We start from the raw sequence: 56,365 nt of genomic DNA, 5'->3' as shown, positions 1-56,365 counted from the left end.
CGCCGGACCCGCAACCGGCCTTGGCTTCGCACCGGTTTTGGGATACAAATCCGGAAGTCTTTCGAGGGTCCTCAAAACGCCCCTGACCCGTTCGAAAAACTCCTTTTATTTTCTTTTGTCAGCGCCGGTTCGGGAAACGGTCGCCAAACGTGAAACAAGTCCTTCGCCAACACCTCATCCAGACCTGTTCCGAACAGGAACTTCGGCGCTGGTTCGACCCCCTTTCCCTGGCCATGGCCGAGGACGGCCGATGCCTGGAGGTGGGCTTTCCCCACGCCTACTTCGCGCGCTGGTTCGAGGAGGGCATCCGCGACCGCTTCGAGGCGCTCCTGTCCACCTTCCTGGGCGACGGCTGCTCGGTGCGCTACCGGGAAAGCCGCTCCAACGGACCAGCTCCGGCCGCCAAATCCGAATCCCGGGCCGTGGATTTCCCCTTCGACTCCCAGTTCACCTTCGAGACCTTCATGGTCAACAAGAAGAACTACTTCCCCCTGGCCTCGGCCCGGGAAGTGGCCAAGCAGGCCGGAACCCTGTTCAACCCCTTCGTGGTCTGCGGCGCCGGGGGTTCGGGCAAAAGCCACCTGCTTCGGGCCATCGCCAACGAAATCAGCAAGCGCCACGACCCGGCGCGCATCCTGCTGACCTCCATGCAGGACATTCAGACCAGCTATGAGGGGGACCGAATCGCGGCCCGTGCTCGCTTGACGGACCATGACTTCCTCTTCGTCGACGACCTGCACCTGATCCGCAACTCCCTGGATCTCCAACAGGAAATGATTTCCGTCTTCAACCACTTCTACGACAACCGCAAACAGATGGTCTTCACCTCGCCCGTGACCATCGCCTCCTGCGACTATCTCGACCCCATGCTCCGCTCGCGCCTGGAATGGGGCCTCATCGTGACCCTCAAGCAGCCGGACCTCGAGGTCCGCGTGAACTACGTGCAGGAGCGCTGCCGAACCAAGAAGCTCATGCTCTCCAGGGAGCAGATGCTGACCCTGGCCCAGCGCTTCCACGACTTCCGCTATCTCCAGGGCATCCTGCTCAAGCTCACGGCCTATCGCGAGCTGGTGCGCAAGGAGCTGGACGAACGGGACTTCGAACAGATCCTGAACAACACCGAGGAGAAGACGGCCGAGGCTCTTTCACCCCGGACCGTCATCGCCATCGTGGCCGAGCACCAGGGAGTGAACCCAAAGGACATCCTGGGGTCGCGGCGCAACCAGAACATCGCCCTGGCCCGGCAGATGGCCATGTTCCTCTGCCGCGACCTGCTCGGATTATCCTTCCCGGCCCTGGGTCGGGCCTTCGGTGGAAAGGACCACAGCACGGTCCTGTATTCGGTCAAAAAAATAAATCAAATTCAACAAGATGATCAGTCTCTGAAAAAGGTGTTAAAAGACCTGAAGAGAAAATGTCTGTTGGCCGGCGAACAGGGTTCGACGGCCTGACGAGGAACGTCAGGGAACGTTTCCCGAACAGCGGGATGTTCCTTTTTTTTGAAAGAAAAACAAGGTGTTCGTACAAAGACGAACAAAGAGACGCCCCCTTCCACGGCAACCAAGGAGAAAGAACATGTTTTTGAAGGTGAAGAGGGACGAAATCATCGAAGGCCTGCAGAAGTCCGCCAACATCATCCCGGCCAAGACCGGCGCGGCCTTCCTGCGCACCATCTGGCTCAAGGCCGACTCCGGCGCCTTGTCCGTCATGTCCACCGATTCCAACCTGGAGTTCTGCGGCTTCTATCCGAGCGTGATCCAGGAGGAGGGCCTGGCGGGCGTCCAGGGCCGCGCCTTCTACGACCTCGTGCGCAAGCTGCCCGCCGGGTCGGAGATCACCCTGCGCACCGACGCTGAGAAGCAGAACCTGCTGGTCGAGCAGGGAGCCCGCAAATACAAGCTGCCGGTCAACGACCCGGAGTGGTTCCAGAAGTTCTCCGCCTTCCCCGAGAACGGGACCATCTTCTGGTCCGGCGACCTGCTCAACGAGATCATCGACAAGGTGGCCTTCTGCGTCAGTGACGAGGACTCCATGGAGGCGATCGCCTGCCTGTACATGCTCCCTTCCCAGGCCGGGCCCATGGACGAGGGCAAGCGAGTGGAGGTCTGCGGCCTCAACGGGCACCAGTTCGCCATGTTCAGCTTCATCAACGACGACGTGCACGCCCTGCTCCCCGAGGAGGGCATCCTGATCCAGAAGAAATACATCCTGGAGCTGAAGAAGTGGCTCTCGGGCGACGAGATCGAGTTGTCCATCAGCAACAAGCGGCTTTTCTTCCGCACCGGCGACAAGAAGGAAACCTTCAGTCTGCCCCTTTCCTACTACCAATATCCCAATTTCAGGGGCTTCCTGACCAAGCTCCAGGAACAGGGCTCCAGCAACCTGCGCTCCAAGCGCGGGGAGATGATCGACGCGCTTGAGCGCATCACCATCTTCAACACCGACACGAACCGCTGCACCTACTTCACCTTCCGGCCCGAGGAGACGATTCTCTCCAGCCAGGGACAGGAGATGGGCACGGCCACCGAGACCCTGGAGTCGAGTTTCTCCGGCTCCATCCCGCATATCGCCTTCCCGACCAAGAACCTGATCGAGATCCTGAACCACTTCGGCAGCGAGAACGTGAGCTTCGTGCTCACCGGCCCGGAAGCGCCCTGCGGCATCACCGGGGAAAACGATCCCGACTACCTGGTGATCCTCATGCCGATGATGATCCAGGAAGAGACTTACTACAGCGAGGACAACGCCTAGCATGAGCGACCAGACCCAGCATCACAACGGCTACAACGCGGACAGCATCACGGTCCTCGAGGGCCTTTCGGCCGTGCGCAAGCGCCCGGCCATGTACATCGGCTCCACGGACATCCGGGGTCTGCATCACCTGGTCTACGAGGTGGTGGACAACTCCATCGACGAGGCCATGGCGGGATTCTGCTCACGCATCCGCGTGACCCTGCACATGGACAACTCCGTGACCGTCTCGGACAATGGCCGCGGCATTCCTGTGGACATGCACCCCAAGGAGAAGCGGCCGGCCGTGGAAGTGGTCATGACCGTGCTCCACGCGGGCGGCAAGTTCGACAACGATTCCTACAAGGTCTCCGGCGGTCTGCACGGCGTGGGCGTCTCGGTGGTCAACGCCCTTTCGGAGTTTCTCGAGGTCACGGTCAAGCGCGACGGCAAGCTCTGGCGCCAGAAGTACGAACGCGGCAAGCCGGTCACCGGCGTGGAGCAGGTGGGCGAGACCCAGTCCACGGGCACCATGGTGCGCTTCCGTCCGGACGAGGAGATATTCGAGGTCAACCAGTTCGATTACGCGGTGCTCAAGAAGCGCATGCAGGAGCTGGCCTACCTCAATTCCGGTCTGGAGATCGAGTTCACCGACGAGCGCAGCGGCGAGCGCGAGAGCTTCAAGTATGAAGGTGGCATCCGTTCCTTCGTGGCCGACATCAATCAGGGCCAGGGAGCTATCCACGACATCATCCACGGCTCGGCCGACGCCGACGGCGTCATCACCGAGTTCGCGGTGCAGTACAACCAGTCCTACAAGGAAAACGTCTACACCTTCGCCAACAACATCCGCACGATCGAGGGTGGCACCCACCTCATGGGCTTCAAGGCGGCCCTGACCCGGGCGCTGAACACCTACATCCAGAAGTCGGACATCTCCAAGAAACTCAAGGAGAAGCTCACCGGCGACGACGTGCGCGAGGGCCTCACGGCTGTGGTCAGCGTCAAGCTGCCCTCGCCGCAGTTCGAGGGCCAGACCAAGACCAAGCTCGGCAACTCCGAGATCGCGGGCATCGTGGCCGCCATGGTCTACGAGAAGCTCAGCCAGTTCTTCGAGGAAAATCCCCGCGAGGCCAAGGCCATCATCGAGAAGGTGGTGGACGCCGCGAGGGCTCGCGAGGCCGCTCGCAAGGCCCGCGACCTGGTGCGCCGCAAGGGGGCGCTCTCGGACAACTTCCTGCCCGGCAAGCTGGCCGACTGCCAGAGCAAGAACCCCGAGGAGTCGGAGATATTCATCGTCGAGGGCGACTCGGCGGGCGGTTCGGCCAAACAGGGCCGCGATCCGCGCATCCAGGCCATCCTGCCCCTGCGCGGCAAGATTCTGAACGTGGAGAAGACCCGCTTCGACAAAATGCTCGGCAACAAGGAGATCCGCGCGCTCATCACGGCCCTCGGCGTGGGCGTGGAGGAGGAGAAGGACTTCAACCGGCTGCGCTACCACCGCGTCGTCATCATGACCGACGCCGACGTGGACGGATCGCACATCCGCACCCTGCTGCTGACCTTTTTCTTCCGCCAGTACCAGGAGCTCATCGAGAAGGGCCACCTGTTCATCGCCCAGCCTCCCCTGTACCGGGCGCACAAGGGCAAGGTCGAGCGCTTCATCAAGGACGACGTCGAACTGCAGCAGTTCCTTCTTTCCCAGCTGGGCGAGGGCTTGAGCGTCGAAAGCGCCGGCGGCAAGGTCTTCAAGGGCAAGGACATGATCCGCCTGCTCACGGACATCCGCTTCGTGCGCGAGAAGATCGGCGACGCCCAGAACATGGGCATCGAGGAGAGCCTGTTCCTGGCCCTGCTGGAGAGCCCGCACAAGCTCTCCTTCCGCTACCTGGAGAAGTCCGATCCCGCGCCGTTCATCGCCGACATGGCCGAGCGGGGCTACAAGACCCGCATCGAGACCGAGCGCGACGAGGAAGCCCAGAAGGACCGGCCCTACATGGTCTTCGAGAACCAGGGCGGCCACCGCACCCGGCTGGCCATGGAGTTCTTCAACTCCAAGCTCTACAAGAAAACCTTCGAGACCTATTCGGCCCTGGTCCAGGACTGCGGCGAGTTCCGTTTCCAGCTCAGCCGTCCCGAGGGAGCCATTCCCGCCGGCGGCCTCTTCGCCCTCTACGACCTGGCCATGGCCGAAGCCCACAAGGGCTGGGGCATCCAGCGCTACAAGGGCCTGGGCGAGATGAACCCCGAACAGCTCTGGGACACGACCATGGACCCGGGGCGGCGCAGCATGCTCCAGGTGAGCATCAAGGACGCCGCCGAGGCCGACGACATCTTCAAGAACCTCATGGGCGACATGGTGGAGCCCCGGCGACAGTTCATCGAACGCAACGCCCTGGCGGTGCGGGAGCTGGACATCTAGGACCATCCTCGGGGCGGTCGCGGTTGAACGGACCGGCGGCCCTCCCCGCATGGGCGGGTTCCGGTCTTCATATTGGAGGAATGTGTGGAAAATTTCGTCACCATTGAAGAAGAACTGAAAAAATCCTACCTGGAGTATTCGCTCTCGGTCATCATCGGCCGGGCCATCCCGGACGTGCGGGACGGATTGAAGCCGGTGCATCGGCGCATCCTCTACGCCATGTACGATCTGGGCAACGGCTGGAACCGGCCCTACAAGAAGTCCGCCCGCGTGGTCGGCGACGTCATCGGCAAGTACCACCCCCACGGCGATTCGGCGGTCTACGACGCCCTGGTGCGCATGGCCCAGGACTTTTCCATGCGCGACATGCTCGTGGACGGCCAGGGCAACTTCGGCTCCATCGACGGGGACTCGGCGGCGGCCATGCGGTACACGGAAGTGCGCATGTCCCGGCTCACCTCCGAGTTTCTGGCCGACATCGAAAAGGAGACCGTCAACTTCCGGCCCAACTACGACAACACCCTGCAGGAGCCCGAGGTTCTGCCGACCAAGGTGCCCAACCTGCTGCTCAACGGCACGGCGGGCATCGCCGTGGGCATGGCCACCAACATCCCGCCGCACAACCTGGGCGAGCTGGTGGACGGCTCGGTTCATCTCCTGGAGCACCCGGATTGCACCATTCATGAGCTCATGGCCCGTATTCCCGGGCCGGACTTCCCCACCCGGGGCCTGATCTACGCGGGCAAGGGGCTGGAAGACGCCTATACGACCGGCCGGGGCAGCATCAAGATCCGCGGCCGCGTGGTGGTGGAGGAGCAGAAGAAGGGCGGCAAGGAGGCCGTGGTCATCACGGAAATCCCGTACGCCCTGAACAAGTCCAGCCTGGTGGAGAAGATCGCCCAGCTGGTCAACGAGAAGAAGATCGACGGCGTGTCCGACCTGCGCGACGAGTCCGACCGCCGGGGCATCCGCATCGTGCTCGACCTCAAGCGCGGGGCCATCGCCGACATCATCATCAACCAGCTCTACAAGTTCACGCCGCTGGAGACGAGCTTCGGCATCAACATGATGGCCGTGGCCGAAAATCGGCCCGTGCTCATGAATCTGAAGCAGGTTCTGGAGTACTTCCTGGAGCATCGGCGCGAGGTCATCATCCGCCGTTCGCGCTTCGACCTGGACAAGAGCGAGAAGCGGGCCCACATCCTGGAAGGTCTGCGCATCGCCCTGGACAACATCGACGAGGTGGTCAAGATCATCCGCGCGGCCAAGGACGCCGTCGAGGCCAAGGCCGCCCTCGGCGAACGCTTCGGCCTCTCCGACCTCCAGTCCCAGGCCATCCTGGACATGCGCCTGCAGCGGCTCACCGGCCTGGAGCGCGAGAAGCTCCTTGAGGAATACAAGGAACTGCTCAAGTTCATCGAGTACCTGAAGAGCATCCTGGAGAACGAGGAGGTGCTCAAGGGCGTCATCCGCGACGAGCTGATCGAGGTCAAGAAGAACCACGCCACCCCGCGCAAGAGCGAACTCATCCGTGACGACGCGGCCTGCATCGACGTGGAGGATCTCATCCCGGACGAGGAAGTGGTCATCACCCTCTCGCAGCGCGGCTACATCAAGCGCACCCAGCTCTCCAACTACCACCAGCAGCGCCGGGGCGGGAAGGGCGTCTCCGGAGTCCAGACCGGCGACGGCGACTTCGTGCACACCTTCCTGATGACCACGAACCATCAGCATCTGCTCGTGTTCACCAACCAGGGCAAGATGTACCAGCTCAAGGCCCACCAGGTTCCCGAAGGCAGCCGCTACGCCAAGGGCGCCCACGTGGCCAACCTGCTGCCCCTGGACAAGGACGAGGTCATCGCCACGGCCATCTCGGTGCGCGAGTTCGACGAGAGCCGTTTCCTGCTCTTCGTCACCCGCCGGGGCATGGTCAAGCGCACGAGCCTTGAACTCTATCGCAACTGCCGGACCACGGGCATCAAGGCCGTGATGCTGCGCGACGGCGACGAGCTGCTGGCCGTGCGCGAGGTGCCCCAGGACTGCGACGTGGTCCTGGCCACCAGCAAGGGCACGGCCATCCGCTTCAACATCAAGGACGCCCGGTCCATGGGCCGCGCGGCCTCGGGAGTGAAGGGCATCGCCCTGCGCGGCGACGACCGGGTGGTGGCCGCCGTGGTCACCGGCGACCCCCTGCGCACCCAGCTCCTGACCGTGGCGGCCGGAGGCTACGGCAAGCGCACCCCGCTGGACCAGTACCGGCTCCAGACCCGGGGCGGCAAGGGCGTGATCAACATGCGCGTCACGGCCAAGACCGGCGAGGTCATGGGCGCGGTCATGGTCCAGGAAAGCGACGAGATCGTCATGCTGACCTCGACCAACAAGGTCATCCGCATCGGCGTCACCGAGGTCAGTCTGACCCAGGGACGGGCCACCCAGGGCGTGCGTCTCGTGCGCATGGACGGCGAGGGCTCGGTCGCCGGGTTCGACCTCGTGGACCGGGGCCTGGAGCAGGACGTCTAGCCTCCGTGGGCGGGAACATGGTCCGGGCCTCGGCCTGTCTCCTTCTTCTGGTTCTCCTCCTGCCGGGCTGCATCCGGCGGGAGGAGTCCGCCCCGCCCGACGTGGAGGCGGCCCGCGAGGCCCTGTCCAAGGGCTTCTACCTTGAGGCCGAAACGAGCTACGAGCGCTATCTTCAGAAAGAGCCCCAGGGGAGCTTCCGCCGGGAGGCCTGGGACCGGCTCCTGGACATCTCCCTGAACGTCAAGGGCGACGTGGACCGTTCGGTCATGCTTTTGGAGTCCATGGTCCTGGAGTTCGGCGGGGCCACCGCCACGGGTGAGGATCCGCTTTTTCTTCTGGGAGATCTCTACGAGCAGCAGGGCAACCGGGCCAAGGCCATGGAGACCTGGGAGAAGTGCCTGAAACTCACCGATGATCCGGAAAAAAGCGTGCCGGTGCGTATCCGTCTGGCCCGGGCCCAGCGCAACCAGCGCAACTTCGAGGCCGCTCAGGAAACCCTGGAGCGCTGCTCCCAGGAGGCCTCGACTCCGGCGCTCAAGGCCCGTTGCCTCTACGAGTCGGCCCAGAACGACACCTTCACCCAGAGCTTCGGCCGGGCCAAGACCTCCCTGGAGGAACTCCTGGCCCTGCCCGGGGTCGTCGACGAGACCCGGGCCCTGGCCGTGTTTCTTTTGGTGGACATATATGAGCAGGAGGGGCGTTTGCCCGAGGCGCGCAACCTTCTGGAATCCATCCGCGCAACCTATCCCAACCCGCTGGTGGTCGAGGCCCGGCTCAAGAGTCTGGGCAAGCGCTAGCCGCGCGCGGCCTCGGTTTCCGAGAAATAGCGTCCCGGCGTGGTCCCCAGGGCCCGCCGGAACATGGCGATGAACGCGCTCTGGCTCTCGTAGCCCAGATCCGGAGCCACGGAGGACACCGGTTCTCCGGCCGCCAGCTTGCGTAGCGCGGCCAGCAGCCGGGCCTGCCGCCTCCAGACCCGGAAGGTCAATCCCGTCTCCTTGTGGAACAGCCGCAGCAGCGTGCGGTCGGCGGCTCCGGCCCGCTCGGCCAGCTCGGGCAGTGTGCTGCGGTCCGCGGGATTCTCCAGCAGGCGGCGGCACACGACCGCCAGCCGCGGATCGTGGGGCATGGGCAGATGCAGGGGCTCCACCGTGGCGGTCCGCATCAGGTCCAGAATCACGGCCACCACCCGGGCTTCCGGGCCGTCCACGGGGTAGTCCGGAGGAAAGCCGCAGGCGTGGATCACGAGTTCGCGCAGCAGCGGCGACATGGGCGCCACCCGGCACTCCGGGGGCATCCACGGCGCCGCGTCCGGGTGGAAGAAGAGCGTTTTCAGGGTATAGGGCCCGTACACCCGCACATGGTGCTCCACCCCGGACGGAACCCAAAGACCCTGATGCGGCGGCGTGACCCAGATGCCCATGGAGGTGGTGATGGTCATGACCCCGGAGGCGGCATGCACGAGCTGGGCGCGGAAGTGGCTGTGGGGGACGTTGGCCATGCCCAGGCCCTGGCGGGAAAAGCCGATGATCGGCCGGAGCTGGTCCGTGTTGTTTCCCGGGTGGGAGGAAGGTGTTGTCTGTTTCGCGCTATTCTTCGTCATATTGTCGCGAGAAACTACAGCGGGGTTGGGCTAATGACAAGGTCGTCGGCCCCATTCCGGCCGATCGAACGCCTTGGGGAAGGATATTCATGAACCGTCGTCGCGTCCTGCTGCTGACCCTGGCCCACCTGTTCACGGACATCAACCAGGGCGCCCTGCCCGCCCTGCTGCCCCTGCTCATCGTCCGTCACGACCTGTCCTACGCCGCGGCCGCGGCCGTGGTTTTCTCCTCCAACGTCGCCTCCACCGTGGTCCAGCCCGCCTTCGGACATCTGGCCGACCGTATTTCCGGGCTCTGGCTTCTGCCCCTGGCCGTGATCCTGGCCTGCGTGGGCCTGGGAGCCACGGGCCTGGTCCCGAGCTATGCCCTGGTCCTTTCGGCGGCCCTGGTCTGCGGCACGGGAGTTGCCGCCTTCCACCCCGTCGCCGCCCGGCAGGTCAATCTCCTGGCCGGGGAGCAGAAGGCCGGGGCCATGAGCGTCTTCGGCGTGGGCGGCACCCTCGGCTTCACTCTGGGCCCCATCCTGGCCGCCGCGGCCTTGGGCTGGTGGGGCCTGGAGGGCTCGGCCGCCATGGCCGTTCCCGGCTGCATCGTGGCCCTGGTCGTGGCCGGGGTCTTCTCCCGCACCGGAGCGGCGGCGGCCGTCGGCGGCGGGAACAAGGCCGAAAAACCTTCGGGCCGCCCGGCCTGGGGCCCCTTCCTGCGGCTCGGCGGGGCCATCGTGGGCCGGTCCATGCTTTTCTTCGGCTACAACACCTTCATCCCGCTCTACTGGATGCACGTGCTCGGGCGATCCCAGCAGGACGGGGCCACGGCCCTGGCGGTCTTCGCGGGATCCACGGTGGTGGGCTCCCTGGCCGGGGGCCGTCTGGCCGACCGCCACAGCCAGCCCCGGATCATCCTGTATTGCTTCCTGTCCATGATCCCTCTGCTGCCCGCCTTCCTGCTCCTGGACACCCCGGCGGCGGCCCTGGGCGTCCTCGTGCTCCTGGGATTGGCCCTCTCCGTGCCCTACAGCGCCATGATCGTCCTCGGGCAGAGCTATCTGCCCGGCAAGGTGGGGCTGTCCTCCGGCGTGACCCTGGGGCTGGCGATCTCCATCGGCGGCATCGCCGCGCCGCTCATGGGCATGGTGGCCGACGCCCACGGCCTGCGTCCGGCCCTGGCTCTCACGATGGTCCTGCCGCTGTTCAGCGCGGCCATGTCCTGGGGCCTGCCCCGCGCCGAGGAGGCCACGGCGGAAGCCGCCCGCTGACCGTGCTTTCCGAGCCGACGGCAAATAAGAAGGCCCGCCGAAGCGGGCCTTTTTCTATTGAGGCGGAGGCTGCGAAGGTGCGTTCTACATCAGGGGCAGGTAGCGCTCCAGCTCGTAGTTGGTGACCTGGATGCGGTAACGGTCCCACTCGGCGATCTTGTTCTCGTAGAGCTTGGTGAAGATGTGCTCGCCCAGCGTCTCCTTGACCAGGGCGGACTTCTTCATGACCTGGGCGGCCTCCAGGAGGCTGCCGGGCAGGGACGTGATCTTGTTCTTCTTGAGGGTCTTCTCGTCCATGTGGAAGATGTCGGCCTCGATGGGCTCGCAGAGCTTGTAGCCTTCTTCCATGCCCTTGAGGCCGGCGGCCAGCATGACCGCGAAGGCCAGGTAGGGGTTGGCGGCCGGATCGGGGCAGCGCAGCTCCATGCGGGTGGCGGCTTCCTTGCCGGGCTTGTACATGGGCACGCGCACCAGGGACGAGCGGTTGCGGCGGGCCCAGGCCACGTACACCGGGGCCTCGTAGCCGGGCACCAGGCGCTTGTAGGAGTTGACCCACTGGTTGGTCACGCAGGCGAACTCGGGGGCGTGCTTGAGGATGCCCGCGATGTAGCTCTTGCCGTCGGCGGACAGGTGGTATTTGTCGTTGGCGTCGTAGAAGACGTTCTTGCCCTTCTTGAACAGGGACTGGTGGACGTGCATGCCGGAGCCGTTCTGGCCGAAGATGGGCTTGGGCATGAAGGTGGCGTAGCAGCCGTGCTTGCGGGCGATCTCCTTGACCACCACGCGGTAGGTCATGACCGTGTCGGCCATCTTGAGGCCCTCGGCGTAGCGCATGTCGATCTCATGCTGACTGGGGGCCACTTCGTGGTGGCTGTACTCGATGGCGATGCCCATGGCCTCGAGAGCGAAGATGATGTCGCGGCGGACGTTGTTGCCGAGGTCCAGGGGCGGGGCGTCGAAGTAGCCGCCGTGGTCCAGGATCTGGGTGCTTTTTTCGTCGGCGAAGAGGAAGAACTCCAGTTCGGGACCGGCGTAGAAGGTGTAGCCCTTCTGGGCGGCCTTGGCCAGGACGCGCTTCAGGCAGTAGCGGGAGTCGCCCACGTAGGGGGTGCCGTCGGGGTTGACGATGTCGCAGAACATCCGGGCCACCGGACGCTCGGTGGGCCGCCAGGAACAGATCTGGAAGGTGGTCGGGTCGGGCATGGCCACCATGTCGGACTCGTCGATGCGGCAGAAGCCGAGGATCGAGGAGCCGTCGAAGCCCATGCCCTCCTCGAAGGACGCCTCAAGCTCCTTGGGCGTGACCTGGAAGCTTTTCAGTGTGCCGAGGATGTCCATGAACCAGTACTGGATGAAGCTGACGTTGTAGTCCTTCACCGCCTTCATGACGTCGTCGGCGTTCTTGCACTTGAAAACGGGAATCTCCATATCCTTCCTCCACGTTTGTTGTTGCCGTCTCGACCGGGAAGTCCGGTTCGCAGTGACTAACAATCCTCGTGCCAAAGGTCGGTTGCGCTTTTTTTTCAGTTGGTTGTGATTTTTCGATGGGAGGAGGCCTTGAATTTCATGGGCAGGAAATGGCGTTTTTGTGAAAAAAAACTTCAGAAAAGCCAAAGGGCATGACAAAAACGTTAAATGACAATTGGCGCTTACAGGGGCAGGCTTTTGAGGTGTGACAATTTTGTTCAGTCCGACCGGATGTGGCGGAGAATCCACGCCGGCAGGGCGTCCGGGGCGTCGTCCAGGCGCGTGAGCCCGGCCCGGCGGGCCGCATCCTGGGCCGTCGCCAATTCCCCGGGCCGCACGGGACGGTCCAGAGGGGGAAATTCTCCGGCACGGCCGCACGGCCGATACTGGCCCATGACGTTCACGAAGGTCAACGGCGACAGCCCGGCCAGGAAATGCATCCATTCTCCGCTTCCAGCCAGTCCCTCGGGCAGGACCAGGTGCCGGACCAGCAGCCCCTTCCGCGCCAGACCCCGTTCGTCCAGTTCCAGGTCGCCCACCTGGCGGTGCATCTCGGCGATGGCCGCCCGCGCCGTCTCCGGGTAGTCCCGGGCCAGGAGGATGCGGGCCGCGACGTCCTGGTCCCAGACCTTGGCGTCGGGCATGAAGATGTCCACCACCCCGTCCAGCAGGGCCAGCGTCTCCAGCGACTCGTAGCCGCCGGAGTTCCAGACCAGTGGCAGGCGCAGGCCGTGCTCCAGGGCCGTGGGCAGGGCCTCCAGGATTTGCCCCGCCACGTGCGTGGGGCTCACGAGGTTGATGTTCTCCGCGCCTTGGGACTGGAGTTCCAGCATGACCCCGGCCAACTCCTCCGGCGAGGCCTCGATGCCTTCCAGGCATCCATCCGCGTCCGCGTGGCTGATGTCCCAGTTCTGGCAGAACACGCAGCCCAGGTTGCAGCCGGAGAAGAAGACGGTCCCGGAGCCGCCCCGGCCCACCAGCACGGACTCCTCGCCGTAGTGGAGCTGATACGAAGCCACCACCGCCCGCCGCCCGGCATGGCAGAACCCGGCTTCCCCGGCCGAACGGTCGACGCCGCACTTCCTGGGGCAAAGATCGCAGGCCGAGAGCCGGGCCAGGGCCGATTCGGCTCTTCGCCTCAGTTCATCCGCTCCGAGGCGGGCGTAGGACGGCTGCGTGGATTCCCCGGGCATGGTTCCGAGTATGTGCGAAAAGGACCGCTACGTCACCCCGCCCCCGTTGCCAAGGCCCCCGGGCGCGGCTAGAATTTCCCCCATGCCCTTGAAAAAACTGCTTCGCCGCTTCCGGGAGATCCACGCACCCCGGCTCACGGCCTGGGAACTCTGGAAATACGTCGGCCCGGGCCTGCTCGTCACGGTCGGCTTCATCGACCCCGGCAACTGGGCCTCCAACGTGGCCGCCGGGGCGGGCTACGGCTACGAGCTGCTCTGGATGGTCAGCCTGTCCACGGTCATGCTCATCGTGCTCCAGCACAACGCCGCCCACCTCGGCATCGCCACGGGCCTCTGCCTCTCCGAGGCCGCCACCCGCCATCTGTCCAAGCCTCTGTCCCGCGCGCTCCTGGGCTCGGCCGTGCTGGCCGCCGTGGCCACGGCCCTGGCCGAAATCCTCGGTGGAGCCATCGCCCTGTCCATGCTCTTCGGCCTGCCCATCCCCCTGGGCGCGGCCCTGACCACGGCCGTGGTGGTCTGGATGCTCTACTCCAACTCCTACCGGCGGCTGGAGAAATACATCATCGCCTTCGTCTCGCTCATCGGCCTCTGCTTCCTCTTCGAGTTGCACCTAGCCCCCATCGACTGGGGCCCGGCCATGCGCGGCTGGGTCACGCCCAGCCTGCCCGAGGGCTCCATGGTCATCGTCATGAGCGTGCTCGGGGCCGTGGTCATGCCCCACAACCTCTTTCTGCACTCCGAGGTGATCCAGAGCCGCCAGTGGAACCGCGAGTCGCCGGAGATCATCCAGCGCCAGCTCCGCTACGAGTTCCTGGACACCCTCTTCTCCATGGGCGTGGGCTGGGCCATCAACAGCGCCATGATCCTCGTGGCCGCGGCCACCTTCTTCGCCCAGGGCCTCCAGGTGGACGCCCTGGAGCAGGCCCAGGCCATGCTCGGCCCCCTGCTCGGGGACTCGGCGGCCCTGGTCTTCGCCCTGGCCCTGCTCATGGCCGGGATCTCCTCCAGCGTCACGGCGGGCATGGCCGGGGGCTCCATCTTCGCGGGCATCTTCGACGAGCCCTACGACATCAAGGACTTCCACAGCCGAGTGGGCGTGGGCCTGACCCTCTTCGGGGCCCTGGCCGCCATCTTCTTCGTCTCCGACCCCTTCCGGGGTCTGGTCGTGTCCCAGATGCTTCTTTCGGTGCAACTGCCCCTGACCATCCTGCTCCAGCTCATGCTGACCTCCTCGAAAAAAGTCATGGGCCCCTATGTGAATACCGCCTGGCACACCTTCGTGCTCGTCTGCATCGCCGTCGCCGTCATTGCATTGAACATGAAGCTGCTTTGGGATTCCCTATGATTCCGGCCCGTCCGTCCCGCCCTTGCCAAGGTGGCTTCAGGTGGCTATAGCCCAGCCGACATGAGCAAGAACCTGATCATCGTCGAGTCGCCGGCCAAGGTGAAGACCATCGGCAAGTTCCTGGGCAAGGACTACATGGTCGAAGCCTCCGTGGGACACGTGCGCGACCTGCCCGTGCGCGACCTGGGCGTGGACGAGGCCCAGGGCTTCGCCCCCCGCTACCAGGTCATCAAGGGCAAGGAAGAGGTGGTCAAGCGCCTCAAGGCCGCCGCCAAGAAGGCTGGGCAGGTCTTTCTGGCCCCGGACCCCGACCGCGAGGGAGAGGCCATCGCCTGGCACGTGGCCGAGCTCATCAAGGATGAGAACCAGAACCTTTCGCGCATCCAGTTCAACGAGATCACGCCCCGGGCCGTGCGCGAGGCCCTGGAGCACCCCCGCGAACTGAACGAGCGGCTCTTCGACTCCCAGCAGGCCCGCCGCGTCCTCGACCGACTCGTGGGCTACAAGATCAGCCCCATCCTCTGGAAGAAGGTCAAGCGCGGCATCTCCGCCGGGCGCGTGCAGTCCGTGGCCCTCAAGCTCATCGTCGAACGCGAGAAGCTCCGCCGGGCCTTCCGCCCCGAGGAGTACTGGCCGTTCAAGGCCCTGCTCGCCGCCGGGACGCCCCCGCCCTTCTGGACCGAACTCTGGAAGAACGACGGCAAGGCCGTGAAGCCCGGCTCGAATCCCATCGGCTCCGCCGCCGAGGCCGAGGCCCTGCACGAGGAGCTGTCCCGCGCCGACTTCCTCGTGGACTCCGTGGAGGAGAAGAAGCGCAAGCGTTCCCCCCTGCCGCCCTACATCACCTCCACCCTCCAGCAGGACGCCAACAACCGCCTGGGCTACCCGGCCAAGAAGACCATGACCATCGCCCAGCGTCTCTACGAAGGCGTGGACCTGGGCGATCGCGGCACGCTCGCGCTCATCACCTACATGCGTACCGACTCCGTGCGCATCGCGGACGAGGCCCGCGACGCCGCCCGCGACCTGATCCTGTCGCGCTTCGGCAAGGATTTTCTGCCCGCCAAGCCCCGGGCCTACAAGACCAAGGGCAGCGCCCAGGACGCCCACGAAGCCATCCGCCCGGTGGACGTGACCCTGAGCCCCGACCAGCTCAAGCCGCTCCTGCCAGCGGACCAGTTCCGCATCTACTCCCTCATCTGGCAGCGCTTCGTGGCCTCCCAGATGGCCGACGCCGAGTTCTGGGACACCACCGTCACCGTCCGCGCCGCCAAGACCCTCTGGCGGACCAAGGGCGAACGCCTGCTCTTCCCCGGCTTCCTGGCCGCCCAGGCCAAGGTGGCCAAGAAGGACGCCGAGTCCGCCGAGCCCGAGGCCGAGGAGGCCGCCACCGCCGACCTGCCCAAGCTGGCCCCCGGCGACCGCCTGGACGTCCGCGAGATCCGCAAGGAACAGAAATTCACCACCCCGCCCGCCCGCTACTCCGAGGCCTCGCTGGTCAAGGAGCTGGAGGAGCTGGGCATCGGGCGGCCCTCGACCTACGCGGCCATCATTTCCACCATCCAGGACCGCGAGTACGTGCGCCTGGAGGAGAAGCGCTTCGCCCCCAGCGAATTGGGCGTCACGGTCAGCGACCAGCTCTCCGAGCACTTCCCCGAGCTCATGGACGTGGGCTTCACCGCCGACATGGAGAACAAGCTCGACGCCGTGTCCGAGGGCAAGCAGGACTGGACCGCGCTCATCCGCCATTTCGCCGAGGGCTTCTATCCCCTCCTGGAAAAGGCCCAGAAGGAGATGACCCGCATCAGCCAGGACACCGGCGTGGTCTGCGATATCTGCGGCAAGCCCATGGCCGTGAAGTTCGGCAAGACCGGCGAGTTCCTGGGCTGCACCGGCTACCCGGACTGCAAGAGCATCAAGAACTTCACCCGCGACGCGAACGGCGCCATCGTGGTCCAGGAGCGCGGCCAGAACCAGGTCACGGACATCACCTGCGACCTCTGCGGCAAGCCCATGCTCGTCAAGTCCGGCTCCCGGGGCGAGTTCCTGGGCTGCTCCGGCTACCCCGACTGCAAGGGCATCAAGAACTTCACCCGCGACGAGAACGGCGCCATCGTGGTCCGCGAGGCCGCCGCCCAGGAAGTCGTGGGCAAGTGCCCCAAGTGCGGCAAGGATCTCCTGCTCAAGACCGCCCGCACCGGCTCGCGCTTCATCGCCTGCTCCGGCTACCCGGACTGCGACTACACCGAGCCCTTCCGCACCGGCGTCAAATGCCCCAACCCGGGCTGCGACGGCGAACTCGTGGAGAAAAGCTCCCGCCGGGGCAAGGTCTTCTACTCCTGCTCCCGCTACCCCAAGTGCGACTACGCCACCTGGGACTGGCCCATCGCCGAGACCTGCCCGGACTGCGGGCACCCCGTCCTCGTCCGCAAGCACACCAAGGCCAAGGGCCAGATCATCGCCTGCCCCAAAAAGGGCTGCTCCTACTCCCGGCCTGTCGACGAGTAGGAAGCCTCCGGCGGCCGGGCTCCGCCCGGGCCCGCCAGGGGCCTCAGGCCCCTGGACCCCCGATGGTGTCGCGGCCGCGACACGGGTCGGGACTTGTCAGGATGTTCGGGCGTCCTATACAGTCCGGTGCGGAATCGGTTCCACAAAGGAGTCGTCATGCATCGGCTGATCCTTGCGCTGCTTCTGCTGTCCGTCCTCGGTGTCGGCTCTGCCTGGGCCGTTGAATCCCCTTCTTCCGCCACGCGTCCGCTCACCAAGGAGCAAGTGGAGTCCATGGTCCAGGACCAGGTGGACCAGGCCCTGCGCGCCCAACGGCCAAAATGGGAAGACCGCATTGAGGCCTTGTCCCAGGAATACGCGGGCCGTGCCGCCGGGGATGTGAAAAAGGGCGTGGACGATGCCTTGGAACAGGCCCGGATCGAAAACGCCAAGCTCGAAATCAAGGTCGATGAGGCGCATCGAAATCTGGATAGATGGTTCGGTTTTCTAACGTTATTAATCGCGGCTATATCCATCGCCTTGGGCTTCACGGCCTCTCGCGCTGTAAAAGACGCCAAGGCGCATGAAAAGGAAGCCCGCGCCATCCTGGGGGAGATCAACAAGTGTCACGCGGACGCACGGCAGAAAGTCCAGGACATTCAGGAACGTGTCGCCTCTCTCGATGCCCTTGCGGATAAGCCGCTCTCCCCTGAACAGCGTCATGAAGTTGCGGAATTGGCCGCTGATGATTCTGCACCGATGCTTCTCCGCCTGAAAGCCAAAGCGTATCAAGCTGGTGAGAGAAAAGACTGGGGGATGGCCCTGGATATGTGGAGGGCTTTGGCACGGCTCGATCCAGAGAATGCCATTTTTGCCTTCAATGCCGGGGTCACTGCGCATAAAATGGCGGGTATGAACCCTCTAGAAAATAGACAATATTTCAATGAGGCCGTTGAGTTTTATCGCCAAGCTCAATCCAAAGCGCCGACAGCGTGGGCGGCTTTTACCAACCACGGGGCCGCACTGGCGGAGTTGGCCAATCTTGCTCCTGATGCCGGGGAAAAGAAGCGTTTGCTGGATGAGGCCATCGGCTTGTACCGGCAGGCGCAGTCCAAGGCCCCGGAGGATGCCAACGGCTTCAGCAACCACGGGGCCGCACTGGCGGAGTTGGCCAAGCTTGCTCCTGCTGTTGAAGAAAAGAAGCGCTTGCTGGATGAGGCCATTGGCCTGTACCAGCAGGCCCAGTCCAAGGCCCCGGAAAATGCCGACGCCTTCTATAACCATGGGAGCGCCCTATTATCCCTCTCCATGTTGGAACAATCAGGAAAGGAAACAATATTGCAGGAAGCAGAACGTCTTCTTAATAAGGCTTATTGCTTGTCGCGCGACACGAGAATGGGATATAATTTTGCCTGTCTGTGGGCCTTACGGGACAATGAGGAGAATTGCCGTCAGTGGCTTGAAAAAGCTCGGGAGTGGATTCAACAGAATTGCGCACAATTCAGCGCGGATGCCGAATTTGATTCCATGCGCGATAAGAAGTGGTTCCAAGACTTCGTGGCCGAGGTTTGTCCCGATGGGGAGGGCCCTGGAGACTGCAAGGAACCAAAGTCTTCGTAGGGAGTAATGGCGCGCTTTCCCCACATCCTGCTCGGGCTGTACCTGGTCTGGTTCGCGGTTCTGGCCGTGGAGCCGGTGTCGCGGGAGGTCTGGGTCGCGGAAGCGCTCCCGGCGGCGGGGATCGTATCGTTCCTGGCGTTGACCTGGCGGCGTTTCCGGTTCTCCAATTTGGCCTATGGGCTCATGGCCTTCTGGATATTCTGGCATACGCTCGGCGCGCACTACACCTTCGCCCTGGTCCCCTTCGGCTGGATCACGGACCTGTTCGGCTTTCAGCGCAACCACTTCGACCGCGTGGCCCATTTCGCGGTGGGCCTTTTCGCCTATCCCATCCTGGAGTACGTGACCCGGCGGGGGCTGGCCCGGCGCTGGGCGGGCTACGTCCTGGCCCTGGCCGTGGTCATGGCCGTGGCCGCGGGCTACGAGATCGTGGAGTGGTGGTTCGCGGTCCTGGCCGGGGGCGACGCCGGACCGGCGTTCCTGGGTACTCAGGGCGACCCCTGGGACGCCCAGAAGGACATGCTGGCCGACACCCTCGGCGCGCTTTTCGCCTTGCTTCTGTTTCGTCTTGCCGGACCCCGGCCCGGCAAGGCATGATGGGCGTCGAAGGAGTCTTTCACCATGCACAAATTCGGAGTCGTGGCCCTGATGGGGCCGCCCAATGCGGGCAAGAGCACGTTGATGAACGCCTATCTGGGCCAGAAGGTGGCCATCGTCTCGCCCAAGCCGCAGACCACGCGCAACCGCATCAGCGGCATCCTCACGCGGGACGACGCGCAGATCGTGTTTCTGGACACGCCGGGCGTACACCGGTTGAGGGGCCGGATGAACCGCTATCTGCTGGAGTCGGCCTGGCAGGCGCTGAGCGGCGCGGACGCGGCCGTGGTCCTGCTGGACGGCGCGCACTACGCGGCCAAGCCCGGAGCCATGGAATCCGACGTCAAGCCGCTGGTGGAGCCCTTGAAGGGCTACGGCGGGCCGGTGATCGTGGGCGTGAACAAGGTGGACGCGGTCAAGGACAAGTCCCGGCTTTTGCCGGTGATGGAGGCCGCCGGGCGGTTCTTCCCCGGGGCCGAGATCGTGCCCATGTCCGCGCTTTCCGGTGACGGCCGGGAGGTGTTGCTGGAGCGGGCGCTTGCGCATCTGCCCGAGGGCCCGGCCATGTATCCCGAGGACCAGATTTCCACCGCCCCGGTGCGCTTCCTGGTGGCCGAGATCGTGCGCGAAAAGCTCTTCCTGGAGCTGCGCCAGGAGCTGCCCTACTCCACGGCCGTGGAGATCGAGCACTGGGAGGAGGACGGCGACCGGGTGCGGATCAACGCCGTGATTTACGTGGCCCGGGACACGCACAAGTCCATGGTCATCGGCAAGGGCGGGGCCATGCTCAAGAAGGTGGGCACCGAGGCCCGGGCCGAGATCGAGGAGCTGCTGGGCCAGAGGGCGCACCTGGAGCTGTGGGTCAAGGTGCGCGAGGACTGGACCGAGGATCCGGGCTTTCTGCGGGCTCTGGGCCTGGGGGAGTGATTTTTCCGGCGAGTGAGCGATAACACACCGCCGTCGCTGGCTTTTTCGTGGACAGCGGCGGCGGGTGTGTTTTATGCGGAACCCAGCGTGTCGTTCACGGCATGCTGGGAGGACCGTCATGTTCGCGCGCCATTTTTTCTTTTTCCTGCCTCTTCTGATCCTCTCTTGCGCCCTGGCGGCCTGTGCGCCCAGGACCAGCCGCCCCACGATCGACCCGAAGCAGACCGCCGACGAGGTTCTCATCCAGAAGGAGCTGGTGGCTCGCGATTACGCCGAGCGTGAGCGCCGGTTGCACCGGGTCGCGGCCCCCCTGCTGATGCGCAACGCCGATCTGTGCGGCGACAAGGTGAAGGGTTTCACCGGTCTGTACGTGGCGCAACGAGACGCCTTCGAGGATGAATGGCGCTCGTCGGTGTCCAAGATCTACGGCCTGGACGGCAGGATCCATGTGGTTGAGGTGTTGCCGGACACGCCCGCGGAGCGCGTCGGGGTGCGCGTGGGCGACGTGGTGCTGGCCCTCGACGGAACGGAGCTGACCCAGAACCGGAAGGGATTGTACCGGTTTCAGGAAGCTATGGAGGACCAGGCGGACAAGGGAGCCTTTTCGCTCACCCTGGAGCGTGACGGCGCGCGCCAGGAGGTCCGGGTGACGCCGGTTCCGGCCTGCGACTATCCGGTGGTCTTCGAGGGCAAGGAGGAAGTCAACGCCTACGCCACCGGCACGCATATCCTCATCACCAAGGGCATGGTCCGCTTCTGCGGGAAGGACGACGAACTGGCCGTGGCCATGGCCCACGAACTGGCCCACAACACCATGGGACACATCGACGCCCAGGCCGCCAACCGGATGGCCGGGACCGCGGTGGACGCGGTCTTCGCCGTGTTGGGGGTGCGGACGAACCGGGCCTTCACCCGTCTGGGGGACGGGGCCTTCTCCCAGGAGTTCGAGCACGAGGCCGACTATGTGGGGCAATACTATGCGGCCCGGGCGGGGTTCGACATCAGCGTGGCCGGAGAATTCTGGAGGCGCATGGCCGTGGACAGTCCGGAGGCCATCACCGAGAGCTATACGCACCCCACCACTCCCGAGCGCTATGTGGCCTTGGAGGCCGCCCGGGCCGAGATCGAGCGGAAGAAGGCCCTGGGCGAGCCCCTGGTGCCGGAGATGAAGCCTTCGCCCTCCCCCGCCGAGCCCGCCAAGGCCGAAACGAAGAAGAAACGCTAGACGCGTTGGGCCGGGCCGAAGGCCCTCAGCGGATGTAGTTGGGCAGGTTGAGGAAGAGTTCGCGGGTGTAGGTGACCATCTTGTCCATGATCCAGGGGAAGGCGACCAGAAGCGCCAAAAAAATGGCGACGATCTTGGGCACCATGGTCAGGGTCATTTCCTGAATCTGGGTGGCGGCCTGGATCACGCTGACGAGGACGCCCACGGCCATGCCCACGCCGAGCATGGGCAGGGAGATGAGCAGGGTCAGCTCGATGGCCTGTCGGGCGAAGCCGATGACGAATTCCGGGGTCATGCCTGCTCCGTCATTGGAATGTGTTCACCAGCGAGCCCACCAGCAGCGACCAGCCGTCCACCAGGATGAAGAGCAATATCTTGAACGGCAGCGAGATCATCACCGGCGGGAGCATCATCATGCCCATGGACAGGAGGATGCTGGCCACCACCATGTCCAGGATGAGGAACGGGATGTAGATGAGGAAGCCGATGGTGAAGCCGGTCTTCAGCTCGGAGATGGTGTAGGCCGCCACGAGCAGGATGGTCGGCACCTGCTCCTTGTTCTCCGGCCGGGGTTCGCCGGTGATGGAGTAGAAGATCGAGAGGTCCTTTTCGCGGGTGTGCTTGAAGAGGAAGGCCCGGACGGGCTTCTGGGCCGAGTCCAGGGCCTGCTGGAAGCCGATCTTTTCCTCGGTGTAGGGCTTGATGGCGTCGTTGTAGACCGCCTTGCCCACGGGCATCATGATCACGCAGGTCATGAAGATGGCCAGGCTGGCCAGGATCTGGTTCGGCGGCATCTGCTGGGTGCCCATGGCCTGGCGCAGGAAGTGGAAGACCACGATGATGCGCGTGAAGGAGGTCATGGTCAGGACGATGGCCGGGGCCACCGAGAGAATCGTCAGCAGAAAGAGGATTTCCAGCAGGACCGAGATCTTGCCGGGCTCGGCCTGACCGGCGGAGAGCTGCATGGTCAGGGACGGGGCCTGCTGGGCCAGGGCCGGGGCGGCCCAGAGGGCGACCAGTCCCAGGCTAAGCAGGATCGTCGGGAGAGCTTTTCCGGCCCTGTTCGTCCAGGATACGGGAGAAGCCTGCGCCTTGTGCCGGAGCATCCGTGGTCTCCGCCTCCGCCAGGAGGCTGATCTGCTGTTCGGTGACGCCGAGGACCAGGGTCTTGCCGAGAACCCGGACCACGGCCACGCTTTGCCGGTTGCCGAGAAAGAGCCGTCCCAGGAGGGCGGGAGCCGCGCCGCCCCTGGCCCGGGTCAGGGACGCGGGACCGAAGCGGCGCACGAGATAGAATCCCAGAAAGATCAAGGCCAGGACCAGGGAAAGCGCCGCCGCCATGCTCAGGACCGAGCCCAGCAGGCTCGCGTCCGGGATGGGCGGCAGGGCGGCCGTGGCGTTGGCGGCGTCAGCCAAGCTGCTTCACCCGTTCGATGGGGCTGATGATGTCGGTCAGGCGCACGCCGAACTTCTCGTTGATGACCACGGCCTCGCCGCGGGCCACCAGCTTGCCGTTGACGTAGATCTCCAGGGGTTCGCCGGCCAGCTTGTTCAGCTCCACCACCGAGCCCTGGCCCAATTGCAGGAGTTCGTTGATCAGGAGCTTGGTGCGGCCCAGCTCGGCGGAGACCTCCAGGGGGATGTCCAGGATGAAGTCCAGATCCCTCTTGGTGCCCTCGCGGCCGCTCTTGGCCTCCTTGGTGAGATCCTTGAGCTCGTGGTCCTTGGTCTTGGTCTTGAGGAACGCCTGTTCCTTTTCCTTCTTGATATCGTCCTCTTCCTGGGTGGCCAGGGCCGCGGCCCACTCGGCGGCCAGGGCGTCGTCGTCCTGGGCCTTGCCCGCGTCCTTGCCCGCGTCGGCGCTCTCGGTGAGGGCGTCGGCCCACTGCTGGGCCAGCTGGTCCTGATCCATCTCTTCAGCCATCGTTGTATCCTCGGTCTGCCGTTGGGCGCGGGCGCCGGAGTCCCGCCGTTGGGCGGTCCAGATGCAAGAAGCGTGCTACTGGATGACCATGTCGGTGAAATACACCTGGACGACCTTGCCGTTGCCGAGGATCAGGTTGAGCCGCTGCACGATGTCCTGCTTGAGCTGGATCTTGGCGTCCAAGGTGGACAGCTCCTGATAGGTCTTGCTGGACAGGAGCAGGAGCAGGGCGTCCTTGATCTTGGCCTCGTTCTTGGCGATTTCGGCCTTGGCCTCCACGTCCATGGCCAGCTTGAGGTAGCGGCGGCCCAGGGGATCGGCGAGGTTCACCAGGAACACGGGCAGGGAGACCACCTGGCCCTCGGCGGGCTTGGCCTCCTTGCCGTCCTTGCCCTGCCCCTCGGCCTGCGTCTGCTCGGCCTGGGCCGGGTCGGCCGGGGGCTTGGCCAGGAACTTCTTGTAGGCGAAGAAGCCGCCGCCGCCCAGAGCCAGCAGCAGCACGGCCAGGATGATCCACTTGATGAGGCCCTTTTTCTTCTTGGGCTTGTCCTGCTTGTTGTCGAGATCCTCGGCCACGGCGCCACCTCGTCCGGTTTCGTTTCGTTGTTCGTCTGCGCGGGACTGTACACGGATTCGTCCCGGCAGGAAAGCACACGGCCTATTGCGTCAGGTAGCCGCCAAGGGCCTGGTTGGTCTTGAGGAAGACCTCCACCCGGCGGTTTTTGGCCCGGCCCGCCGCGTCGTCGTCCGGGCTCAGGGGCCGGTTGGGACCATAGGCCGAGAGCGAGAAGCGCAGGGGCTCCATGCCCAGGGTCAGGAAGTAGTCCAGCACGGACGAGGCCCGCTCCCCGGACAGGGCGTAGCCCTCGGGGGCCCGGCCTTCCTCGGCGTCGGTGAACCCGGCCACGTTCACCGGCGAGCTGGTGTGCAGGATGAGCGGGGCAACCTGGGCCAGGATGGCCCGGGCGCCGGGGGTCAGCTCCGCGCCGCCGGGGGCGAAGAGCAGCTTGTCCGAGAAGATCAGGGCCACGCCTTCGTTGCGCGCCAGCACGCGCAGGTTCTCGTTCAGGGTGTTGCGGTCGATCTCCGGGGGCAGGACGTTGTCCGGGAAGAGCAGATCCTTGATCTTCTGCTCCTTGGAGAACACCTCCCAGGGCCGTTCCACCAGGTCCAGGACCATCTGGATGTTGCGCGGGGCCTTTCCGGCCGTCCTGCGGGCCAGGGCGGCGTGCTGGGCGGAGTAGATGGAGACGCGGGAGATGAAGCTCTGGTCCATGGAGGACATGGCCAGCAGGAGCACGAAGAAGGTCAGCAGCAGGGTGACCACGTCGCCGTAGGTCAGCATCCACTCCTGCTTGGGCTTGTCGGCGGGCTTTTTCTCGCGCGGCGGCACGGCCTACCTCCCCGGCTCCGGGGCCGTGGCGTTGACCTGGAAGCGGAAGCCCTGGAACTCGATGGCCTCCACCGGCTTCCTGATCTCCGACTCGCGCAGGGGTTGGCCCGGCAGGAGATCTTTTTCGATGGGGTTGCGCAGGTCCAGGACCAGGTCCACGCGGCGGTTCTTGTCCCGCTCCTTGGGGTCGTTGTTGTTGAAGCGCGGGCGATAGCGTCCGAAGGCCTCCATGCGCAGCTTGTCCGGGTCGGCCCCGCCTTCCAGGAGGAAGCGGTACACGGCCAGGGAACGGTTCAGGGAGAGCCGCCAGGAGAGGTCCGGAACCTGGGACTCCCGCTCGGGGCGGTATTCCGCGCCCAGTTCGTCGCGCAGGGTGGAGGTGTGTCCGGCCACGAGCACCGGATGGGGCACCTCCTTGATCACCGGCAGGGTGCGCTCGAGCAGGGTGCGGCCGTCGGGGGTGAGTTCGGCGGAGCCGGGGGCGAAGAGGGCGTCGCCCTCGATGGAGAGCACCTGGACCACCTTGTTGGACTCGAAGCGCAGATCGGCCCCGGCTTCTTCCCAGAGCATGTTCTTGAGCGGTTCGAAGTCCTTGATGCCCTCCATGGGGCCGGGCTCCACGGTGCGGCGGTTGTCGGAGCGGGCCAGAACCTCGGTGCTGCGGTCCAGGAAGCCCATGCTGCCGAAGACCGAGCCCAACACCACGAGTTTGCGCGACTCGTCGATCTTGGCCATGCTCACCAGGAGCACGAAGAAGGTCAGCATGAGCGTGACGCAGTCCCCGTAGGTCAGCACCCACAGGGGGACGTCCTCGCTCTCGGGGGGCTTTTTCTTCCTGGGGCCGGCCATGGGCCTCCTAATCCGACTTCCTGCGCTCCCTGGGAGCCAGGTAGCTGTTGAGCTTTTCCTCGATGATCCTCGGGTTCTCGCCCTTGGAGATGGAGAGCACGCCCTCCATGATCATCTCGCGCACCAGGATTTCCTCCTTGCTGCGCAGCTTGAGCTTGCCGGACATGGGGTTGAGCAGGAGGTTGGCCAGGACCGCGCCGTAGAAGGTTGTGATCAGGGCCACGGCCATGGCCGGGCCGATGCTCGACGGGTCGGACATGGTCTGGAGCATCTGCACCAGGCCGATGACCGTGCCGATCATGCCCAGGGCCGGAGCCAGGGAGCCCATGGTGGCCAGCATGTTGGCCCCGGTTTCGTGGCGGTCCTCCAGGTGGCTCACCTCGGTCTGGAGGATCTCTTGGATGGTCTGGGGCTCCAGGCCGTCCACGGTGAGCTGGAGGCCCTTGCGCAGGAATTCGTCCTTGATGTCCTTGAGCAGCGGCTCCAGGGCCAGGATGCCCTCGCGGCGGGCGCGGTTGGCGAACTCCATGAACATGGTGATGATCTGCGTGGGCGGTTGGCTCTTGGTCTGGAAGGTCTGCTTGATGACCCGGATGACGCCGAGCATGTGCGGCAGGGGGTAGTTGACCAAGGTGGCGCCCACGGTGCCGCCGATCACGATGAGCATGGACGGCACGTCCACGAAGGTCATGAGCGAGCTGCCGGACATGATGCCCGAGATCACCAGCCCGAAGGCCAGGACGATGCCGATGACGGTTGCCAGGTCCATAGTCGCTCGCGTTTACCGGTTCGAGTAGTCCCTCTGGCCGAAGATGCGGGTGCCGATGCGCACCAGGGTGGCGCCCTCGGCGATGGCCGCCGCGAAGTCTCCGGTCATGCCCATGGACAGGTGCGGCAGGCCCATGGACAGCCGCCGCTCCAGATCCTCCTTCAGCTCCCGGGCCCTGGCGAAGAACGGCCGGGCCCGTTCCGGGTCGTCGAAGAACGGCGGCAGGACCATCAGGCCCTTGAGCCGCAGGGCGGGCATCGCAGTCACGGCCTCGGCCAGGGCCGGAAGCTCGGCCTCCGAGACCCCGTGCTTCTGCTCCTCGCCCGCGCTGTTCACCTGCAGGAGCACGTCCTGGACCACCCCGCGCTCGGCGGCCTTGCGGTCCACCGCCTCGGCCAGGCGGAGCGAGTCCACGGCGTGGATCAGGGCGCACTCCCCGGCCACCAGCTTGGCCTTGTTGCGCTGCAATCCGCCCACGAAATGCCATTCGATGGGCAGATGCGCCAGCTCCTCGCGCTTGTCCTTGGCCTCCTGGGCGTAGGACTCGCCGAAGACCCGCTGTCCCGCCGCGAACAACGCGGCCACGTCCGAGGCCGGATGCGTCTTGGAGATGGCCACCAGGGCCACCTCCGCGGGGTCGCGTCCGGCCAGCCTCGCCGCCTCGGCCATGTCCTCCCGCGCGCGGGCCAGATTTTCCACCAGCTGTCGCGCGCGTTCTTCCAGTTCCATCGTCTTATCGACCCGTTAGGAAATTGGTTTACCGATCCGGCCGGTTTTTTTCAGCAAACCGGCCCGGCCCTCAGCGTCCCATTCGCCGCTCGGCCGCGTCCCTGGCCCAAAGCCCGGCCAATACGGCTCCCGCCTGGGCCACGTTCAGGGAGTCGAACTCCCGGGCGAAGGGGATGAAGATATCCTCATCGCAGCGTCCGGCCACGCCGGGGCGCACACCCTTGTCCTCGTTGCCCAGAACCAGCACGGCGGGCAGCCGCAGTCCCGGCAGGAAGGCGTCCCGCGCCCCCTCCGAGCGTTTGGCGCAGTAGAGGGCGAAGCCCTCCTCCGCCAGCCGCCCCAGGGCCTGGGAGACGTTCGTCACCTTGGCCACGGGCAGCTTGAGCAGGGCCCCGGAGCTGGCCCGCACGGCCGCCGCGCCCAGATAGGCCCCCTCGTGCTTGGCCACCACGAGTCCGGCCGCGCCCAGGGCGTAGAGGGTGCGCGCCAGCACGCCCACGTTGCCCGGATCCTGGACTTGGTCCAGGACCACGATGAGCGGCAGAGGGGCCTCCCGGGCCAGGGCCATGAGGTCCGGAAGGTCCGTGAAGGTCAATCCGGCCACCCGGGCGGCCACGCCCTGGTGGTTGCCGGGAAAGATCCGGTCCAGTTCGGCCGCGTCCACGAAGCGGTGGCGCAGGTTCAGACGTTTGCATTCGTCGATCAGGGGCTGTAGGGCCTGGTCGCGGCCCTTGCGGAAATAGAGCGCGTCCACTCTTCCGGGTTCGCGTTCCAGCAGCTCCCGCACCGGTTTTCTCCCGGCCACCAAGGTCTGTTCGTCGGTCATCGCATCATCCGTCTTTCCGGTCGGTTGCGCCGCCTCCCAGGCTCGGGAAGGGGCGTCGCGCCTTGATTATCCGTGTTAAGCCCTTTCGCTTTCGCTTGCAATCCGTTGCCGCATCGGGTAGGCAGTGCGAAATTATCCGGCCATTCACGGCCTTGGCGCCCTTTCCGAACATCCCGGAGGTTTTCTTGCAACACCGAATGTTCCCGAGAACGGCGCAGGCGCTCCTGATACTGGTTACCATCCTCGTTCTTGCGTCCTGCGCGGCCAGAAATCCGGCCACCGATAAACCAGCACCTACCGCCGTCGGCCCCGCCTGCGTCTACCCGCGCGACCCCCTGGACAAGGAACTGGATGAGCGACCCCGCGAGGATCTCTCCGTGCTCACCCCGGCCGAGCGCGAGGCCCTGGGGGTCAGGACCGGCATCGACTTCGACCTGGACACCATGGACACCGAGGAAGTCCAGCAGTACTTCGCCTTCTTCACCCACCGGGCCCGGGGCACCTTCCAGGCCTGGTTGGGCCGCTCCGAGGCCTATCTGCCCGCCGTCCGGGCCGCGCTCATCGAACACGGCCTGCCCCAGGATCTGGCCCTGCTGCCCTACGCCGAGAGCGGCTACAACCCCAACGCCGTTTCGCGCGCCGGGGCAGTGGGCATGTGGCAGTTCATGCGCGGCACGGCCCGCAAGTACGGCCTGACCGTGGACTGGTGGATCGACGAGCGCCGCGACCCGGCCCTGTCCACCCAGGCGGCGGCCCGCTATCTTTCCGACCTGTATGGCATGTTCGGGGACTGGTACCTGGCCCTGGCGGCCTACAACGCCGGCGAGGGCAAGATCAGCAACGCCCTGGAGAAGACCAACGCCAACGACTTCTTCGACCTGGTGGACAAGAACGACCGCCTTCGCGGCCGGGCCAAGCTCCGGGAGGAGACCCGGCACTACGTGCCCAAGTTCATCGCCATCTCCAAGATCTTCCAGAACCTGGACATGCTCGGTTTCCAGTGCGTGGACTGGAAGCGCGCTCCCCGCCTGGCCGACGTGAACGTGCCCGGCGGCTCGGATCTCATGGCCCTGGCCCAGGCCGTGGGTCTCTCCTGGAACCAGTTCCGGGAGTACAACCCGGCCTTCCTGCGCCAGGTGAGCCCCCCGGGCATGAGCGTCGTGGTCCATGTGCCCGAGTCCAGGCTGGCCGAAGCCAAGGCCTATCTTCAGAACCCCAAGTCCCGGCCCTACGCGGGCTACACCGTGCATACCGTGCGCGGTTCGGACTCCCTGTGGAAGATTTCCCGGCGCTACGGCGTGCCCGTGGCCGTCATCAAGCGCATGAACAACCTTTCTTCGGGCAAGCTCGTCAAGGGGCAGCAACTCCTCGTGCCGGGCGGCGGCTCGGCCCGCGAACTGGCCGACGAGGATCGCGCTTCCTCGCGCAAGACCCGCAAGCTGGCCCAGGCCCGCTCCAACTACATCGTCCAGAAAGACGACACCCTCTGGAGCATCTCGCGCCAGTACGGCCTTTCGGTGGCCACGCTCCAGCAGGCCAACGGCCTGAGCGCGTCCTCCAAGCTCTCCGTGGGCCAGCGCCTGTTCATCCCGGACCAGACCGGCAAGGCCGCGCGCCAGTCCCGCCAGGAGGCCGAGGCCGTGCACGCCAAGCTGGCCGACAAGGGCCAGGGAAAGTCCAAGGCCCAGGCCAAGACGGCCGAGCCCAAGTCCGGCAAGACCAAGGTCGTGGCCCAGGCCAAGTCGACCAGCTACAAGGTGCGCGAGGGCGACACGCTCTACTCCATCGCCCGGCGCTTCAATGTGAGCCTCTCCGAACTGCTGCGCTGGAACTCCCTGAACAACGGCTCGACCATCCATGCGGGACAGGAGATCAAGGTTCTGCAACGCTAGACGTCAACATGCCCTCCGGGGGCGTGGGGGGGCCGGTGGTCGGCCCCTTCGCGTCTCCGCCCAGGGAACGACGAAGGCCCGCCGCGCCACAGCGCGACGGGCCTCTTTATTGGTCTCCGGTCGGGGCTAGACTTCCCGGGCCCCGTACTTCTCCAGGTCGTGCTGGCGGATCTCGGCGCGCTTGATCTTGCCGCTGATGGTCTTGGGCAGTTCGCCCACGTACTCGATGACGCGCGGGTACTTGTAGGGCGCGGTCTCGGCCTTGACCCAGTTCTGGAGCTGGCGGGTCAGCTCATCCGAGGGCTCGTAGCCCGGAGCCAGGACCACCGTGGCCTTGACCGCCTGGCCGCGCACCGGGTCGGGCACGCCCGTGACCGCGGCCTCGATCACGGCGTCGTGGGCCACGAGCACGCTCTCCACCTCGAACGGGCCGATGCGGTAGCCCGAACTCTTGATCAGGTCGTCGGTGCGGCCCATGAACCAGTAGTAGCCGTCCTCGTCCATCCAGGCCTTGTCGCCGGTGTGGTAGTAGCCGTCGATGACCACCTTGGCCGTGCGCTCGGGCTCGTCCAGGTAGCCGTCGAACAGGCCGGGCACGCCGCCTTCGCGGAGCTTGATGCAGATCTCGCCCTCCACGCCGGGTTCGCAGAACTTGCCCTCCTCGTCGATGAGCGCCAGCTCCCAGCCCGGCGAGGGTTTGCCGATGCTTCCGGGCTTGGGCTCCATCCACTTGAAGGTGGCGATCTGCAGGCAAGTCTCGGTCTGGCCGTAGCCCTCGTAGATCGGCAGGCCCGTGGCCGTGAGCCAGTCGCGGAACACGCTCTCGTTGAGCAGCTCACCGGCAGTGGTGCAGTGGCGCAGGGCCGAGAGGTCGTACTTCTTGAGGTCCTGGCGCACCAGGAAGCGGTAGACCGTGGGCGGGGCGCAGAAGGTGGTCACCTTGTGCTCGGCGATGATCTTGAGCATCTGGTCGGGGTCGAATTTGCCCCGGAAGTCCCAGACGAAGACCGTGGCTCCGGCGATCCACTGGCCGTAGAACTTGCCCCAGACGCACTTGCCCCAGCCCGAGTCCGAGACCGTCAGGTGCAGGTCGCCGGGCTCCAGGTCGTGCCAGTACACGCCCGTGGTCAGGTGCCCCAGGGGGTAGTGGTGGTTGTGCAGGACCATCTTGGGCATGCCCGTGGTGCCCGAGGAGAAGAAGATGAGCAGGGGATCGCGGCCGCCGGGGGCGTCGGCGGGGCGGGGAAAGCTCGGCGCGCCGGAGGCCACCAGGGGTTCGTAGGCCAGCCAGCCTTCGTCCGCGCCCTCGGCTCCCACCTCGACCATGAGGGCCAGGCCCGGGCACTGGGGCTTGGCCTCGCGCACCCGGTCGGTGACCGTGTGCTCGGCGATGATGCCCTTGATGCGCGCGCGGTTCACGCGGAACTCGATGTCGTGCCGGGTGAGCAGCGAGGGCGAGGGGATGGGCAGGGCGCCGATGCGGTGCAGGGCCAGCATGCAGACCCAGAACTCCACGCGGCGGTAGAGGATGAGCATGATCCGGTCGCCCTTGCCGATGCCCTGGGCCGCCAGGGCGTTGGCCAGACGGGCGGACTGCTCCTGGAACCAGCCGAAGGTGAACTCCCGGCGCTGGTCGTCGGGGGTCACGTGGACCATGGCCAGGGCCTCGGGGTCGGCCTTGTCCAGGAAGTCGAAGACGAAGTTGTAGGTGTCCGGCGTGTCCAGCCGGAATTTCCGCAGGAATTCCTCGTAGGTAGCGGGCCTGAGTTTGTCCATCTTTCCCTTTTCCCCCTAGAGAATCACGTCCAGAAACACGGCGGGACGGCCGTCCAGGCCCCGCAGGGCGTGCGGGGTCTTGGAATCGAAATAGAGACTGTCGCCGGGCTCGAGCACCAGGGACTTCTCGTCCAGGCGCACCTCCAGGCGGCCCTCCAGGATGTACATGAATTCCTGCCCGGAGTGGTGGTTGAAGGAGAGATCCTTCTCCTCCTTGGGCGGCACGGTGATCAGGAAGGGCTCCATGCGGCGGCCCCGGAACTTGTGGGCCAGGTCGCGGTAGTCGTAGGACTTGCGGCGGGCCACTTCCAGGCCATCGCCCTTGCGCACCAGGGAGTAGTTGCGCAGGCGGGCCTCGTCGCCGGAGATGAGCGTGGTCAGGTCCACCTGGCAGACCTGGGCCACCTTGAGCAGATAGCCCACGGGAATCTCCACCGAGGCCGACTCGTAGAGCCGCACCTCGTCGGCCGTGACTCCGGCCCGGTCGGCCAGATCCTCCACGGTGAGGTCCAGGGCGTCGCGCAGCCCCCGCAGGCGCGGGGCGATCTGCTTGTAGGCATCTTCCATGACGGCTCCTTTTCCGGGATCAGGCCCCGGGCTGGTTCATGGCTTCCGGGAACATCCGGCCGGCCAGCTCGCGCAGCTTGTACTTCTGGATCTTGCCGCTGGCGGTCATGGGATAGGATTCCAGGAAGGCGATGTATTTCGGAATCTTGTAGCGGGCGATCTTGCCCCGGCAGAAGTCCTTCACGTCCTCTGGCTCCAGGGAGACGCCGTCGCGCGGGATGATGAAGGCCCCCACCTCCTCGCCGTACTTGCGGCTGGGCACGCCCACCACCTGCACGTCCAGGATGCCCTCCATGGTGTAGAGGAACTCCTCGATCTCGCGCGGATAGACGTTTTCACCACCCCGGATGATCATGTCCTTGAGCCGCCCGGTGATGGTCAGGTAGCCCTCCTCGTCCATGACGCCCAGGTCGCCGGAGTGCAGCCAGCCGTCCTCGTCGATGGCCTTGGCCGTGGCTTCGGGGTTCTTGTAGTAGCCCTTCATCACGTTGTAGCCCCGGCAGCAGATCTCGCCCACGGTGCCGTGCGGCGCCTCCCGGTTGGTCTCCGGGTCCACCACGCGGACCTCGATGCAGGGCATGGCCCGGCCCACGGTCTCGGTCATCTGGCGCAGGGAATCGCCCACGCGGGTCTGGGTCATCACCGGCGAGCCCTCGGTGAGGCCGTAGCAGATGGTGATCTCGCGCATGTTCATTTCGTTGATGGCGCGCTTCATGAACTCCACCGGGCAGGGCGAGCCGGCCATGATGCCGGTGCGCAGGCTGGAGAAGTCGAAGCGCTTGAAGAGCTTGTGCTCGAGCATGGAGATGAACATGGTCGGCACGCCGTAGACCGCGGTGCAGCGCTCCTGGTCCACGGAGGCCATGACCAGCAGGGGGTCGAAGCCCTCCAGGAGGACCATGGTCACGCCGTGGGTCACGGCGGCCATGACGCCCAGCACGCAGCCGAAGCAGTGGAACAGCGGCACGGGCAGGCAGAGCCGGTCCTTGTGGGTGAACTTCTGGTGTTCGCCGATCCAGAAGCCGTTGTTGCCGATGTTGTAGTGGGTCAGCTGCACGCCCTTTGGGAAGCCGGTGGTGCCCGAGGTGTACTGCATGTTCACCACGTCGTGGGGCGAGAGTTCGGCCTGGCGGGCCTTGTACTCCTCGTCCGTGGTCATGGCCGCCAGGGCCATGATCTCCGGGATGGAGTACATGCCCCGGTGCTTCTCCAGGCCGAGGAAGAGGATGCGCTTGAGGTGCGGGTAGTTGGCGGCCTTCAGGTGTCCGCGCTCCTGATTCCGCAGCTCCGGGGCCAGCTCGTAGAGCGTGCCCAGGTAGTCCACGTCGCGGAAGCCGTCGATGAGAAAGAGGTTCTCGCAGTCCGATTGCTTGAGCAGGTAGGACAGCTCATGGGAACGGTAGTAGGTGTTCACCGTGAGCAGCACCGCGCCGATCTTGGCCGTGGCGAACTGCAGGGCCACCCAGTAGGGCACGTTGGTGGCCCAGATCCCGACCTTCTCGCCCTTCTTCACGCCCAGGGCCATGAGGCCCTTGGCCAGGCGGTCCACCACCTCGGAGAACTCGCGCCAGGTCTGGCGGTATTCGCGGTCCACGTAGACCACGGCCTCCTGGTCGGGCCACTTCTCCACCGTCTCGTCCAGGATCTGGCCCAGGGTGCGCTCGCGCAGCAATGGTTCGGTCATCCGCCGCTCCTCGGGTTATTCCGGGAAATAGAGCACGGCGTAGATCGCGGCGGGCTCGTCACCCTCGCAGGCCACGCAGTGGGGCACCACGGAGTTGTAGTAGATGCTGTCGCCCTGTTCGAGCACGACCTTCTCCGGGCCGTAGGTCACGGCCACGCGGCCCTTGACGCAGACGATGAATTCCTCGCCTTCGTGGGAGGAGAGCTTGTGCTCGGACTCGTCCTCGGGCGGCAGCTCGATGAAGAAGGGCTCCATGTGGCGGTCGGTCTTGCCCTTGCCCAGAGGGTGGAAGCGCAGTCCCGGCTTGCCGTCGCGGGACTGGTGCATGGTCAGTTCCTCGCGGCGCTCGCCCCGGCGGACCACCAGGGGGTCGCGGCTCACCTGGTCGTCCAGGAAGGTGCCCAGGCGCAGTCCCAGGGCGCGGGCGATCTTCAGCAGCGGCCCAAGGGAGGGGTAGCGGTCCTCCTCCTCCACGGCGGTGAGAAAGGCCGGGTCCAGGCCGGTGCGTTCGGCCAGGTCGGCCAGGGACAGTTCCTTCTTCTCGCGGAATGCGCGGATACGCGCGCCGATCTTGCGTTCCATGCGAAACGTACCTCCAGATGGCGGATGGGCCCCTTGTGGGCGGTCTGTCGGGAACGGAAAACCGTGGTCTATCCGAAACGGAAAGCGATGTCATCGTTCCCGGGGCCTCCCCCGGAAGCGAGTGCCCGCACTCATAGCACGGCGGCGCGGAGTTGCCAAGGTTTTGTCAGCAGTGTAACAGGGTTGCCAGTGTGGAGGGAGCGACATGAGCGAGGCGAACAAGGTGGCCCGGGACCAGCAGCCCTTCGAGGCCGCCGGGCCCGAGGGCCAGGCGCGGAAGGCCCAGGCGGACCCGACGGAGCACATGCGCCAGAAGATCAAGGGCCTCTTCTCCTCCCAAGTGGTGGAGAAGATCGGCACCGGGACCACCACCCGCAAGACCATCAGCAAGATGTACTGGTACGCCGAGGAGCGCGACGACGGGGTGGTGGAGGTCCAGCCCCTGAACACCCAGCACGTGCCCTCCGGTCCCAAGACCGAGGTGCCCAAGGCCGACTTCCTGGACAAGTACCAGCCCGAGCTCGAGTTCTACACCAAGATCGTCTATCCCAAGATGCAGGAGCTTTCCCGAACCATCCGCCGCGCCGAGGAGCAGCGCGAGCGCGGCGCGCTCTACAGCGCGGAGTTCGAGTTCGGCAACGTGCTCAAGGTGGACGTGGAGAACGTGCGGGCCAACTTCGGCCTGGGCCTGACCTACATGGCCAAGGGCGAGACCGCCAAGGCCGACGACATTTTCGGCCGGGTGGTGCACCTGGACGCGGCCTTCAGCACGGAACACAAGCATCTCTTCAACGAGTTCGGCATCAGCCTGCGCAAGACCGGCATGCACGACCAGGCCATCGAGTACTACACCCGGGCCCTGGAGATGACCCAGACCGATGAGAATCTGCACTACAACGTGGCCCGGGCCTACTTCGAGAAGGGCGACATTCCCAAGGCCGAGTATCATCTGGAAAAGTGCCTGGCCATGAACAAGAACCACGAGGAAGCCAGGAAATTCCAGGAATTCATCAAGAACAAGGTGAGCGGCGGCCGCTGACGGCTTCCGGGGGGGATTCATGAAGAGACGGTTTTTTCCGCTGCTGTTCGTTCTTTTCGCTTGCGCGGCCTGCGCGCCCACGGTCTTGACCCAGAAGATTCCCGTGTCCACCATCCCCGACGGCGCGCGCGTGCGGGCCGACGGCGCGGAGGTCTGCACCACGCCCTGCCAGGTGGAGCTGACCCGCAACGCGGACCACATCCTGACCCTGACCCGCGACGGCTACCGCCAGCAGGACGTGGTCGTGCGCCGGGTCTACCAGAGCGAGAAGGTCATGGCCCGGGCCGTGGGCCAGGGTCTGCAGACCGGCCAGTTCATGAACAATCCGGCCTGGGGCGTGAACGCCGGAGTCCAGTCCATGGACGCCCAGGAGCAGACCGGCGAGGCCTACCTGCTTTCGCCATCGGCCGTGTCCGTGACCCTCGTGCCCCTGGCCTCCTCGGCCACCCCGGCCAACATGCCCGGCCCGGAGGCCCTGGACGCCTCGGACCTGGGCTGGATCGGCCGTTCCCTGGAGACCCTGGCCTCGGGCCAGAGCCAGTCCTGGACCAACCCGTCCACGGGCGTGGCCTACACCATCGCTCCTCAGCCCGCGCGTCAGGAGAACGGCGTCTGGGTGCGCGACTTCGTGCTCACCTCGCGCCTGGGCGGCGTGACCCGCGAGACCACGGCCGCCGCCGAGCGCCGGGGCGCGAACCAGTGGGCCCTGCGCGGAGGGGCTCCGCAGGCCGCTTCCCAGGGAATGAACGCCTCGGCCCAGCCGCCGAGGATGGACCCGGCCGCGGCGCTTTCGGGCGCGGCCCTGGGCGCGGGCTCGGCCGTGAGCGTGCCCGTGGTCACGGCCAAGGACGGCTCCTCGCATACGAGCACCTCCACGAGCGCCGACGGCTCCAGCACCACCACCAAGACCACCAAGACCTCGGTCAAGGGCAGCGTGAGCGTGAATCCCGTTGGCGCGGTCCAGGCCCTGGAGCAGCTCATGGAGTCCGGCGCGCAGAGCCCGGCCGCCGGGCAGTAGGGGGCGGAGTGCTTCGGGCGCGCGTCGTCGTCCATGTGGCCTTCGAGGATGCGGGGGCCTTCGGCCCCGTATTGGAAGAGCGGGGCTACGTTCCGGAAACGCTCCAGGCGGGCGTGGACGACCTGGGCGACCCTCTGGCCCCGGACCTGCTTCTGGTCCTCGGCGGCCCCATCGGGGTCAACGAGGAAGAGGACTATCCCTTTCTGCGCGAGGAACTGGGGCTGATCCGCAAGCGCCTGGAGGCCCGGAGGCCCACCCTGGGCGTCTGCCTGGGCGCGCAGCTCATGGCCGCCTCCCTGGGCGCGCGGGTCCATCCCGGCCCGGCCAAGGAGATCGGCTGGTCGCGGCTGGCCCTCACCGACGAGGGACGGGCGTCCTGCCTCGCTCCCCTGGAGAACACGGCCGTGCTGCACTGGCACGGCGACACCTTCGATCTGCCCGAAGGCGCGCGACTGCTCGCCTCCACGGACATCTGCACGCATCAGGCCTTCGACCTGGGCGGCTTCGCCCTGGGGCTGCAATTCCACCCCGAGGCGCGCGGCGGCCTCATCGAACGCTGGCTCATCGGCCATACCTGCGAACTGCGCGCCGCCGGGATCGACATCCCGGGCCTGCGCGCGGACTCGGCCCGCCTGGGCCCGGCCCTGGAGGCCGTGGCCCCGGACGTGCTCCGGCGCTGGCTGGACGGCCTGCCCGGCCGGGAGGAATGAAAAAGGCCCCCGCTCCTGTTGGAACGGGGGCTTTTTCACGTCCGATGTCCGACGCCCATGGGGCGCGCGGATCGGGAATCCTCAGCGCGCGGCGTCGTAGCCGTGGACCACGAACTTGCGGCCGTGCCAGGAATACTCCCCCACGTCGCTGAAACGCACGTTGAAGCGTTCCACGGCCTCGGCCCAGGCCCGGCGTTCGCCCAGTTCCGGGTCCGCGCCCGTGGCCTGCCACTCGTCGAACAGGAGCATGGCCCCGGGGACCAGCAGTCCGCGCCCGAAGCAGGCCTCCAGCACCTGCAGGGCCGAGAGGTACAGGTCGCAGTCCACGTGCGCCAGGGAGAAGCGCGTGCCGGCCGGAATCCGCGCCAGGCTCGCCTCGAAGAAGCCGGGCGTCACCACCAGCCGTTCCCGCGTCAGGCCGCAGGCCGTGATCCGCTCCAGCACCCGCTCCACGGAGCGCACCCGGAAGGCCCCCGGGCCCCAGGCCCCGGATCGCACCAGGGGCGTGTCGCGGTCCACGTCCGAGGTCGCCTCGGGCAGGCCCTCGAAGCTGTCGAAGAGGAACAGGCGGCGCGGCGGGCGGCCCAGGCCGTCCTCGGCCTTCATGATCCCGGCCAGGATGGCCGCCGAGGCGCCCGTGGCCACGCCGAACTCGGCCAGGTCGCCGGGCAGGGTGTGGGCGTAGTGCGCCGCCAGGCAGAGCTGCCGGATGCGCTCCTCCTGGATGATGCCCCCGAAGTCGGCGGGCAGGTGGATGGATTCGTCGTAGACCTTGAAGGTCGTCACGCCCCGGGCTTCGAGCGCCTCGACCATCTCGGGCCAGTGCACCGAGGCCACGAGGATGAGGTCGCGGGCGGGGTCCGGGGGCTCCAGGCCGTCCAGGGCCAGCATCTCCAGGCCGTCGAAGGCCCCCGACCTGCGGCTGTCCAGGTAGCGGCGCACGTCCACGTCCGGCCGGTCGGCCCGCAGCCTGCGCCGCAGGCGGTAGCCCGCGTTGCCCGCGCCGTAGATCGTGATCCGCGCGCCCGGCGCGATCTCCTCCAGGGATTGCAGAAAGACGCCCATCGCCGCCTCCCGGCCGACGGACCGTTGAAAAAGAACGCGGCGGCCGTGAGCCTTTCAGGGTCTTGCCCGCGCGTTTTTTGAACGGCCCGCGAAAAAGATTTTCCAACGCTCCGTTAGAGTATCCGCTCCACCTTCAATCCGGCCGCGCTCTGCTCCAGGGCCTTGGTCTCGCCCAGGACCACCACCTCGCCCTTGTCCTTGAGGGCCGCCAGGGCCTCGCCGAAGGCCGCGAAGTCCGCCGGTCCCGTGGAGAGCACCTCCTCGCGCACCTTCTGGCGGAAGGCCTCGTCCTCGCCGTTGAGCGTCCGGGCCAGGGAGGCGAAGCCCTTGGCGTCGGGCAGCATGTAGCCGTCGATCTCGCCGATGGCCCCGATGACGGCCTTTTCCAACTCGTCGCGGTCCAGCTTGAGGTTCTTCAGGTGCTGGGCCGTCTCGTCGAAGGCCTTCAGGGTGCGGTCCACGTTGGGGTCGCGGTAGGAGACGAAGGTGCAGGCCCCGGAGAGGCGGTCCAGGGAGCAGAACGCGCCGTAGGCTCCGCCCTGCACCCGTACGCGCTCCCAGAGGTAGGAGGCGCGCAGGAGCTTGCCCACCACATGGGCCGAGCCGTCGAAGCTCCAGCCCTGGTCGAAGAGGTTCAGGCCCTTGCCCACGTAGTTCACCTGGGCGGGCAGGGCCAGGCCCTCGCGGGCGGGCAGGGACAGGGGCGCACGCTCGGCCGGGGCCGGGGCCGGGGCGTCCGGCAGGGCGGCGGCCAGGTCGGCCACGGCCGAGCGCGCCGCTTCCAGGCCCTTGGCGTCGCAGGTCACGTTCAGGGCCAGCCCGGAGCGCCGCACCAGGATGTCCCGCAATTCCTCCAGGTCCGCGCGCACACAGCCGAAGTCCCGCTCCACGCGCTGGGCCAGTTCGCGGATGAAGAACAGGCCGGTCACGCCGTGCATCCGCTCGTCCATGAGGTGCGCCCGGCCCATGCGGGCCTTGAGCCGGGTGGCCACGATGCTGTGCCCGGCCGGGACCAGACGCTGCTCGCGGCGGGCCTTGGTCTCCATGACGATCTGGCGCACGCGTTCGCGGTTGCCCAGGTCGGCGGAGGTGAGCACCTCGGCCAGGATGTCGCAAAGGTCCGGGGCCTGGGCCAGGGTGCATTTGCCGCGCAGGAAGAGCCGGGCCGCGGCCTCGGGCCCGGGCCGCGAGGGAGTCACGAAGGTCTGGGGCGCGATGCCGCCGGTCTTGCGGGCGATGCGCTGGGTCAAGGTCACGAAGTCGGTCTTCGCGGTGCCGGTCTCCAGCAGGACGCGGCCCAGGAGGGGCGCCAGGGGCAGCAGCCGGTCGGGCACGGCCGAGAGGTCGAAGCCCAGGTCCAGGTAGAGGATGCCGTTGGTGAACAGGTCGTGGAACTGGGCCGGTTCCGCGCCCAGGGCGACGGTTTCGGCGGGGATGACCGCGTTCTCCAGGGGCAGGTCCGAGAGCTGGAGGCGGGGGATTTTCGCCAGATCCTCGGGGCTGTCCGGGGTTTCCTGGAGGCGTTCCAGCTCCCGGGCCTGGGCCTCCAGCCGGGCCATCCGTTCCGCGTCCAGGCGGGCGGCCACGGCGTCCAGGCGCTTGCGTTCGGCGGTCTCGCGCCGGGCCGCGAGTTCGGGGTCCGGGTTGAGGACCACCAGGGCCCGGTGGGAGTTGTCCAGGAAGTGGCGGCGGATGAGGCCCTCGAACACGGGTTCGCCCGAGGCCAGGCGCTCCTTGAGCGCGGCCAGCGGGGTTTCGAAGGGCAGCAGGGCCAGGGGGTCGCCCTCGTGCAGCCAGGAGGTCAGGGCCTGGAACATGAGCGAGAGCCCGCGCGGGAACGAGCCGGTGTTGTTCTCGCGCAGGTCGAACTCCACGGAGTTCACCGCGGCCTCGATGTCCTTGGGGTCCAGGCCGTCGTCGGCCAGCCGCGCCAGGGTGGAGAGGACCAGTTCGGCGGCCTCGTCGGCCTTGCCCCGGGCCATGCCCTTGAGGCCCACGGAGAAGTACATCTGGCGCAGGTCCGTTTCCAGGCCCGCCCCGGCCAGATCCTCGCCCAGGCCCGAGTCCATGAGGGCCTTGCGCAGCGGCGAGGAGGGCAGGCCGATGAGGATGTGCTCGAGCACGTTCAGGCCCAGGTTGAGGTCCGGGTCGGCGGCCTCGGGCAGGCAGAAGTTCAGGGTGAACATGGACTTCTGGCCCTCGCCGGGCCCGGCGGCGTAGGGCCGCTCCAGGCGCGCGGGCTCGCGGAAGGGCTTCTGCAGCGGGATGTAGTGGCCCGGCCGCCCGCGTTCGAATTCCGAGAAGGCCTCGTCCAGGATGCGCAGCCGTTCCACCGGGTCGTCGTCGCCGTAGAAGAAGGCGAAGGCGTTGGTCGGCTGGTAGTGGGCCCGGTGAAAGGCCATGAAGTCGTCGAAGGTCAGGTCCGGGATCTGCTCCGGGTCGCCGCCGGAGTCCAGGCCGTAGGTCACGTCCGGGAACAGGGCGTGCTGGGAATACTCGTAGAGCTGGTTGTCCGGCGAGGAATAGGCTCCCTTCATCTCGTTGAAGACAACGCCCTTGAAGTTGAGCGGGCCTTCGGGAGTCTCGGGGTCGTAGTGCCAGCCCTCCTGGCGCAGGGTGTTCTCGGTGAGCCGGGGATGGAACACCGCGTCCAGGTACACGTCGATGAGGTTGTAGAAGTCCTGGACGTTGGTGCTGGCCACGGGATAGCAGGTCTTGTCCGGGAAGGTCAGGGCGTTCAGGAAGGTCTGGAGCGAGCCCTTGAGCAGCTCCACGAAGGGCTCCCGCACCGGGTACTTGCGCGAGCCGCAGAGCACCGAGTGCTCCAGGATGTGGGCCACGCCGGTGGAGTCGCGGGGCGGGGTGCGGAAGCTGATGCCGAAGACCTTGTTCTCGTCCTCGTTGAGCAGGGAGAGGAGACGGCCGCCGGTCTTGACGTGCTCGTAGACCTGGGCGCGGGTGCGGATCTCCGGGATGTCCTGTTCGCGGATCTTGCGGAAGCCGTGGATGAGCGTCATGGGCGGGAATCCTCGTTTTTGTCGGCGGCCGAATCGTTGTGGGACGGTTCTTGACGCTGGCGCGCCAGATGATTATTATTATCAATTACCGGGAAAATCTAGTGTACCCTAAATTCAGAGCAAGGAGAAAGCAATATGTCCTGCGGACACGACGATTATGAGGAACTGCTTGAATGCGCCAAGGTGGGCCTGCCGGTCCGGGACTTCACCCTGGAGGTCTATGATCCCGCCGAGGGCGGCTTCGGCGAGGTCTCCCTGGCCGACCTGAAGAAGCAAGGCAAATGGACGATCCTGGTCTTCTATCCGGCGGACTTCACCTTCGTCTGCCCCACGGAGCTGGCCGACCTGGCCGAGAGGCACGCCGATCTGGTCAAGCTGGGCGCGGAGGTTCTCTCAGTGTCCACGGACACCAAGTTCGTGCACATGGCCTGGAAGAACGACGAGCGCCTGCTCCAGAACGTGCGCTTCAAGATGGCCGCCGACCCCAACGGCGAGGTCTCGCGCTACTTCGACGTCTGGGATCCGGCCTCGGGCCTGGACCTGCGCGGCACTTTCATCATCAACCCCGAGGGCGTGCTGGTCGCCTCGGAGGTGAACTTCTACAACGTGGGCCGCAACGCCGATGAACTCGTGCGCAAGATGAAGGCCAACGTCTATCTCAAGGACCATCCCGCCGAGGCCTGCCCGGCCAAGTGGGAGCCCGGCAAGAAGACCCTCACGCCCTCCGAGAAATTGGTGGGCAAGGTTGCCGACGCTCTCGATATGTAGGAAGATGCGACCGACGGTCGGGGGGCTTCGGCCCCCACGGCCCCGGCCGGAAGCCGCGGGCTTCCGCGCTTCCGGCGGCGCGTCCGGCCGCCGTGCGACGCATTGAGCGCCCCGCGCCGCCTCGGCCCGGAGAACGAGACGTTCGGGGAAAGGATCGAGATGAACTGGAACGCCGCCCGCTACGACCGCTGGTTCGAGACCCCCGAGGGCCGCTTCGCCTTCGCCGCCGAGCGGCGTCTGCTGGAGGCCATGGTCGCGGGCTGGCCCCGACGGGGCAAGACCCTGCTGGAGGTGGGCTGCGGCACCGGCCTGTTCCTGGAGTTGCTCTACCACACCGGCTTCGACGTCACCGGGGTGGACCGCTCCGAGGCCATGGTGGCGGCCGCCCGCGACCGACTCGGCAAGCGGGCCGACATCCAGGTGGCCAACGGCGAGAGCCTGGGCTTCTGCGACAACGAATTCGACTACGTGGTGCTCTGGAGCGTGCTGGAGTTCTGCGACGATCCCCTGGGCGCGCTGCGCGAGGCCGCGCGGGTGGCGGCGCGGGGGGTGCTGGTCGGCTTCCTGAACCGCTGGTCCCTGTACTGGCTGTCCCACGGCCGCAACCGGCCCGGCCGCACCCTGGGCCAGGCCCGCTGGTTCTCCTGGCCCGAGATGCGGCGCATGGCCGAGCAGGGCCTGGGGCGTCCGCCGCGCTACGCCCGTTCCGTCCTGCCCGGTCCCACGGCCACCTGGCGCGACGCCGCGCCCTGGAAATACCTCAACGCCCCGCTCTATCCCGTCTGCCTGGGGGCCTTCGCGGCCCTGCGCGTGGACTACGTGGACGAAAAGCCGCTCACGCCCGTGGGCAGCCTGAAGATCGAGCCCGCTGGCCTGGGCTGACCCGCGTCACGTCCGCCTCGCCCTTACCGCGCGAGTTCGCGCCGTTTCGTCACGCTCTCGCCGCCGATGCCCCAGTTGTCGGTGTCCACCTCGTCGATGATGACCACGGTGGTGGCCGGGTTCTTGTCCAGGACCTCCACCAGGAGGTCGGTGACGCCCTTGATGAGCCGGGCTTTCTGCTCGGCGGTGGCCCCGTCGCGGGTGATGCGGATGTTCACGAACGGCATTGGAAACCCTCCCCGGCCGGGCCGGTGTTGAACGCGCGCGGACTGCTTCCGCGCTTCATGAAATAAGCTGAACCCCTCTTCGTCTTTTTATGACACGGCGAAGCCGAGGTGGGCGAGGGCGTAGGGCTCCTCTTCTTTGCGTCCCTTGCCGCAGACGTGTTCGATCTCCAGGGTGAGGACGAGGCAGTCGCGCAGACGGTGTTCGATGTGTTTGCGGCCGCGCTCCTGGAACGCGGGGGCCAGCCCGCGCACGAAGGCCGTGAGCAGGGCCCGTTTCTCGTCCGGGTCGTCCACGATCTCCACCGGGCCGGAGACCATGGCGCTGGCGTAGGCGGTGCTGAACTTGTCCGGCAGGGTCTCCGGGTTTTCCACGGCCACGAAGAAAGCCCTGGGCCGGTGTTTCAGGCAGTCGATCTTGCGGCCCTCGCGGGCGCAGTGGAACAGGAGGCGTTTTCTGCCGCCTTCCTCCAGCAGGACGTGATTGATCGGCACGCCGTATGGGTCGCCGTCCGGGCCGACCAGGGAGAGGAATCCCCAGGTGCAGCGGCGGAGGACGGCGAAGGCCGTCTCGTCATCGAGTTTCCGTTTGGCGCGACGCAACGGGTGGTCCATGTCGGTTCCTGCCCCGGGCTCTTTGTTTTTTCCGCAAAACGGGGACAAATCCCCTCTTGGCCTTATCTGAAACGGGGCGAAGCCCCCCCGGCTTCGCCGGTTCATGGAACGGCGAAAGCCTTCTCATGCCTTTCTGAAACGGGGCGAAGCCCCCCGAAGGCCCAGTGGTAGCGTTTTTCCCGTGGATGTCCAGATTCGGCGGAAAGGTTTTCCCTGATTTTTCGGGGAGCGGGCGATGCCCGTTTTGACAAGTCGCCCCTTCCTGGACTAACGGATTTCGTTTGCACCGGCCGGGAATCTCCGGCAATAACCGGCGTTGCGAGAGGGGCTTTCGGTCACATCATGAAAATCCAGAAAATCAAAGGGTTCGCTGACCTTTTCCCGGAAGAGGCGGCCAAGTTCACGTTTTTGGAATCCCGGGCCCGGGAGATCTTCGGCCGCTACGGCTTCGGCGAACTGCGCACGCCGCTGCTCGAACACACCGAACTTTTCGCCAAGTCCATCGGCGAGGACACCGACGTGGTGGGCAAGGAGATGTTCACCTTCCCGGATCGCAAGGGCCGCCTGCTGACCCTGCGGCCCGAAGCCACGGCCGGGGTCATGCGGGCCTTCATCGAGGGCGGGGACTGGCAGCCCGGCCAGGTGCGGAAATATTTCACCACCGGCCCCATGTTCCGCTACGAGCGGCCGCAGAAGGGCCGCCAGCGCCAGTTCCACCAGATCAACGCCGAGATTCTCGGGGCGAACGAGCCCCAGGCCGACGCCGAGCTGATCCTCATGCTGCGGACGTTCCTCACGGACATCGGGCTCACCCGGCTTTCCGTGGAGCTGAACACCCTGGGCTGTCGCGAGTGCCGTCCCATGTTCCGCCAGGCCCTGACGGCCTTCTTCGCCGGTCTGGACCGGGAAAAGCTGTGCGAGGACTGCCGCCGCCGGGTGGAGACCAACCCCCTGCGCGTGCTGGACTGCAAGGTGCCGGGGTGCGGGGAGCTGACCAAGGACGCCCCGCACATCACGGACCACGTCTGCGGCCACTGCCGGGAGCACTTCGACACCGTGAAGGCCCTGCTGGACGCCGCGCGGGTGGCCTACACCCTGAATCCCCGGCTGGTGCGCGGCCTGGACTACTACCAGCGCACGGCCTTCGAGATCACCTCCGGCGAGATCGGCTCCCAGACGGCCGTGGCCGGGGGCGGCCGCTACGACGGTCTGGTGGGCTCCCTGGGCGGCCCGGACGTTCCGGGCGTGGGCTTCGCCTGCGGCATGGAGCGCCTGGCCATGCTCCTGGAGCACTGCCCCGAGTCCCGGCCGGACTTCCATTTGGCCGTGCTCGACGAGCGGGCCGTGAACCAGTGCCTGATTCTGGCCCAGGGCCTGCGCGAACGCGGGCTCTCCGGCGAGGTGGCCTACGCCCCGGGCAGCCTGAAGAGCCAGTTGCGGCGGGCCAACAAGTCCGGCGCGCGCATGGCCCTGGTGGTCGGCGGCGAGGAGTTCGACAAGGGGCTCGTGCTCATCAAGGACATGGGCGGCGCGGCCGACCAGCGTCACGTGCCCCGTGAACGCCTGCTGGCCATGGTCGCCGTGTCCGGCCTGGAAGCCCTGCTCTCGGCGGCCCTGCCGGAACGAACCGAGGAATAACACCGCGATCGCGAGGAAACATATGTCCGAACCCATCCAGGAAGAACGCTCCTACGACGAGTACCGGGTCATCGAGGATCTGGCGGGCTGGCGGCGCACGCACCACTGCAACGCGCTCACGGCCGCCGACATCGGGGCCGAGGTCTGCCTCATGGGCTGGGTGCAGTTCCGCCGCGACCACGGCGGGCTCATCTTCATCGACCTGCGCGACCGCGAGGGCCTGACCCAGTGCGTGTTCAGCCCCGAGCACCCCGACGCCCACGAGCGGGCCCACGCCCTGCGCGTGGAGTACGTGGTGGCCCTCAAGGGCGTGGTCCGCGCCCGGCCCGAGGGCATGAGCAACCCGAACCTGACCACCGGCGCGGTGGAGATCGTGGCCCGGGAGTGGAAGCTGCTGAACACCTCCGAGACCCCGCCCTTCCCCATCGAGGACCGCGTGGACACCTCGGAGATGCTCCGGCTCAAGCACCGCTACCTGGACCTGCGCCGTCCGAAGCTGGCCCGCAACTTCGTGCTGCGCCACAAGGCCGCCCAGAGCGTGCGCCGCTTCCTGGACGCCAACGGCTTCCTGGAGATCGAGACCCCGGTGCTGACCAAGTCCACGCCCGAGGGCGCGCGCGACTTCCTGGTGCCCAGCCGCCTGAACCAGGGCAGCTTCTACGCCCTGCCCCAGTCCCCCCAGCTGTTCAAGCAGCTGCTCATGGTCTCGGGCATGGAGCGCTACTACCAGATCGTGAAGTGCTTCCGCGACGAGGACCTGCGCGCCGACCGCCAGCCCGAGTTCACCCAGATCGACATCGAGATGAGCTTCGCGGACGAGGCCATGGTCATGGGCCTGGCCGAGAACATGGTCCGCGCCGTGTTCGCCGACACCCTGGGCCAGAGCCTGCCCGACCCCTTCCCGCGCATGACCTGGCACGAGGCCATGCGGGACTACGGCCTGGACAAGCCGGACGTGCGCTACGGCCTGAAGCTCGTGGAATGCACGGACATCGTGCGCGGCTCGGAGTTCAAGCTCTTCGCCAAGGCCCCGCTGGTCAAGGCCCTGCGCGTGTCCGGCGGCGGCGAGATGACCCGCAAGGAGATCGACGAGCACACCGAGTTCGTGAAGATATACGGGGCCCAGGGCCTGGCCTGGATCAAGATCAAGGAGGGCGAGTGGCAGTCGCCCATCGCCAAGTTCCTCTCCGAGGCCGAGCGCGCCGGGCTCACCGAGCGCCTGGGCCTTGAGGTCGGGGACATCGTTTTCTTCCAGGCCGCGGCCCCGGACGTGGTCAACGCCTCCCTGGGCAACCTGCGCGTGCGCATCGCCGAGGCCGCCGGGCTCGTGCCCGAGGGCAGCTTCGCCCCGCTCTGGGTCACCGACTTCCCGCTCCTGGAGTTCGACCCCGAGGAGAAGCGCTGGGTGGCCCGCCACCATCCCTTCACCTCGCCCCAGCCCGGCCAGATGGACCTGCTGGCCTCGGACCCGGGCAACGCCCTGTCCCGGGCCTACGACCTCGTGCTCAACGGCTACGAGGTGGGCGGCGGCTCCATCCGCATCCACACCGCCGAGCTCCAGCAGGCCATGTTCAACGTCCTGGGCATCGGCCCGGAAGAGGCCCAGGCCAAGTTCGGCTTCCTCCTGGACGCCATGAAGTTCGGCGCGCCGCCCCACGGCGGCATTGCCTTCGGCCTGGACCGACTTATCATGATCCTCACCGGGGCCAAGTCCATCCGCGACGTGATCGCCTTCCCCAAGACCCAGAAGGCCACCTGCCTGATGACCGAGGCGCCCAACGTCGTGGCCCCCAAGCAGCTGCGCGAACTGGGCATCCGCATTCGCGAGGACGTGGCCGAGAAGAAGGACGAGAAGCAGGAAGAGAAGAAAGACTGAAAGGCCTCCGGCGGCCGGGGGGCCGGCGCCCCCCGGACCCCGGCATCAGTGTCGCGGATTTCCAGGCCGGAGGCGAGCCTGCGGCTCGTCCGTCCTGGAAATCCACGCCACGGCGGCCTTTTGAGAGGAACTGCCTATGCTGTTGGAGATCGTCAAATACCCCGACCCGCGCCTGGGCGAGAAGTGCGCCCGGGTGGCGGAGATCACGCCCGAGCTGCGCGAACTCATCGGCCACATGGTCGAAACCATGTACGAGAAGGACGGCGTGGGCCTGGCCGCGCCCCAGATCGGCGAGGGCATCCGGCTCATCACCGTGGACGACACCGGGCCCAAGGAGCGCAAGGCCCTGCGCATCCTGGTCAATCCCGAGATCGTGGAGGGCGAGGGGGTGAAGGAGTCCGAGGAGTCCTGCCTCTCCGTGCCCGCCTTCAGCACCAAGATCAAGCGCAAGGAGACCGTCACGGTCAAGGCCCAGGACGAGAACGGCCAGGATGTCCGCATCCGGGCCGAGGGCCTGCTGGCCGTGATCCTCCAGCACGAGATCGACCACCTCGACGGCGTGACCATCGTGGACCACGCCGGACGGCTCAAGCGCGCCCTCTACGACAAGAAGATCGCCAAGTGGCGCAAGAACCGGGAACAGGCGCAGGCGTGAAGATCGTCTACATGGGCACGCCGGATTTCGCGGCCGTGATCCTGAAGCATCTGCTGGCCTGGGAGGGCGGCGAGGTTCTCGCGGCCTACACCCAGCCCGACCGGCCCTGCGGCCGGGGGCTCTCCTGCAAGCCGTCGCCGGTGAAGGCCCTGGCCCTGGAACACGGCCTGGACGTGCGCCAGCCCCTGAATTTCAAAGACCCGGCCGAGGTGGAGGCGCTCAGGGCCCTGGAGCCCGACGTGCTGGCTGTGGCCGCCTACGGCCTGATTCTGCCCCAGGCCGTGCTGGACGTCCCCGCGCTCATGCCGGTGAACGTCCACGCCTCCCTGCTGCCCAAGTACCGGGGCGCGGCCCCGATCCAGCGCTGCATCCTGGACGGCGAGACCGTCACCGGCATCTCCATCATGCGCATGGAGAAGGGCCTGGACTCCGGGCCCATCCTGCTCCAGCGCGCCCTGCGCATGGGCGGGGACGAGCACGCCGGACAGGTCCACGACCAGCTGGCCGAGATGGGCGGGCTGCTTCTGGTGGAGGCCCTGGAGCGGCTGCGCGACGGGCGGCTGGCCGTGGTGCCCCAGGACGATTCCCTGGCCACATACGCCCCCAAGCTCTCCAAGGACGAGGGGCTCATCGACTGGAACCGCCCGGCCCAGGAAATCCACAATCGCGCGCGGGCCATGCATCCCTGGCCCGGAGCCTTCTTCCAATGGTCGCCGGACGACAAAAAACACTTGCGCCTGACCCTGACCCCGGGAAAAATAGGACCGGAGTCGGAGCACAAGGCCGAGCCCGGAACGATCCTGGGCGAGATGGACGGCCACATCGCCATTCAGACTGCGGACCGCCTCTACCTGACTCCCTCCGTGCAGCCCGAGGGCAGGAAGGCCCTTTCGGCCTCCGCCTTCGCCTGCGGCTATCTGAAGAAGAACTGCTGAACGACCGGACGACGCCCATCCCGAACACGACCGTCGCCTCCGGCCGCCCGGCGCGACGGAACGCCAGAGAAACGCATGGAACATGACGCGCGCAAACGGCTGTTCGTGGGCCTGATCCTGGGAACCTGCCTGCTCGTCTGCGCCATGCTCGTCCTGCTCTGGTGGGTGCCTTACGTGGGTCTGGCAGCGATCCATCCCCTGGCGCCCTGGGGCTGGGGCCTGATCGTGGCCGTCCTGGTGCTCCTGGTCTGCTGGTCCGGGGCCGGGCTGCTGCTCAATCTCGTGCTCAAACGCTCCTTCCCCTTCGCCCGCCGCTTTCGGGGCGTGACCATCAAGCTCTACCTGCCGCTCATCACCCTCCTGGGCCGTCTGTTCGGCATCCCCAAGGAGGACATCCGGCATTCCTTCGTCAAGGTGAACAACGAGCTGGTGCTCTCCGAGGCCGGAGTCTACCGGCCGGAGGAGATCCTCCTGCTCATGCCCCATTGCCTCCAGAACAGCCGCTGCGAGATGCGCCTGACCTACGACATCTTCAACTGCAAGCGCTGCGGCAAGTGCCCGATCAACGACCTGCTCGGCCTGCACGAGAAGTACGGCGTGCATCTGGCCATCGCCACGGGCGGGACCATCGCCCGGCGCATCGTGGTCCAGAAGCGGCCCCGGCTCATCGTGGCCGTGGCCTGCGACCGCGATCTGGCCTCCGGCATCCAGGACACCTATCCCCTGCCGGTCTTCGGCGTGCTCAACGAACGGCCCAACGGCCCCTGCCTGGACACCCGCGTGTCCATGGAGCGGCTGGAGGAGGCCTTGGCGCGCTTCCTGGCCCCGGAGTACCGCGAGGGTCGGAAGAAGGGCGGAGGCACGGCCCAGGGCAGCGGCGAGGCCAACGACTTGGACGCCGCCCGGGCGCGGAAAGGCGGCGGAAACGTGAAATCGGACGCTGCTCGTTCGGGAAGCGGCGAAGCCGCCGAAGCCGCCAAGGGAGAGATGCATGGCTAGGCCCGGCAAGCCCCTGCCCCCGGCCCGGGGCGTCGCCCTGCGGGCGCTCTCCCAGTGCCTCTGGCGCGGCCAGGACATCCAGGCCGCCTTGGACGCCTCGCTAAGCGCCCAGCGTTTGGACCCGCGCGACGTCGGCCTGGCCACGGAACTGGCCTACGGCTATCTGCGGCTCAAGGGCCGGGTGGACCACGTGCTCTCGCGCTTCCTGGGCAAGCCCGGGGCCATGCCCGAGAACCTGGCCCTGGGGCTGGGCCTGGCGGCCTACGAGATCCTTTTCCTGGACAAGGTTCCGGCCTACGCCTCGGTGTCCTGGGCGGTGGACTGGGCCAAGGGCCAGGGCGAGGGGCGGCTGTCGGGGCTGTTCAACGCGGTGCTGCGCCGGGTTTCGGACCTGGGGGAGGCCCCGCGCGAACCCGCCTTCTACCGCCAGGGCGCGGCCGACGAAGTGGATTTTCTCTGCCGCTGGCACTCCTGCCCGGAGTGGATCGTGCGGCTCTGGCTTTCAACTTACGGCCAGGAGCGCGCCGAAGGCTTCCTGGCGGCCCAGACCCGGGCTCCGGCCCTGGGATTGGTGGTCTCACACGGGCGGCAGGGCCGCGACCTGTCCCGCGCCCTGGAGCACGACCCGGACCTCCTGGCCCGCGACGGCCGGGCCTTCGCCTTTCCGCCCGCCACGGAACTGGACCTGGACGCCGAGGCCGCGCAATACGTGACGCGCCAGAGCTTCGCCGCCCGCGCCGCGCTCACGGTCCTGACTCCCGGGGCCTGGCCCGAGCCCGTGCTGGACGCCTGCGCCGGGCGCGGCAACAAGACCCGGCACCTCCTGGAGCTGGGCAAGAGCGTCATCGCCTCGGACATCCACCAGGGGCGGCTCAAGGCGCTGCGCCGGGACATGCCCGAGGTGCCCTGCTTCCGGGCCCGCGCCGACCTGCCCACGCCGATGCGCCGCGCCCCGGGCAGCGTGCTTCTGGATCTGCCCTGCTCGGGCCTGGGCGTGCTGTCGCGCCGTCCGGACATCAAGTGGAAGCGCGGCCCGCGCGACGTCCGGGATCTGACCCGGCTCCAGGCGGCCATTCTGGACGCCTCCTACGAAAGCCTGCGGCCCGGCGGGCTCATGGCCGTGATCACCTGCACGCTCAACCCGGACGAGAACGAGCTGTTGGTGGAAGGCTTCCGCAAGCGCACGGACAAGGCCCGGGTGGCGCGCACCTGGACCACTCCGCACGACTCGCCGCTGGGCGAATTCTTCTTCAGCGCCCTGATCGAGAAGGGCAAGTAGGGAACGCCCTAGGCCCTGTCCATCCGCTCCCGCACCTGTCGCACGAACTCCTGCACGAAGGCCGGGGTGGCCTCGCGGCCGTCCAGCCCCAGGCCCGCCAGCAGGGCCACCTCCACGCCGCTGGGCGAGGTGGCCGCGCTGAAGAGCAGGGCGTGGACCGCGCCGCCCAGATTCAGGGTCAGGACGAAGGACTCGTCCTCGCGGGTCCAGTCGGCCGGGCTTCCGGCCTGGCGCTCCAGCGCGGCGGCGAAGGCGGCCAGGGAGAGACGGCCGGGCACGCCCAGGAACTCGCCGCGATCCGTGCGGATGGCCACGGGCAGGCCGAGCAGGGACTCCGGCGGCAGGTCCGAGGGGGCGGGCGCGGACTCCGGCGCGGGCTCGACGCGCTCCTCGAAGGCATAGGTTTCGGTGCGGCCCTCGGTTCCGCGCACGGCCACGACCTTGCGCGGCCGGGCCGTTCCGGCGGACCACTCCCCGATCTCGGCGGCCAGCCGGGTCATGGCTTCCGCGCCCTGGGCCTGGACCGAGGCCAGATCCTCCAGCGCCCGCTCCAGGCGCGTGAGGCGCTGGTCCGCGCGGGCCTGGGCCGTGGCCAGGGCGGCCATGCCCTGCATCATCTTCCCGGCGGCCTGGAAGAACTCCTGGAACGAGCGTTCGCTGATCCCGGCGGCGAAGGGGTTGCGGACCTCCTCGGCGGGGCGTTCGGCGGCGTTTTCCGGGAACTCCCGGGCCAGGACCGCCCGCACCTGAGCCACGCTGCGGCCCTCTGCGAACAGGGCGCTGATGCGGGCGCAGACGGGCAGGGCCTCGGGCTGGAAGCGGATGGGTTTGGTCCAGGAGGCCACGGGGATGAAGCCCGGAAACTTGGCCCGGTAGCTCTTGATGCTCGTGACCGAGACCCCGGCCCCCCGCGCCAGGTCGGCGTGGGTCAGCGTTTGCTCGTCCATCCCGTCCTCCATCGTCAGTCTTTATTATCAGTTAGTTGTGAAATCGTCGACAGACGATAGCACTGCCCTGGACCAGGGGTCAAGGCGCGGGAAGTGGGACGCGAAGACCCGGGGAGGAGGAGCCCCGGGCCTGCTGGAGGGCCGCGCCGGCGGGTGGCGCGGCGTTGACCGACGGTGTGGTTACAAGAAGAACCCTATGACGTACTTGAGGGCCATCCAGAAGATGACCGCCCCGAGCATCCACTTGATGTACCGGGCGGGCACGAACTTCTGGCAGCGCGCGCCGAGGTACATCCCGGCCATGCCGCCCAGGCCGAAGAGCAGGCCCAGGATCCAGTCCGGGGCCACGGACTGGTTCGGGAACCAGGGCGCGATGACCTGGAAGAAGGTCACGCCCGCCAGGGAGGTGACGCAGGTGCCCATGAGCGCGGCCCCGGCCACGGTGTACACGGGCAGGCCGAAGACCGAGACGAAGAACGGGGCGATGATGGCTCCGCCGCCGATGCCGTAGGTGCCGCCGATGACGCCCACCACGAGGCTCAGGGAGAGGATGCCCGGGGTGGAGATCTCGAAGGCCTCGCCGTAGAACTCGTAGGCGATGCGCGTGGTGGAGAAGCGCGTGACGCGCACGGCCGGGAGCTTCTCGCCCGTGGACTCGGCGCGCTGCCGCCAGGCCTTGACCATCTCCTGGAAGCGCTTCTCGGCGCTCTTCTTGTCCTGGCCCGGGGCGGGCTTCTTGAGCAGGTCGAGGATCATCCGGCCGCCGATGTAGAGCAGGACGAGGCCCACGAAGAACTTGAAGTTCCTCGGGTCGGGCAGGTAGAGTACCCGCAGCAGCGAACCGATGAAGACCCCGGGGAGGGTGCCGATGATCACCACCCAGGTCAGGGGCCAGACCATGCGGCCCTCGCGGATGTAGCGATAGACCCCGGCCGGGATGGCCGTGATGTTGAAGACGTGGTTGGTGGCGCTCACCGAGGGGTTCACGTAGCCTAGGATGTTCATCTGGAAGGGCAGGAGCAGGAAGGCCCCGGACACGCCGCCCATGCTGGTGAAGAAGGACACGCAGAAGGCCGTGAGCGGGGGGATCCAGGGCTGGACTTCGATTCCGGCGACGGAGAAATACATGGCCCGCCTCCTTGTGCCGCTTGGCGGCACTGTCACGTGTTTTTCAGAACTCGTGTGAGTCCAGCCTTACCCAAGCCCGCGCGCCTTGTCACGTGTTTTTTTTATTCCGTGCCGCCCTTGGCATCCGGCCACTCTCCTTGTATCCTGCATGGATGAAGAGCCGTCAACCGCCTCCGGACCAGGAAAACGGACGCCTCAACCCCTCGGCCGTCTTCGCCGTGCCCGAGGGGGTGAAGTACCTGGACACCATCGATCTGGCCCGGCTGACCGAGGCCTTCGCCAAGTGGGCCGAGCAATCCCGCCGCGCGGACACCCGCCGGTCGCGGCTGCGGCTCTGGCTCATCTACCTCCTCCTGCGCCATACGGGCGCGCGCCTGGGCGAGGTTCTGGCCCTGGACGACGCCGAGGATCTGGACCCCGTGGCCGGGGTGGTCCGCTTTCGCGGCCGCAAGGCCACGCGCGAGGTGCGCCTGTCCGACGAGGCCGCCTCGGAATTGCGCCGCCTGCTGGCCGACCCGGCGCTCCTGCCTCTGCGCGGAACGCTTTGCCACATGGACCAGGGCCACATCCGCCGCAAGTTCCAGGAGCGCTCCCGGGCCGCCGGAATCCCCCTGGAGCTGGCCAATCCCACGGTTTTGCGCCGCTCCCGGGCCATCGAGCTGCTGCGCGGCGACATGCCCCTCAAGGTGGTCCAGGACATGCTCGGCCAGTCCTCCGCCGACCTCACCGCCGCCTTCCTGGACTTCTCCGAGGAGGACAAGAAGCGCATCACCGAACACATCCTGGAGCGCGAGTCCCGTCGCAAGACCAGCGCGCGCAACGCCTTCTTCGGCAAGGTCGCCCGCGTGATCCAGGGCGACATCCAGGCCCGCGTGGAGCTTTCCACCCTGGGCGGGCACGCCATATCCTCGGTCATCACCGTGGACAGCGTGCAGTCCCTGGGCATCCGGCCGGGGATGCTCCTCACCGCCGAAATCAAGGCTCCCTGGGTTCTGGTGGAGACCTGCGGGACCGAGCCCCGCTCGTCGGCCGAAAACCGCCTGCAGGGCGTCATCGACCGCGTGACCGTGGGCAAGCTCACGGCCGAGGTCATCGTGCGCCTGGCCGACGACACCCGCGTCTGTTCCGTGACCACGGCCGAGAGCGCCCAGCGCCTCGAGCTGTGCGCCGGAAATCCCGCCTGGGTGACCTTTTCCGCCTATTCCGTGATCCTCAAGGTCGACTAGCAAGCAGGGCGCTGAAAAGTTCCCCGGCTTCGCCGGTCCCCGCAAAGGCGGGAGATTTTTTTTGTTGACGCAATCTAGACGACTGGTCTATTAGTTGCCGCATGAAGCGTGACGCGAGGCAGGCCATTCTCGACGCCGGGGCGGATCTCATCCACCGCCAGGGTTTCCACAACACCGGATTGGCCGACATCCTGGCCGCCGCCGGGGTGCCCAAGGGTTCCTTCTATTTTTATTTCAAAAGCAAGGAGGACTTCGGCTTGGCCTTGGTGGAACACCATGCCCAGCGCATGGCCGGGGTCTCCGCCTCCCTTCTGGACCAGGGCGACGATCCGCCCCTGATCCGTCTGCGCCGGCTGTTCGAGACCTTTCGGGGGTTCCAGGCCGAGGGCGGCTGCGTCCGGGGCTGCCCCCTGGGCAACCTAGCCCAGGAGATGAGCGACCTCTCTCCGGCCATGCGCCAGGCGCTCCAGACCGCCATGGCGGCCATGTCCTCCCGGCTGGCCGGGCTCCTGGCCCAGGCCCGCGATCGCGGCGAACTGAAACCCGGCTTGGACCCCGAGCGCGCGGCGGCCTTCATCCTGGACTCCTGGGAGGGTGCGCTCCTGCGCATGAAGGTGGAGAAGAACCCCGGGCCTCTGCTGCGTTTCGAGGAATTCCTCTTCGATCATCTGTTGGCCTAGGCCGCGCGCATCGGCAAGCGTCGCCCCTGTTCGCGCCTGAAAATAGTTGACCGGTCTATTACGATACAAACCCCAAGGAGAAAGACATGATTCTGCTCAAGACGGTGGAACCCGGCCAGGCCACGGGCAGTGTGGCCCAGGTGTATTCGGCCTTCGACCAGCTCGGCGAGGTGCCCATGCCCATGCGCCTGCTCTCGGCCAGCCCCGAACTCCAGCAGGTCCAGTTCGGCGGCCTGCGTTATTTCGGTGGGCACAAGACCCTGAGCGCGCCGCTCCTGGCCGCCATCCGCTACGCGGCCTCGAATCTGTCCTGCCACGACGCCTGTCTGGCCTTCAACAGCAGCCTGCTCCAGCGCATGGGCATGAGCGGCGCGGATCTGGAGGCCCTGTCCCAGGGCCGGGCCCCGGAATCCCTGGAGGAACGCGAGGCCGCCCTGGTGGTCTTCGTGCGCAGGGCCCTGTCCGAACCGGCTTCCGTCAGCGCCGCCGATCTGGACGGCCTGCGGGCCCAGGGCTGGACCGACGCGGACATCCTGGACGCCACGGCCCACGGCGCGAGCCTGATGGCCTCGGCCGCCCTGCAGAAGGCTTTTGTCCGCGGCTCCGCCGCTTCATAGAAAGGCTCTTTCGCCTTTCTTCACCCGCGCCCGGGCCGCCCGACCCCGGCCAATCGCGTGGCGCGGAGCGCCCGGCGGCCTCGGCCGCCGACGCTCCGCGCCACTGTGACGTTTTTTTGAGGAAGGGGTCCGGGGAAACCTCCTTCTTTGCAAAAAAGGGGTTTCCCCGGCGCTTCCCTCAGGCCTTCGGCCGCCGCAACTTCCGGGCCGCCTCGACCATGTTCCGCATGGACGCCTCGGTTTCGGGCCAGTCGCGGGTCTTCAGGCCGCAGTCCGGGTTGACCCAGAGCCGTTCGCGCGGGATCACCCGCAGCGCCTTCTCCAGGAGCCCGACCATCTCCTCCACGCCCGGCACGCGCGGGCTGTGGATGTCCCAGACGCCCGGGCCCACCTCGTTGGGGTAGTGGAAGCGGCCGAAGGCCTCCAGCAGCTCCATGCCGCTGCGGCCGGCCTCGATGCTGATCACGTCCGCGTCCATGGCCGCGATCCATTCGATGATCTCGTTGAATTCCGCGTAGCACATGTGGGTATGGATCTGCGTGGCGTCGGAAACGCCCGTGGAGGCCAGCCGGAAGCACTCCACGGCCCAGTCCAGATACTCCCCGCGATTTTCGGGTTCCAGGGGCAGGCCCTCGCGCAGGGCGGGCTCGTCGATCTGCACCAT

At 66.7% G+C, this 56,365-nt stretch carries 51 protein-coding genes (1 of these 51 running past the window's edge); 27 read left to right on the top strand and 24 right to left on the bottom strand.

Annotated elements, in window-relative coordinates:
- Positions 1-149 precede the first annotated feature (149 nt).
- The 5 genes from H587_RS0115885 (at position 150) to H587_RS19255 (ending at position 8,469) form a co-directional block, all read left to right on the top strand.
- Positions 150-1,451 (top strand): DnaA ATPase domain-containing protein, encoded by a 1,302-nt coding sequence (locus H587_RS0115885; protein ID WP_027177067.1) that lies wholly within the window; start codon positions 150-152, stop codon positions 1,449-1,451.
- 124 nt (positions 1,452-1,575) lie between these two features.
- Positions 1,576-2,751, top strand: coding sequence for a DNA polymerase III subunit beta (dnaN, locus tag H587_RS0115880; RefSeq protein WP_027177066.1), 1,176 nt, complete (start codon positions 1,576-1,578; stop codon positions 2,749-2,751).
- 1 nt (position 2,752) lies between these two features.
- Entirely contained in the window at positions 2,753-5,152 is a 2,400-nt protein-coding gene (gene gyrB, locus H587_RS0115875) for a DNA topoisomerase (ATP-hydrolyzing) subunit B (RefSeq protein WP_027177065.1), read from the top strand.
- An 84-nt stretch (positions 5,153-5,236) separates the two neighbouring features.
- A complete protein-coding gene (gyrA, locus tag H587_RS0115870; protein WP_027177064.1) occupies positions 5,237-7,672 on the top strand; it encodes a DNA gyrase subunit A in 2,436 nt (811 codons plus the stop codon).
- A 5-nt stretch (positions 7,673-7,677) separates the two neighbouring features.
- The gene (locus tag H587_RS19255; protein ID WP_156904597.1) at positions 7,678-8,469 is read left to right on the top strand and encodes a tetratricopeptide repeat protein; all 792 of its coding nucleotides are present in this window, start codon (positions 7,678-7,680) and stop codon (positions 8,467-8,469) included.
- On the opposite strand, the gene H587_RS0115860 is transcribed toward H587_RS19255, so the two are convergent.
- Positions 8,466-9,275 carry an AraC family transcriptional regulator gene (locus H587_RS0115860; protein ID WP_156904596.1) on the bottom strand — a complete coding sequence of 270 codons (810 nt, stop codon included), beginning with the start codon at positions 9,273-9,275 and terminating at the stop codon, positions 8,466-8,468. The two genes, H587_RS19255 and H587_RS0115860, sit on opposite strands and share 4 nt — an antisense overlap.
- 89 nt (positions 9,276-9,364) lie before the next feature.
- On the opposite strand from H587_RS0115860, the gene H587_RS0115855 reads away from it, so the two are divergent.
- Positions 9,365-10,531 (top strand): MFS transporter, encoded by a 1,167-nt coding sequence (locus H587_RS0115855; RefSeq protein ID WP_027177062.1) that lies wholly within the window; start codon positions 9,365-9,367, stop codon positions 10,529-10,531.
- Positions 10,532-10,615: 84 nt separating this feature from the next.
- Here H587_RS0115855 and H587_RS0115850 read toward each other — a convergent pair whose 3' ends face one another.
- A complete protein-coding gene (locus tag H587_RS0115850; RefSeq protein ID WP_027177061.1) occupies positions 10,616-11,959 on the bottom strand; it encodes a glutamine synthetase family protein in 1,344 nt (447 codons plus the stop codon).
- 257 nt (positions 11,960-12,216) lie between these two features.
- On the bottom strand, positions 12,217-13,191 hold the full coding sequence (locus H587_RS19250; RefSeq protein WP_034609642.1) for a radical SAM protein: 975 nt from the start codon (positions 13,189-13,191) through the stop codon (positions 12,217-12,219).
- A gap of 82 nt (positions 13,192-13,273) precedes the next feature.
- Here H587_RS19250 and H587_RS0115840 point away from each other — a divergent pair, with 82 nt between their 5' ends.
- The 6 genes from H587_RS0115840 (at position 13,274) to H587_RS19245 (ending at position 21,392) form a co-directional block, all read left to right on the top strand.
- A complete protein-coding gene (locus tag H587_RS0115840; protein ID WP_034609640.1) occupies positions 13,274-14,536 on the top strand; it encodes an Nramp family divalent metal transporter in 1,263 nt (420 codons plus the stop codon).
- 60 nt (positions 14,537-14,596) lie between these two features.
- The gene (topA, locus tag H587_RS0115835) at positions 14,597-17,044 is read left to right on the top strand and encodes a type I DNA topoisomerase (RefSeq protein WP_027177059.1); all 2,448 of its coding nucleotides are present in this window, start codon (positions 14,597-14,599) and stop codon (positions 17,042-17,044) included.
- 156 nt (positions 17,045-17,200) lie between these two features.
- The gene (locus H587_RS0115830) at positions 17,201-18,643 is read left to right on the top strand and encodes a TPR end-of-group domain-containing protein (protein ID WP_027177058.1); all 1,443 of its coding nucleotides are present in this window, start codon (positions 17,201-17,203) and stop codon (positions 18,641-18,643) included.
- A 6-nt stretch (positions 18,644-18,649) separates the two neighbouring features.
- Positions 18,650-19,240 carry a DUF2238 domain-containing protein gene (locus H587_RS0115825; protein ID WP_027177057.1) on the top strand — a complete coding sequence of 197 codons (591 nt, stop codon included), beginning with the start codon at positions 18,650-18,652 and terminating at the stop codon, positions 19,238-19,240.
- 24 nt (positions 19,241-19,264) lie between these two features.
- Positions 19,265-20,167, top strand: coding sequence for a GTPase Era (gene era, locus H587_RS0115820; RefSeq protein WP_027177056.1), 903 nt, complete (start codon positions 19,265-19,267; stop codon positions 20,165-20,167).
- A gap of 118 nt (positions 20,168-20,285) precedes the next feature.
- On the top strand, positions 20,286-21,392 hold the full coding sequence (locus tag H587_RS19245; protein WP_051203030.1) for a M48 family metallopeptidase: 1,107 nt from the start codon (positions 20,286-20,288) through the stop codon (positions 21,390-21,392).
- Between the two features lie 25 nt (positions 21,393-21,417).
- On the opposite strand, the gene fliQ is transcribed toward H587_RS19245, so the two are convergent.
- The 10 genes from fliQ to H587_RS19240 all read right to left on the bottom strand — a co-directional run bounded on the left by fliQ (position 21,418) and on the right by H587_RS19240 (position 27,882).
- Positions 21,418-21,687: a flagellar biosynthesis protein FliQ gene (fliQ, locus tag H587_RS0115810; RefSeq protein WP_027177055.1), complete on the bottom strand. Its 270-nt coding sequence runs from the start codon at positions 21,685-21,687 to the stop codon at positions 21,418-21,420.
- A gap of 10 nt (positions 21,688-21,697) precedes the next feature.
- Positions 21,698-22,498, bottom strand: coding sequence for a flagellar type III secretion system pore protein FliP (gene fliP / locus H587_RS0115805; protein ID WP_051203028.1), 801 nt, complete (start codon positions 22,496-22,498; stop codon positions 21,698-21,700).
- The gene (gene fliO / locus H587_RS0115800) at positions 22,419-22,808 is read right to left on the bottom strand and encodes a flagellar biosynthetic protein FliO (protein ID WP_027177053.1); all 390 of its coding nucleotides are present in this window, start codon (positions 22,806-22,808) and stop codon (positions 22,419-22,421) included. The genes fliP and fliO overlap by 80 nt, the downstream gene beginning before the upstream one ends.
- Positions 22,801-23,316: a flagellar motor switch protein FliN gene (gene fliN, locus H587_RS0115795; RefSeq protein WP_027177052.1), complete on the bottom strand. Its 516-nt coding sequence runs from the start codon at positions 23,314-23,316 to the stop codon at positions 22,801-22,803. Before fliN ends, fliO begins: the two co-directional genes overlap by 8 nt.
- 75 nt (positions 23,317-23,391) lie before the next feature.
- Positions 23,392-23,892 (bottom strand): flagellar basal body-associated FliL family protein, encoded by a 501-nt coding sequence (locus H587_RS0115790; protein ID WP_027177051.1) that lies wholly within the window; start codon positions 23,890-23,892, stop codon positions 23,392-23,394.
- A gap of 82 nt (positions 23,893-23,974) precedes the next feature.
- Positions 23,975-24,709: an OmpA/MotB family protein gene (locus H587_RS0115785; protein ID WP_027177050.1), complete on the bottom strand. Its 735-nt coding sequence runs from the start codon at positions 24,707-24,709 to the stop codon at positions 23,975-23,977.
- 3 nt (positions 24,710-24,712) lie between these two features.
- Positions 24,713-25,558, bottom strand: coding sequence for an OmpA/MotB family protein (locus H587_RS0115780; protein ID WP_027177049.1), 846 nt, complete (start codon positions 25,556-25,558; stop codon positions 24,713-24,715).
- Between the two features lie 7 nt (positions 25,559-25,565).
- Positions 25,566-26,327, bottom strand: coding sequence for a motility protein A (locus H587_RS0115775; RefSeq protein WP_027177048.1), 762 nt, complete (start codon positions 26,325-26,327; stop codon positions 25,566-25,568).
- A 12-nt stretch (positions 26,328-26,339) separates the two neighbouring features.
- Positions 26,340-27,050: a YggS family pyridoxal phosphate-dependent enzyme gene (locus H587_RS0115770; protein WP_027177047.1), complete on the bottom strand. Its 711-nt coding sequence runs from the start codon at positions 27,048-27,050 to the stop codon at positions 26,340-26,342.
- A 76-nt stretch (positions 27,051-27,126) separates the two neighbouring features.
- Positions 27,127-27,882 carry a TrmH family RNA methyltransferase gene (locus H587_RS19240; protein WP_034609635.1) on the bottom strand — a complete coding sequence of 252 codons (756 nt, stop codon included), beginning with the start codon at positions 27,880-27,882 and terminating at the stop codon, positions 27,127-27,129.
- 185 nt (positions 27,883-28,067) lie between these two features.
- Here H587_RS19240 and H587_RS0115760 point away from each other — a divergent pair, with 185 nt between their 5' ends.
- Positions 28,068-29,774 (top strand): LysM peptidoglycan-binding domain-containing protein, encoded by a 1,707-nt coding sequence (locus H587_RS0115760; RefSeq protein ID WP_245560901.1) that lies wholly within the window; start codon positions 28,068-28,070, stop codon positions 29,772-29,774.
- Between the two features lie 126 nt (positions 29,775-29,900).
- Here H587_RS0115760 and H587_RS0115755 read toward each other — a convergent pair whose 3' ends face one another.
- Genes H587_RS0115755 through H587_RS0115740 form a run of 4 tightly spaced genes read right to left on the bottom strand, consistent with a single transcriptional unit; the run spans position 29,901 to position 34,383 of the window.
- On the bottom strand, positions 29,901-31,550 hold the full coding sequence (locus tag H587_RS0115755) for an AMP-binding protein (RefSeq protein WP_027177045.1): 1,650 nt from the start codon (positions 31,548-31,550) through the stop codon (positions 29,901-29,903).
- Between the two features lie 15 nt (positions 31,551-31,565).
- Positions 31,566-32,117 carry a helix-turn-helix domain-containing protein gene (locus tag H587_RS0115750; protein ID WP_027177044.1) on the bottom strand — a complete coding sequence of 184 codons (552 nt, stop codon included), beginning with the start codon at positions 32,115-32,117 and terminating at the stop codon, positions 31,566-31,568.
- 19 nt (positions 32,118-32,136) lie between these two features.
- The gene (locus H587_RS0115745; RefSeq protein ID WP_027177043.1) at positions 32,137-33,801 is read right to left on the bottom strand and encodes an AMP-binding protein; all 1,665 of its coding nucleotides are present in this window, start codon (positions 33,799-33,801) and stop codon (positions 32,137-32,139) included.
- Between the two features lie 15 nt (positions 33,802-33,816).
- The gene (locus tag H587_RS0115740; protein WP_027177042.1) at positions 33,817-34,383 is read right to left on the bottom strand and encodes a helix-turn-helix domain-containing protein; all 567 of its coding nucleotides are present in this window, start codon (positions 34,381-34,383) and stop codon (positions 33,817-33,819) included.
- A 205-nt stretch (positions 34,384-34,588) separates the two neighbouring features.
- Between H587_RS0115740 and H587_RS0115735 the strand changes: the two genes are divergently transcribed.
- The 3 genes from H587_RS0115735 to H587_RS0115725 are packed head-to-tail and all read left to right on the top strand — an operon-like array spanning position 34,589 to position 37,150.
- Entirely contained in the window at positions 34,589-35,422 is an 834-nt protein-coding gene (locus tag H587_RS0115735; RefSeq protein WP_027177041.1) for a tetratricopeptide repeat protein, read from the top strand.
- Positions 35,423-35,441: 19 nt separating this feature from the next.
- Positions 35,442-36,440, top strand: coding sequence for a PEGA domain-containing protein (locus H587_RS19235; RefSeq protein WP_051203026.1), 999 nt, complete (start codon positions 35,442-35,444; stop codon positions 36,438-36,440).
- Between the two features lie 8 nt (positions 36,441-36,448).
- A complete protein-coding gene (locus tag H587_RS0115725) occupies positions 36,449-37,150 on the top strand; it encodes a glutamine amidotransferase (protein WP_027177040.1) in 702 nt (233 codons plus the stop codon).
- Between the two features lie 81 nt (positions 37,151-37,231).
- On the opposite strand, the gene H587_RS19985 is transcribed toward H587_RS0115725, so the two are convergent.
- Together H587_RS19985 and H587_RS0115715 are read right to left on the bottom strand one after the other, a co-directional pair.
- Positions 37,232-38,215: a TylF/MycF/NovP-related O-methyltransferase gene (locus H587_RS19985; RefSeq protein ID WP_051203024.1), complete on the bottom strand. Its 984-nt coding sequence runs from the start codon at positions 38,213-38,215 to the stop codon at positions 37,232-37,234.
- 113 nt (positions 38,216-38,328) lie between these two features.
- Positions 38,329-41,232 (bottom strand): insulinase family protein, encoded by a 2,904-nt coding sequence (locus tag H587_RS0115715; protein WP_027177039.1) that lies wholly within the window; start codon positions 41,230-41,232, stop codon positions 38,329-38,331.
- A gap of 135 nt (positions 41,233-41,367) precedes the next feature.
- Here H587_RS0115715 and H587_RS0115710 point away from each other — a divergent pair, with 135 nt between their 5' ends.
- Positions 41,368-42,000, top strand: a complete 633-nt coding sequence (locus H587_RS0115710) for a peroxiredoxin (RefSeq protein ID WP_027177038.1) — start codon at positions 41,368-41,370, stop codon at positions 41,998-42,000.
- Between the two features lie 159 nt (positions 42,001-42,159).
- Positions 42,160-42,882, top strand: a complete 723-nt coding sequence (locus tag H587_RS0115705; RefSeq protein WP_027177037.1) for a class I SAM-dependent methyltransferase — start codon at positions 42,160-42,162, stop codon at positions 42,880-42,882.
- Positions 42,883-42,905: 23 nt separating this feature from the next.
- Here the strand turns inward: H587_RS0115705 and H587_RS0115700 are convergent, their stop codons facing one another.
- Both H587_RS0115700 and H587_RS19225 read right to left on the bottom strand, forming a co-directional pair.
- Positions 42,906-43,109 carry a 2-hydroxymuconate tautomerase family protein gene (locus tag H587_RS0115700; RefSeq protein ID WP_027177036.1) on the bottom strand — a complete coding sequence of 68 codons (204 nt, stop codon included), beginning with the start codon at positions 43,107-43,109 and terminating at the stop codon, positions 42,906-42,908.
- An 87-nt stretch (positions 43,110-43,196) separates the two neighbouring features.
- A complete protein-coding gene (locus H587_RS19225; protein ID WP_051203022.1) occupies positions 43,197-43,721 on the bottom strand; it encodes a pyridoxamine 5'-phosphate oxidase family protein in 525 nt (174 codons plus the stop codon).
- 339 nt (positions 43,722-44,060) lie between these two features.
- On the opposite strand from H587_RS19225, the gene hisS reads away from it, so the two are divergent.
- From hisS to H587_RS0115665, 6 genes are all read left to right on the top strand, one after another.
- Positions 44,061-45,359 carry a histidine--tRNA ligase gene (gene hisS, locus H587_RS19220; protein WP_051203020.1) on the top strand — a complete coding sequence of 433 codons (1,299 nt, stop codon included), beginning with the start codon at positions 44,061-44,063 and terminating at the stop codon, positions 45,357-45,359.
- A 22-nt stretch (positions 45,360-45,381) separates the two neighbouring features.
- Positions 45,382-47,235, top strand: coding sequence for an aspartate--tRNA ligase (aspS, locus tag H587_RS0115685; RefSeq protein ID WP_027177035.1), 1,854 nt, complete (start codon positions 45,382-45,384; stop codon positions 47,233-47,235).
- A 136-nt stretch (positions 47,236-47,371) separates the two neighbouring features.
- Positions 47,372-47,890 (top strand): peptide deformylase, encoded by a 519-nt coding sequence (def, locus tag H587_RS0115680; RefSeq protein ID WP_027177034.1) that lies wholly within the window; start codon positions 47,372-47,374, stop codon positions 47,888-47,890.
- Positions 47,891-47,901: 11 nt separating this feature from the next.
- Positions 47,902-48,825, top strand: coding sequence for a methionyl-tRNA formyltransferase (gene fmt, locus H587_RS0115675; RefSeq protein WP_034609749.1), 924 nt, complete (start codon positions 47,902-47,904; stop codon positions 48,823-48,825).
- A gap of 75 nt (positions 48,826-48,900) precedes the next feature.
- Positions 48,901-49,824 carry a DUF116 domain-containing protein gene (locus H587_RS19215; protein WP_084630932.1) on the top strand — a complete coding sequence of 308 codons (924 nt, stop codon included), beginning with the start codon at positions 48,901-48,903 and terminating at the stop codon, positions 49,822-49,824.
- The gene (locus tag H587_RS0115665) at positions 49,817-51,103 is read left to right on the top strand and encodes a transcription antitermination factor NusB (RefSeq protein WP_027177032.1); all 1,287 of its coding nucleotides are present in this window, start codon (positions 49,817-49,819) and stop codon (positions 51,101-51,103) included. Before H587_RS19215 ends, H587_RS0115665 begins: the two co-directional genes overlap by 8 nt.
- Before the next feature lie 8 nt (positions 51,104-51,111).
- On the opposite strand, the gene H587_RS0115660 is transcribed toward H587_RS0115665, so the two are convergent.
- Together H587_RS0115660 and H587_RS0115655 are read right to left on the bottom strand one after the other, a co-directional pair.
- A complete protein-coding gene (locus H587_RS0115660) occupies positions 51,112-52,050 on the bottom strand; it encodes a hypothetical protein (RefSeq protein WP_027177031.1) in 939 nt (312 codons plus the stop codon).
- Positions 52,051-52,230: 180 nt separating this feature from the next.
- On the bottom strand, positions 52,231-53,178 hold the full coding sequence (locus H587_RS0115655) for a sulfite exporter TauE/SafE family protein (RefSeq protein ID WP_027177030.1): 948 nt from the start codon (positions 53,176-53,178) through the stop codon (positions 52,231-52,233).
- A gap of 152 nt (positions 53,179-53,330) precedes the next feature.
- Between H587_RS0115655 and H587_RS0115650 the strand changes: the two genes are divergently transcribed.
- From H587_RS0115650 to H587_RS0115640, 3 genes are all read left to right on the top strand, one after another.
- Positions 53,331-54,404 (top strand): TOBE domain-containing protein, encoded by a 1,074-nt coding sequence (locus H587_RS0115650; RefSeq protein WP_027177029.1) that lies wholly within the window; start codon positions 53,331-53,333, stop codon positions 54,402-54,404.
- A 101-nt stretch (positions 54,405-54,505) separates the two neighbouring features.
- Complete coding sequence (locus H587_RS0115645; RefSeq protein WP_027177028.1) at positions 54,506-55,084, top strand: TetR/AcrR family transcriptional regulator; 579 nt, start codon at positions 54,506-54,508, stop codon at positions 55,082-55,084.
- 86 nt (positions 55,085-55,170) lie between these two features.
- The gene (locus H587_RS0115640) at positions 55,171-55,701 is read left to right on the top strand and encodes a carboxymuconolactone decarboxylase family protein (RefSeq protein WP_027177027.1); all 531 of its coding nucleotides are present in this window, start codon (positions 55,171-55,173) and stop codon (positions 55,699-55,701) included.
- Positions 55,702-55,879: 178 nt separating this feature from the next.
- Here H587_RS0115640 and metE read toward each other — a convergent pair whose 3' ends face one another.
- A protein-coding gene (gene metE / locus H587_RS0115635) for a 5-methyltetrahydropteroyltriglutamate--homocysteine S-methyltransferase (RefSeq protein WP_027177026.1) crosses the window boundary here: on the bottom strand, positions 55,880-56,365 show its 3' end. It continues 1,779 nt past the right edge of the window; only the last 486 of its 2,265 coding nucleotides appear in the window; its start codon lies beyond the right edge, outside the window; its stop codon occupies positions 55,880-55,882.

The sequence above is a fragment of the Desulfovibrio aminophilus DSM 12254 genome (assembly GCF_000422565.1).
GTDB lineage: Bacteria > Desulfobacterota > Desulfovibrionia > Desulfovibrionales > Desulfovibrionaceae > Aminidesulfovibrio > Aminidesulfovibrio aminophilus.
The sequence above is the reverse complement of the archived record's forward strand: the minus strand, read 5'-3'. Positions and strand labels throughout refer to the sequence as shown.

Excerpts from the sequence above, each read along its gene's own strand:
- H587_RS0115825 (WP_027177057.1), top strand. The coding sequence starts at position 18,650 with ATGGCGCGCTTTCCCCACATCCTGCTCGGGCTGTACCTGGTCTGGTTC.
- H587_RS19240 (WP_034609635.1), bottom strand. The coding sequence starts at position 27,882 with ATGACCGACGAACAGACCTTGGTGGCCGGGAGAAAACCGGTGCGGGAG.
- H587_RS0115715 (WP_027177039.1), bottom strand. The coding sequence starts at position 41,232 with ATGACGCTCATCCACGGCTTCCGCAAGATCCGCGAACAGGACATCCCG.
- fliN (WP_027177052.1), bottom strand. The coding sequence starts at position 23,316 with ATGGCTGAAGAGATGGATCAGGACCAGCTGGCCCAGCAGTGGGCCGAC.
- aspS (WP_027177035.1), top strand. The coding sequence starts at position 45,382 with ATGTCCGAACCCATCCAGGAAGAACGCTCCTACGACGAGTACCGGGTC.
- def (WP_027177034.1), top strand. The coding sequence starts at position 47,372 with ATGCTGTTGGAGATCGTCAAATACCCCGACCCGCGCCTGGGCGAGAAG.
- H587_RS0115740 (WP_027177042.1), bottom strand. The coding sequence starts at position 34,383 with ATGGAACGCAAGATCGGCGCGCGTATCCGCGCATTCCGCGAGAAGAAG.
- H587_RS0115840 (WP_034609640.1), top strand. The coding sequence starts at position 13,274 with ATGCCCTTGAAAAAACTGCTTCGCCGCTTCCGGGAGATCCACGCACCC.
- H587_RS0115780 (WP_027177049.1), bottom strand. The coding sequence starts at position 25,558 with ATGGCCGGCCCCAGGAAGAAAAAGCCCCCCGAGAGCGAGGACGTCCCC.
- H587_RS0115775 (WP_027177048.1), bottom strand. The coding sequence starts at position 26,327 with ATGGACCTGGCAACCGTCATCGGCATCGTCCTGGCCTTCGGGCTGGTG.
- H587_RS0115665 (WP_027177032.1), top strand. The coding sequence starts at position 49,817 with ATGGCTAGGCCCGGCAAGCCCCTGCCCCCGGCCCGGGGCGTCGCCCTG.
- H587_RS19245 (WP_051203030.1), top strand. The coding sequence starts at position 20,286 with ATGTTCGCGCGCCATTTTTTCTTTTTCCTGCCTCTTCTGATCCTCTCT.
- H587_RS0115650 (WP_027177029.1), top strand. The coding sequence starts at position 53,331 with ATGAAGAGCCGTCAACCGCCTCCGGACCAGGAAAACGGACGCCTCAAC.
- fmt (WP_034609749.1), top strand. The coding sequence starts at position 47,902 with ATGGGCACGCCGGATTTCGCGGCCGTGATCCTGAAGCATCTGCTGGCC.
- H587_RS0115735 (WP_027177041.1), top strand. The coding sequence starts at position 34,589 with ATGAGCGAGGCGAACAAGGTGGCCCGGGACCAGCAGCCCTTCGAGGCC.
- H587_RS19250 (WP_034609642.1), bottom strand. The coding sequence starts at position 13,191 with ATGCCCGGGGAATCCACGCAGCCGTCCTACGCCCGCCTCGGAGCGGAT.
- fliP (WP_051203028.1), bottom strand. The coding sequence starts at position 22,498 with ATGCTCCGGCACAAGGCGCAGGCTTCTCCCGTATCCTGGACGAACAGG.
- fliQ (WP_027177055.1), bottom strand. The coding sequence starts at position 21,687 with ATGACCCCGGAATTCGTCATCGGCTTCGCCCGACAGGCCATCGAGCTG.
- gyrB (WP_027177065.1), top strand. The coding sequence starts at position 2,753 with ATGAGCGACCAGACCCAGCATCACAACGGCTACAACGCGGACAGCATC.
- dnaN (WP_027177066.1), top strand. The coding sequence starts at position 1,576 with ATGTTTTTGAAGGTGAAGAGGGACGAAATCATCGAAGGCCTGCAGAAG.
- H587_RS0115640 (WP_027177027.1), top strand. The coding sequence starts at position 55,171 with ATGATTCTGCTCAAGACGGTGGAACCCGGCCAGGCCACGGGCAGTGTG.
- H587_RS0115705 (WP_027177037.1), top strand. The coding sequence starts at position 42,160 with ATGAACTGGAACGCCGCCCGCTACGACCGCTGGTTCGAGACCCCCGAG.
- H587_RS0115750 (WP_027177044.1), bottom strand. The coding sequence starts at position 32,117 with ATGGAAGATGCCTACAAGCAGATCGCCCCGCGCCTGCGGGGGCTGCGC.
- H587_RS0115850 (WP_027177061.1), bottom strand. The coding sequence starts at position 11,959 with ATGGAGATTCCCGTTTTCAAGTGCAAGAACGCCGACGACGTCATGAAG.
- H587_RS0115855 (WP_027177062.1), top strand. The coding sequence starts at position 9,365 with ATGAACCGTCGTCGCGTCCTGCTGCTGACCCTGGCCCACCTGTTCACG.
- H587_RS0115860 (WP_156904596.1), bottom strand. The coding sequence starts at position 9,275 with ATGACGAAGAATAGCGCGAAACAGACAACACCTTCCTCCCACCCGGGA.
- H587_RS0115710 (WP_027177038.1), top strand. The coding sequence starts at position 41,368 with ATGTCCTGCGGACACGACGATTATGAGGAACTGCTTGAATGCGCCAAG.
- H587_RS0115700 (WP_027177036.1), bottom strand. The coding sequence starts at position 43,109 with ATGCCGTTCGTGAACATCCGCATCACCCGCGACGGGGCCACCGCCGAG.
- H587_RS0115755 (WP_027177045.1), bottom strand. The coding sequence starts at position 31,550 with ATGGACAAACTCAGGCCCGCTACCTACGAGGAATTCCTGCGGAAATTC.
- era (WP_027177056.1), top strand. The coding sequence starts at position 19,265 with ATGCACAAATTCGGAGTCGTGGCCCTGATGGGGCCGCCCAATGCGGGC.
- H587_RS0115830 (WP_027177058.1), top strand. The coding sequence starts at position 17,201 with ATGCATCGGCTGATCCTTGCGCTGCTTCTGCTGTCCGTCCTCGGTGTC.
- H587_RS19215 (WP_084630932.1), top strand. The coding sequence starts at position 48,901 with ATGGAACATGACGCGCGCAAACGGCTGTTCGTGGGCCTGATCCTGGGA.
- topA (WP_027177059.1), top strand. The coding sequence starts at position 14,597 with ATGAGCAAGAACCTGATCATCGTCGAGTCGCCGGCCAAGGTGAAGACC.
- H587_RS0115645 (WP_027177028.1), top strand. The coding sequence starts at position 54,506 with ATGAAGCGTGACGCGAGGCAGGCCATTCTCGACGCCGGGGCGGATCTC.
- H587_RS19985 (WP_051203024.1), bottom strand. The coding sequence starts at position 38,215 with ATGGGCGTCTTTCTGCAATCCCTGGAGGAGATCGCGCCGGGCGCGCGG.
- H587_RS19225 (WP_051203022.1), bottom strand. The coding sequence starts at position 43,721 with ATGGACCACCCGTTGCGTCGCGCCAAACGGAAACTCGATGACGAGACG.
- H587_RS19235 (WP_051203026.1), top strand. The coding sequence starts at position 35,442 with ATGAAGAGACGGTTTTTTCCGCTGCTGTTCGTTCTTTTCGCTTGCGCG.
- H587_RS0115745 (WP_027177043.1), bottom strand. The coding sequence starts at position 33,801 with ATGACCGAACCATTGCTGCGCGAGCGCACCCTGGGCCAGATCCTGGAC.
- H587_RS0115655 (WP_027177030.1), bottom strand. The coding sequence starts at position 53,178 with ATGTATTTCTCCGTCGCCGGAATCGAAGTCCAGCCCTGGATCCCCCCG.
- H587_RS0115660 (WP_027177031.1), bottom strand. The coding sequence starts at position 52,050 with ATGGACGAGCAAACGCTGACCCACGCCGACCTGGCGCGGGGGGCCGGG.